Origin of the sequence: Geobacillus sp. Sah69 (genome assembly GCF_001414205.1) — a bacterium.
GTDB lineage: Bacteria > Bacillota > Bacilli > Bacillales > Anoxybacillaceae > Geobacillus > Geobacillus stearothermophilus.
Genome location: NZ_LLKS01000039.1, coordinates 1 through 57,671, shown reverse-complemented (window position 1 = coordinate 57,671; position 57,671 = coordinate 1). Strand labels below are relative to the sequence as shown.

The 57,671-nt window shown below is 55.6% G+C and carries 54 protein-coding genes, 5 pseudogenes, 1 riboswitch and 2 other annotated features (1 of these 62 running past the window's edge); of the genes and pseudogenes, 9 read left to right on the top strand and 50 right to left on the bottom strand.

From position 1 onward, the window contains the following. Window positions 1–19: the 5' portion of a cell division protein ZapA gene (gene zapA / locus AP057_RS10160; protein WP_014196491.1), read on the bottom strand. It extends 257 nt beyond the left edge of the window; the window shows 19 of its 276 coding nt (coding positions 1–19); the start codon lies at window positions 17–19; its stop codon lies beyond the left edge, outside the window. Between the two features lie 111 nt (window positions 20–130). Here zapA and rnhC point away from each other — a divergent pair, with 111 nt between their 5' ends. Beyond that, window positions 131–1,060: a ribonuclease HIII gene (gene rnhC / locus AP057_RS10155; protein ID WP_055358673.1), complete on the top strand. Its 930-nt coding sequence runs from the start codon at window positions 131–133 to the stop codon at window positions 1,058–1,060. 145 nt (window positions 1,061–1,205) lie between these two features. Here the strand turns inward: rnhC and AP057_RS10150 are convergent, their stop codons facing one another. From AP057_RS10150 to modA, 6 genes and pseudogenes are all read right to left on the bottom strand, one after another. Continuing rightward, window positions 1,206–1,871, bottom strand: a complete 666-nt coding sequence (locus AP057_RS10150) for a type 1 glutamine amidotransferase domain-containing protein (RefSeq protein ID WP_015375566.1) — start codon at window positions 1,869–1,871, stop codon at window positions 1,206–1,208. Between the two features lie 228 nt (window positions 1,872–2,099). Next, window positions 2,100–2,807: pseudogene (locus AP057_RS10145) on the bottom strand (MMPL family transporter); the annotation flags it as partial. Between the two features lie 210 nt (window positions 2,808–3,017). Continuing rightward, a complete protein-coding gene (locus AP057_RS10140) occupies window positions 3,018–3,251 on the bottom strand; it encodes a contact-dependent growth inhibition system immunity protein (protein ID WP_183084387.1) in 234 nt (77 codons plus the stop codon). Window positions 3,252–3,336: 85 nt separating this feature from the next. Continuing rightward, complete coding sequence (gene crcB / locus AP057_RS10135; protein WP_033006429.1) at window positions 3,337–3,687, bottom strand: fluoride efflux transporter CrcB; 351 nt, start codon at window positions 3,685–3,687, stop codon at window positions 3,337–3,339. Further along, window positions 3,687–4,076 (bottom strand): CrcB family protein, encoded by a 390-nt coding sequence (locus tag AP057_RS10130; protein WP_033006426.1) that lies wholly within the window; start codon window positions 4,074–4,076, stop codon window positions 3,687–3,689. Before AP057_RS10130 ends, crcB begins: the two co-directional genes overlap by 1 nt. A 46-nt stretch (window positions 4,077–4,122) precedes the next feature. Further along, window positions 4,123–4,185: riboswitch (Fluoride riboswitch) on the bottom strand. 151 nt (window positions 4,186–4,336) lie between these two features. After that, complete coding sequence (modA, locus tag AP057_RS10125; RefSeq protein ID WP_049626572.1) at window positions 4,337–5,128, bottom strand: molybdate ABC transporter substrate-binding protein; 792 nt, start codon at window positions 5,126–5,128, stop codon at window positions 4,337–4,339. Window positions 5,129–5,252: 124 nt separating this feature from the next. Here modA and AP057_RS10120 point away from each other — a divergent pair, with 124 nt between their 5' ends. Next, window positions 5,253–6,176, top strand: coding sequence for a helix-turn-helix transcriptional regulator (locus AP057_RS10120; RefSeq protein ID WP_055358671.1), 924 nt, complete (start codon window positions 5,253–5,255; stop codon window positions 6,174–6,176). Window positions 6,177–6,287: 111 nt separating this feature from the next. Here the strand turns inward: AP057_RS10120 and pheT are convergent, their stop codons facing one another. The 4 genes from pheT to msrA all read right to left on the bottom strand — a co-directional run bounded on the left by pheT (window position 6,288) and on the right by msrA (window position 11,394). Beyond that, complete coding sequence (gene pheT / locus AP057_RS10115) at window positions 6,288–8,702, bottom strand: phenylalanine--tRNA ligase subunit beta (protein ID WP_055358670.1); 2,415 nt, start codon at window positions 8,700–8,702, stop codon at window positions 6,288–6,290. Between the two features lie 21 nt (window positions 8,703–8,723). Next, on the bottom strand, window positions 8,724–9,758 hold the full coding sequence (gene pheS / locus AP057_RS10110; protein WP_033014393.1) for a phenylalanine--tRNA ligase subunit alpha: 1,035 nt from the start codon (window positions 9,756–9,758) through the stop codon (window positions 8,724–8,726). A 40-nt stretch (window positions 9,759–9,798) separates the two neighbouring features. Then, window positions 9,799–10,034: a binding site (T-box leader), on the bottom strand. An 86-nt stretch (window positions 10,035–10,120) separates the two neighbouring features. Beyond that, complete coding sequence (locus AP057_RS10105; RefSeq protein WP_049624977.1) at window positions 10,121–10,873, bottom strand: RNA methyltransferase; 753 nt, start codon at window positions 10,871–10,873, stop codon at window positions 10,121–10,123. Next, entirely contained in the window at window positions 10,870–11,394 is a 525-nt protein-coding gene (gene msrA / locus AP057_RS10100; protein ID WP_013144533.1) for a peptide-methionine (S)-S-oxide reductase MsrA, read from the bottom strand. The genes AP057_RS10105 and msrA overlap by 4 nt, the downstream gene beginning before the upstream one ends. A gap of 267 nt (window positions 11,395–11,661) precedes the next feature. Between msrA and sspI the strand changes: the two genes are divergently transcribed. Then, a complete protein-coding gene (gene sspI / locus AP057_RS10095; RefSeq protein ID WP_015375579.1) occupies window positions 11,662–11,871 on the top strand; it encodes a small acid-soluble spore protein SspI in 210 nt (69 codons plus the stop codon). 28 nt (window positions 11,872–11,899) lie between these two features. On the opposite strand, the gene AP057_RS10090 is transcribed toward sspI, so the two are convergent. The 24 genes and pseudogenes from AP057_RS10090 to AP057_RS09970 form a co-directional block, all read right to left on the bottom strand. Beyond that, the gene (locus tag AP057_RS10090; protein ID WP_011232187.1) at window positions 11,900–12,988 is read right to left on the bottom strand and encodes a M42 family metallopeptidase; all 1,089 of its coding nucleotides are present in this window, start codon (window positions 12,986–12,988) and stop codon (window positions 11,900–11,902) included. A 92-nt stretch (window positions 12,989–13,080) separates the two neighbouring features. After that, on the bottom strand, window positions 13,081–13,566 hold the full coding sequence (locus AP057_RS10085; RefSeq protein WP_011232188.1) for a dUTP diphosphatase: 486 nt from the start codon (window positions 13,564–13,566) through the stop codon (window positions 13,081–13,083). A 15-nt stretch (window positions 13,567–13,581) separates the two neighbouring features. Beyond that, entirely contained in the window at window positions 13,582–13,833 is a 252-nt protein-coding gene (locus tag AP057_RS10080) for a DUF1294 domain-containing protein (RefSeq protein WP_033014398.1), read from the bottom strand. Window positions 13,834–13,890: 57 nt separating this feature from the next. Further along, window positions 13,891–14,250 carry a 50S ribosomal protein L20 gene (gene rplT / locus AP057_RS10075; protein ID WP_011232190.1) on the bottom strand — a complete coding sequence of 120 codons (360 nt, stop codon included), beginning with the start codon at window positions 14,248–14,250 and terminating at the stop codon, window positions 13,891–13,893. A gap of 25 nt (window positions 14,251–14,275) precedes the next feature. After that, window positions 14,276–14,476 (bottom strand): 50S ribosomal protein L35, encoded by a 201-nt coding sequence (gene rpmI, locus AP057_RS10070; protein ID WP_011232191.1) that lies wholly within the window; start codon window positions 14,474–14,476, stop codon window positions 14,276–14,278. A 13-nt stretch (window positions 14,477–14,489) separates the two neighbouring features. Continuing rightward, window positions 14,490–15,068: a translation initiation factor IF-3 gene (infC, locus tag AP057_RS10065; protein ID WP_080729625.1), complete on the bottom strand. Its 579-nt coding sequence runs from the start codon at window positions 15,066–15,068 to the stop codon at window positions 14,490–14,492. Next, window positions 15,064–15,195, bottom strand: a sequence feature (ribosomal protein L20 leader region). It overlaps the preceding gene by 5 nt. 213 nt (window positions 15,196–15,408) lie before the next feature. Next, complete coding sequence (gene thrS / locus AP057_RS10060) at window positions 15,409–17,352, bottom strand: threonine--tRNA ligase (RefSeq protein WP_055358669.1); 1,944 nt, start codon at window positions 17,350–17,352, stop codon at window positions 15,409–15,411. A gap of 321 nt (window positions 17,353–17,673) precedes the next feature. Further along, window positions 17,674–18,549 (bottom strand): putative sporulation protein YtxC, encoded by an 876-nt coding sequence (gene ytxC, locus AP057_RS10055; RefSeq protein WP_033014399.1) that lies wholly within the window; start codon window positions 18,547–18,549, stop codon window positions 17,674–17,676. Window positions 18,550–18,835: 286 nt separating this feature from the next. Further along, on the bottom strand, window positions 18,836–19,768 hold the full coding sequence (gene dnaI, locus AP057_RS10050; RefSeq protein WP_033010808.1) for a primosomal protein DnaI: 933 nt from the start codon (window positions 19,766–19,768) through the stop codon (window positions 18,836–18,838). Window positions 19,769–19,779: 11 nt separating this feature from the next. Next, window positions 19,780–21,171, bottom strand: a pseudogene (locus AP057_RS10045) (replication initiation and membrane attachment family protein). Between the two features lie 105 nt (window positions 21,172–21,276). Further along, on the bottom strand, window positions 21,277–21,738 hold the full coding sequence (gene nrdR, locus AP057_RS10040; protein ID WP_033008531.1) for a transcriptional regulator NrdR: 462 nt from the start codon (window positions 21,736–21,738) through the stop codon (window positions 21,277–21,279). Window positions 21,739–21,805: 67 nt separating this feature from the next. After that, a complete protein-coding gene (locus AP057_RS10035; RefSeq protein ID WP_033008532.1) occupies window positions 21,806–22,204 on the bottom strand; it encodes a hypothetical protein in 399 nt (132 codons plus the stop codon). Window positions 22,205–22,329: 125 nt separating this feature from the next. Further along, window positions 22,330–22,704: an adenosylmethionine decarboxylase gene (gene speD, locus AP057_RS10030; RefSeq protein ID WP_033008533.1), complete on the bottom strand. Its 375-nt coding sequence runs from the start codon at window positions 22,702–22,704 to the stop codon at window positions 22,330–22,332. Between the two features lie 299 nt (window positions 22,705–23,003). Further along, window positions 23,004–23,912 (bottom strand): annotated as a pseudogene (locus AP057_RS18160) (glyceraldehyde 3-phosphate dehydrogenase NAD-binding domain-containing protein). Between the two features lie 116 nt (window positions 23,913–24,028). After that, window positions 24,029–24,634, bottom strand: a complete 606-nt coding sequence (coaE, locus tag AP057_RS10015; RefSeq protein ID WP_055358668.1) for a dephospho-CoA kinase — start codon at window positions 24,632–24,634, stop codon at window positions 24,029–24,031. Window positions 24,635–24,662: 28 nt separating this feature from the next. Further along, entirely contained in the window at window positions 24,663–25,487 is an 825-nt protein-coding gene (mutM, locus tag AP057_RS10010) for a DNA-formamidopyrimidine glycosylase (protein ID WP_055358667.1), read from the bottom strand. Between the two features lie 97 nt (window positions 25,488–25,584). Then, window positions 25,585–28,221, bottom strand: coding sequence for a DNA polymerase I (gene polA / locus AP057_RS10005; RefSeq protein WP_033014420.1), 2,637 nt, complete (start codon window positions 28,219–28,221; stop codon window positions 25,585–25,587). 63 nt (window positions 28,222–28,284) lie between these two features. Then, entirely contained in the window at window positions 28,285–30,039 is a 1,755-nt protein-coding gene (pnpS, locus tag AP057_RS10000; protein ID WP_055358666.1) for a two-component system histidine kinase PnpS, read from the bottom strand. Further along, window positions 30,032–30,739, bottom strand: coding sequence for a response regulator transcription factor (locus AP057_RS09995; protein WP_055358665.1), 708 nt, complete (start codon window positions 30,737–30,739; stop codon window positions 30,032–30,034). The genes pnpS and AP057_RS09995 overlap by 8 nt, the downstream gene beginning before the upstream one ends. Before the next feature lie 168 nt (window positions 30,740–30,907). Then, window positions 30,908–31,374 (bottom strand): annotated as a pseudogene (locus tag AP057_RS09990) (MaoC family dehydratase). An 81-nt stretch (window positions 31,375–31,455) separates the two neighbouring features. After that, window positions 31,456–32,394 carry a malate dehydrogenase gene (mdh, locus tag AP057_RS09985; RefSeq protein WP_049624515.1) on the bottom strand — a complete coding sequence of 313 codons (939 nt, stop codon included), beginning with the start codon at window positions 32,392–32,394 and terminating at the stop codon, window positions 31,456–31,458. Between the two features lie 24 nt (window positions 32,395–32,418). Then, window positions 32,419–33,690, bottom strand: a complete 1,272-nt coding sequence (gene icd / locus AP057_RS09980; protein ID WP_049624514.1) for an NADP-dependent isocitrate dehydrogenase — start codon at window positions 33,688–33,690, stop codon at window positions 32,419–32,421. Window positions 33,691–33,763: 73 nt separating this feature from the next. Beyond that, window positions 33,764–34,882: a citrate synthase gene (gene citZ, locus AP057_RS09975; protein WP_049624513.1), complete on the bottom strand. Its 1,119-nt coding sequence runs from the start codon at window positions 34,880–34,882 to the stop codon at window positions 33,764–33,766. 282 nt (window positions 34,883–35,164) lie between these two features. Beyond that, window positions 35,165–35,620, bottom strand: a complete 456-nt coding sequence (locus AP057_RS09970; RefSeq protein WP_044743525.1) for a DUF441 domain-containing protein — start codon at window positions 35,618–35,620, stop codon at window positions 35,165–35,167. Window positions 35,621–35,713: 93 nt separating this feature from the next. On the opposite strand from AP057_RS09970, the gene ytvI reads away from it, so the two are divergent. Further along, entirely contained in the window at window positions 35,714–36,832 is a 1,119-nt protein-coding gene (ytvI, locus tag AP057_RS09965) for a sporulation integral membrane protein YtvI (protein ID WP_033014434.1), read from the top strand. Between the two features lie 43 nt (window positions 36,833–36,875). Here ytvI and pyk read toward each other — a convergent pair whose 3' ends face one another. The 6 genes from pyk to dnaE form a co-directional block, all read right to left on the bottom strand. Next, window positions 36,876–38,639, bottom strand: a complete 1,764-nt coding sequence (pyk, locus tag AP057_RS09960) for a pyruvate kinase (RefSeq protein ID WP_055358664.1) — start codon at window positions 38,637–38,639, stop codon at window positions 36,876–36,878. A 27-nt stretch (window positions 38,640–38,666) separates the two neighbouring features. Further along, complete coding sequence (gene pfkA / locus AP057_RS09955; RefSeq protein WP_055358663.1) at window positions 38,667–39,626, bottom strand: 6-phosphofructokinase; 960 nt, start codon at window positions 39,624–39,626, stop codon at window positions 38,667–38,669. 186 nt (window positions 39,627–39,812) lie between these two features. Then, entirely contained in the window at window positions 39,813–40,790 is a 978-nt protein-coding gene (gene accA / locus AP057_RS09950; protein ID WP_033014453.1) for an acetyl-CoA carboxylase carboxyl transferase subunit alpha, read from the bottom strand. Continuing rightward, window positions 40,775–41,647, bottom strand: coding sequence for an acetyl-CoA carboxylase, carboxyltransferase subunit beta (gene accD / locus AP057_RS09945; protein WP_033014454.1), 873 nt, complete (start codon window positions 41,645–41,647; stop codon window positions 40,775–40,777). Before accD ends, accA begins: the two co-directional genes overlap by 16 nt. Window positions 41,648–41,722: 75 nt before the next feature. Further along, window positions 41,723–42,325, bottom strand: a complete 603-nt coding sequence (locus AP057_RS09940) for a FadR/GntR family transcriptional regulator (RefSeq protein ID WP_055358662.1) — start codon at window positions 42,323–42,325, stop codon at window positions 41,723–41,725. A gap of 149 nt (window positions 42,326–42,474) precedes the next feature. Beyond that, complete coding sequence (gene dnaE, locus AP057_RS09935) at window positions 42,475–45,753, bottom strand: DNA polymerase III subunit alpha (RefSeq protein ID WP_055358661.1); 3,279 nt, start codon at window positions 45,751–45,753, stop codon at window positions 42,475–42,477. 112 nt (window positions 45,754–45,865) lie between these two features. On the opposite strand from dnaE, the gene AP057_RS09930 reads away from it, so the two are divergent. Together AP057_RS09930 and ytrI are read left to right on the top strand one after the other, a co-directional pair. Continuing rightward, window positions 45,866–46,207, top strand: coding sequence for a YtrH family sporulation protein (locus tag AP057_RS09930; RefSeq protein ID WP_033008565.1), 342 nt, complete (start codon window positions 45,866–45,868; stop codon window positions 46,205–46,207). After that, window positions 46,204–46,707, top strand: a complete 504-nt coding sequence (ytrI, locus tag AP057_RS09925) for a sporulation membrane protein YtrI (RefSeq protein ID WP_050367668.1) — start codon at window positions 46,204–46,206, stop codon at window positions 46,705–46,707. Before AP057_RS09930 ends, ytrI begins: the two co-directional genes overlap by 4 nt. 131 nt (window positions 46,708–46,838) lie before the next feature. Here the strand turns inward: ytrI and AP057_RS09920 are convergent, their stop codons facing one another. Next, window positions 46,839–47,786, bottom strand: a complete 948-nt coding sequence (locus tag AP057_RS09920; RefSeq protein WP_033008569.1) for a bifunctional oligoribonuclease/PAP phosphatase NrnA — start codon at window positions 47,784–47,786, stop codon at window positions 46,839–46,841. Window positions 47,787–47,886: 100 nt separating this feature from the next. On the opposite strand from AP057_RS09920, the gene AP057_RS09915 reads away from it, so the two are divergent. Further along, window positions 47,887–48,195 (top strand): YtpI family protein, encoded by a 309-nt coding sequence (locus tag AP057_RS09915; protein ID WP_033014458.1) that lies wholly within the window; start codon window positions 47,887–47,889, stop codon window positions 48,193–48,195. A gap of 71 nt (window positions 48,196–48,266) precedes the next feature. Here the strand turns inward: AP057_RS09915 and AP057_RS09910 are convergent, their stop codons facing one another. Together AP057_RS09910 and AP057_RS09905 are read right to left on the bottom strand one after the other, a co-directional pair. Beyond that, on the bottom strand, window positions 48,267–49,574 hold the full coding sequence (locus AP057_RS09910) for a CBS domain-containing protein (RefSeq protein WP_033014460.1): 1,308 nt from the start codon (window positions 49,572–49,574) through the stop codon (window positions 48,267–48,269). Between the two features lie 115 nt (window positions 49,575–49,689). Further along, window positions 49,690–50,370, bottom strand: coding sequence for a metal-dependent hydrolase (locus AP057_RS09905; RefSeq protein WP_033014462.1), 681 nt, complete (start codon window positions 50,368–50,370; stop codon window positions 49,690–49,692). Between the two features lie 139 nt (window positions 50,371–50,509). Here AP057_RS09905 and AP057_RS09900 point away from each other — a divergent pair, with 139 nt between their 5' ends. Then, window positions 50,510–51,601 carry a Xaa-Pro peptidase family protein gene (locus AP057_RS09900; RefSeq protein ID WP_055358660.1) on the top strand — a complete coding sequence of 364 codons (1,092 nt, stop codon included), beginning with the start codon at window positions 50,510–50,512 and terminating at the stop codon, window positions 51,599–51,601. A gap of 130 nt (window positions 51,602–51,731) precedes the next feature. Here AP057_RS09900 and ald read toward each other — a convergent pair whose 3' ends face one another. From ald to AP057_RS17520, 3 genes are all read right to left on the bottom strand, one after another. Continuing rightward, window positions 51,732–52,850 carry an alanine dehydrogenase gene (ald, locus tag AP057_RS09895; protein ID WP_055358659.1) on the bottom strand — a complete coding sequence of 373 codons (1,119 nt, stop codon included), beginning with the start codon at window positions 52,848–52,850 and terminating at the stop codon, window positions 51,732–51,734. Window positions 52,851–52,938: 88 nt separating this feature from the next. Then, entirely contained in the window at window positions 52,939–53,703 is a 765-nt protein-coding gene (locus AP057_RS09890) for an SDR family oxidoreductase (RefSeq protein WP_013144502.1), read from the bottom strand. Between the two features lie 96 nt (window positions 53,704–53,799). Further along, a complete protein-coding gene (locus tag AP057_RS17520; protein WP_011232228.1) occupies window positions 53,800–53,940 on the bottom strand; it encodes a hypothetical protein in 141 nt (46 codons plus the stop codon). 112 nt (window positions 53,941–54,052) lie between these two features. On the opposite strand from AP057_RS17520, the gene AP057_RS09885 reads away from it, so the two are divergent. Further along, a complete protein-coding gene (locus AP057_RS09885) occupies window positions 54,053–54,499 on the top strand; it encodes a universal stress protein (protein WP_055358658.1) in 447 nt (148 codons plus the stop codon). Between the two features lie 64 nt (window positions 54,500–54,563). On the opposite strand, the gene argH is transcribed toward AP057_RS09885, so the two are convergent. From argH to AP057_RS09870, 3 genes and pseudogenes are all read right to left on the bottom strand, one after another. After that, window positions 54,564–55,943, bottom strand: coding sequence for an argininosuccinate lyase (gene argH, locus AP057_RS09880; protein ID WP_055358657.1), 1,380 nt, complete (start codon window positions 55,941–55,943; stop codon window positions 54,564–54,566). Window positions 55,944–55,985: 42 nt separating this feature from the next. After that, on the bottom strand, window positions 55,986–57,206 hold the full coding sequence (locus AP057_RS09875) for an argininosuccinate synthase (protein WP_033008582.1): 1,221 nt from the start codon (window positions 57,204–57,206) through the stop codon (window positions 55,986–55,988). 176 nt (window positions 57,207–57,382) lie between these two features. Next, window positions 57,383–57,671 (bottom strand): annotated as a pseudogene (locus tag AP057_RS09870) (zinc ribbon domain-containing protein); the annotation flags it as partial.

Below are 57,671 nucleotides of genomic sequence, written 5' to 3'. Positions count from 1 at the left end.
TTTTTGGCTGTTCTGTCAAGCTTTCTCCCCCATTTCGCCAAATCCTACTGTTTATCATATCATGAACGCTGGTATAATGGAAAGAAGCGACACACAGCAACGATAGAGAAGATAAAGGAGCGATCGAACGTTGTCAAACTATGTGATTCAAGCCGACCAACAGCTGCTTGAGGCCTTGCGCGCCCACTATGAAGGCGCCTTGTCCGACCGGCTTCCGGCTGGAGCGTTGTTTGCCGTCAAACGCCCGGATGTCGTGATCACCGCCTACCGCTCAGGCAAAGTACTGTTTCAAGGGAAAGCGGCGGAGCAAGAAGCAGCGAAATGGATATCAGGGGCGAGCGCCTCAAACGAAACAGCTGACCACCAGCCGTCCGCTTTGGCAGCTCATCAACTCGGGTCTCTTTCCGCCATCGGTTCCGATGAAGTCGGCACCGGCGATTATTTCGGCCCGATCGTCGTCGCCGCCGCCTACGTGGATCGGCCGCATATCGCCAAAATCGCGGCGCTTGGCGTGAAAGATTCGAAACAATTGAACGATGAAGCGATCAAACGGATCGCACCAGCCATCATGGAAACCGTGCCGCATGCGGTCACCGTGCTGGATAACCCCCAATACAACCGCTGGCAGCGAAGCGGCATGCCGCAGACGAAAATGAAGGCGCTGCTTCACAACCGGACGCTCGTGAAACTCGTTGACGCCATCGCGCCCGCCGAACCAGAAGCAATCATCATCGACGAATTTTTAAAACGGGATTCGTATTTCCGTTACCTTTCCGATGAAGATCGCATTATCCGCGAGCGGGTGCACTGCCTTCCCAAGGCGGAAAGTGTCCACGTATCAGTCGCCGCCGCCTCGATCATCGCCCGCTATGTGTTTTTAGAGGAGATGGAGCAATTATCCCGCGCCGTCGGCCTCCTGCTTCCAAAAGGTGCCGGCGCCATCGTTGACGAAGCCGCCGCCCGGATCATCCGCGCGCGGGGGGAAGAAGCGCTCGCGGCGTGCGCCAAGCTTCATTTCGCCAATACGAAAAAGGCGCTTGCCATCGCCAAGCGCCGGTAGTGAAGGAGTGGGATTGATGAACAATGATGTTTGTTTGAGTTTATCTAGCACCACGGGTAATATGTGTGTCCCTGCATCCCGTCATGAAGAAAGGGTGCCCCGTTCTCTTGGGACACCCCTTTGCCGCACATTCAGCCTTTATCGCTCACGCCCGCTCTTCCAGCGCGGCGACGACTTTTTCCGCCGTGCTTCGGCTTGATTGCGGATTTTGCCCGGTGATCAAGTTACCGTCGCGCACCGAGAAATCGGTCCATTTCTCGCCGTGGACGAAATTTGCACCGCGCAGGCGCAGCGTCGACTCGAGCAAAAACGGCATATGCACATCAAGCCCGACTTCACGCTCTTCTTCATCCGTAAATGACGTGACCGTTTTTCCTTTCACAATCGGCGTGCCGTCTTTGTATGTGGCGTTCACCAGCCCTGACGGACCGTGGCAGACAGCGGCGATGATGCGCCCGTCTTCGGCAAACTGCTGCAAGACGTATTGCAGCGTTTCATTGTCGGGAAAATCGAACATCGTCCCGTGTCCACCGGGAAGGAAAATGGCGTCAAACCCGTGTGCATCATCCTTGCTTAAACGTGTTGTGTTCTTCAGCACTGCTTCCGCCTCCGCCCAAGACGGGTCTTTTTCATTGATGCTGCGCGGGTCAAGCGGCACCTCGCCGCCTTGAATGCTCGCCACTTTCACGTCATACCCTTTTTCTTTAAATACCAAATACGGTACGGCAAACTCCTCAAGCCAAAGCCCGGTTTTATGGTCGTCGGTGATCGTCGTATGGTTCGTCACCACCATGAGCACTCGTTTCGTCATGCGGCAGCCCTCCTTTAGGTTTTGGAATGTTCTCTACTACTCATCATACTTTATGTTGGGCAAAAGAGGAAAAAATATGCTTTGTGAAATGGAAAAGGAATGAATCGCTGGCGGACGATCAAGCAACGAGCACCTATATTTCGTTGATGAGGAGAGGCGGCATCGTGCCAGCTCTCCTGAAAAAGAACGCCGCCCCCAGCATGCGGGGAGCGGCGTTGACTCGCCTTCCTAACTGATTTTTTGTTGTTCCAGACCATCCACTTCGCTCACTGGCTGCCGAAACGGCCACCAGTTCGCGCGGCCGAACGTGCGGACCATGACCGGCACAAACAGCGGCAGAACGACGAGGGCGTAAAGGAGAAGCCCTGTCAGCACAATCGTCGCGATTTGCAAGAGCGACAAGACACCGGACGGATACATCGCGGCGAACGTTCCGCCTAAAATCACGGCGGCCGAGATGATGACCGGCCCCATATGGCCCATCGCCGACAGCATCGCTTCCTTCACCGGCCAGCCGCGGTATTCGTTGAACCGATCCATGAGGAAGATGCTGTAGTCGATGCCAAGCGCCAACAGCAACACAAAGGCGAAGAACGACACCGCCCAGTTCAAGCCGGCATAGCCGAGGCCGTTGACGAAAATGAGTTCGGTGACGGCCATCGATGTGTAATACGTCAGGACGAGCGACAAGATCAAATAGAGCGGCATGATAAGCGAACGAAGGAGCGCTGCGAGCACGATGGCGATGCCGATCAACATCAGCACGGCCGTCCGTTTATAGTCGGCGTTTGAGATCGCCTGCAAATCGGCGTACGTGCTGGTGACGCCGCCGACAGCGATCGTCGCGTCTTCCCACTTCGTCCCTTTCACCGCCCGCTCAGCGGCGGTGTGAATGTCATCCACACGGCTGAGCGCCGATGTCGAATACGGATTTTCTTGTGAACTACCCACCACCTACGCTTCGCTTAGAGGTGGGGGCTTCAAGCGACTTGTGTGTGTTCGCTGAACGGTAAGCCACACACAAGAACCCTTTACGCTTCCCTTCGTTCCGAAGGTGTCCGTTCTAGCCATATTCTATCCTATTCGTTGGCTAACGCCAACCGAAATTCATCTCCCACTTTCACTGGTGCTGGCGCACCTTCACGTTTAGAAGTAGGAGACTTCTTTCCGAGGGAAGTTAAAGGTTTCCTTGTCGGCTTGGGCGACGACTGTTCGCAAATCAACCAACTCTCTCCGCAATGCGTTGACCAAACATTTCGGTTCATAATCGCGAAAATCGCGAATCCGACCATCAAACTCATCATCGATCGATTGGTTATAGTAGCCATCGATAAAGTATCGCAATGTCTTGAATCTCTCTTCCACTCTTGCCCTCGCCATTCTAGTCTCCTCCCCTGGCTCAACAAATCGCAATCTCTTTTCTCCCTCCCGTTCAGAAATCAAGCCCGTTTTTCATTGCCGCTCATCACCGCCCCACGCGATAGCCAAGCCACGCCAGCCACACGCCACACGAATACGTAGCCGCCAAATAAACGACCACCTTCGCCCATTGGCGCTGCTGCATCATTTGCACACTTTCCCATTTCAACGTCGAAAACGTCGTGAACGCGCCCATGAAGCCGGTGCCGACAAGTAGCTTCGTCGCATCGGCGGCGCCGCTTCCGGCGAGCCAGCCAAGCAAAAAGGACCCAAGCAAGTTGACAATGAGCGTCCCTATGGGAAAACGCGGCGAACGCCGAGCCGCCCAGCGGCTGACGGCATAACGGCAGATGGCGCCAAAAAAACCCCCCATCATCACCAATAGCGGTGCGGTCATCATGCTATTTCCTCCTTTCGCTTTGGATGGGCGGCAACATATCCCGCCCATGCGGCGGCTAGGCCGCCGAACAGGCTGGCGGCGATATACACGGCCGCCATGCCAAAGCGCCCTTGTTCCATCCATTCCACACATTCGACGCTGAGCGTCGAAAACGTCGTATACGAGCCGATGAACCCGGTCGTCGCCGCTGTTTTCAGCCACGGCGGCCAAGACGGGCGGCGGGTGAACACCACCGTAAGCCAGCTGAGCAAAAACGAGCCGGTCCAGTTCACCAAAAGCGTTCCGAGCGGAACCCCTCCCAACCAGGCAGCGGGCACGACAAGACCAACGACATAGCGGACAAGCGCGCCGATCATGCCGGCTGCGCCGACGGCGAGATAGACCAATAACCATCCCTCCTTCGTAAAATAAACAGACTCCTGCCGCTTTTCATTTGTAGCAGGAGTCATCAGCCGGAAGCCGGCGGTTATGGCGAACTCCATCGCCTATAACGTTTTCTTGTTTGTTATTTTACCATAATGTCCCCTTCCCATGTGAAGGACAGCAAACAGGCGGCATTTTGCCAAAAAAGAAGGCTGATTGTGCTAGGCTTCTCTAGTTGAGAAAAGACAGGATTCAGCGGTATTTTTACCCGCCCACCAGTCTTCTAGCGGGCGCGGCGAAATCCGTGCTCTTCGAACATTTGCAGCGCTGGACCGCTTGTCAAATACGAGTAAAACTGTTGCGCCTCCTTGAGATGTTTGCTCGTCTTGACGACACCAAGCGGATAGACGATCGGGTCGTGCATGCCGCTTGGCACTGCAGCGACGATATTGACGTTCTCCGAGGCAAGCGCGTTCGTCCGGTACACAAATCCGGCGTCGACATTGCCGGTTTCCACATACGTCAACACTTGGCGAACGTCTTTCGCGTACACGAGCTTCGGTGCCACCTTCTCCCACAGCCCCGCCTTCTCCAACGTTTGTTTCGCGTACATGCCGGCCGGCACCGATTCGGGGATGCCGATGGCGATCCGTTTGGCACGGATGATGTCATCGAGCGACTGAACCGCTCCTTCCCCTTGTTTTGGCGCAATGAGGACGAGTTCGTTCGCCAGCACTGTTTTTTCGTGTTTGGAATCGATCAACCCTTCTGCTTTCAATTTTTCAAACGGCTCAGCGGCCGCCGAAAAGAAAAGATCGACCGGCGCCCCTTCGGAAATTTGCTTTTGCAACGCGCCCGACGCACCGAAATTGTATTGGATGCGGATGTTCGGATGCTTTCGTTCAAACGCCGTTTTCGCTTCTTCCAGCGCTTCTTGCAGACTAGCGGCGGCGGAGACGGTGAGCTCCACTTTATCCGCCGATTTCGTTTGCCCCTTCCCCTCTTTTGAGCCGCTGTCGCAGCCATACAAGCCGAACAGCAAGAGCAATACGGCAAGCCATGCGATTTTTCGCATCTGTCTCCCCCTTATCTTTTTATATGTAATGATATCTAATTATAAATAATAATAAGTAGTTGGGAAAGAAAAATTTTTCCCCATGCGTTCTTTGCGCTACAATGAAAGAAAGGAGGATGGCATGATGACGGAGCCGCAGTCATACACGATTGAAGAAATCGCTTCCTTATTAAAAGTGTCTAAACTAACGGTGTACGATTTAGTGAAAAAAGGGAAGCTGCCCGCCTTTCGCGTCGGGCGGCAAATGCGGATTACCGCGGATGATCTTCGCCGGTACATCGACGAGCAAAAAGGGGAGACAAGCCCCGTTTCTTCCGCCGTTTCACGGCCGGTCGAAGCCGCCGTTCGCCCCATCATCATCAGCGGCCAAGATGCGGCGCTCGATTTGCTTGGCGTCCATCTGGAAAAAAACGGCCCTTATCAATCGCTCCGCACCTACACGAGCAGCCTCAATGGGCTGATCGCCCTGTATAAAGGGCAATGCGACATCGTCAGCGTGCATTTGTTTGACGGGCAGACAGGCGAGTACAACCGTCCGTATGTGGAAAAGCTGTTGACAGGCCATGCGTACATCATGGTGAACGTCATGCGCCGGCCGATTGGATTTTATGTGTCAAAAGGCAATCCTCGCAGCATTCAAACGTGGCGCGACTTAGGAAGGAGCGACGTCGTGATCGTCAATCGGGAGAAAGGGGCCGGGGCGCGCGTCCTGTTAGATGAACAGCTGCGCCTGCATGGATTGTCGCCGTCCGCCATTCGCGGCTATGAACGCGAGGAAACAAGCCATTTGAGCGTCGCCTCCGCGGTGGCGTCAGGTCTCGCCGATGTCGGCATCGGCACGGAAAAGGTGGCGCGAATGGCCGGCGTCGAGTTCATTCCGCTAATGAACGAACAGTATGATGTCGTCATGCTGCGGACGCCGGAGAATGAATCGCTCATCGCTTCCGTGCTCGACGTGCTCCGCTCCGATTCGTTCCGCGCCGAACTCGAAGCGCTCGGCGGGTACGATGTGTCGCAAACCGGGCGCATTATAGCTGAACGCGGCTGACAGGGCATCCACCTTTGTTAGCATCTTTCGTTTTCTGAATCTGTTTGAAAACGAGCTCTCATCAAAAAAAGCTGTTCCAAAAGTCCATCGCTTTCGGAACAGCTTTTCGTTTTACCCGCGCAACACGGCGCCAAATTGCTGCTCGACCGCCGCCAATACCCGCTCATAGACGGCCGTGACTTCTTCATCCGTGAGCGTCCGCTCCGGATCATAGAAGCGGAGCGAGAAGGCGAGCGATTTTTTCCCGGCCGGCAGGCGCTCGCCTTGGTAGACGTCAAAGAGGGAGACGTCTTTGACAAGCGGTTTCCCGGCTTCGGCGATCGCCTGCTTCAAGGCGCCGGCTTCGACCATTTCGTCAACGACCAAGGCGATGTCGCGCACGACCGACGGGAAGCGCGGAATCGGCTCGTAGCGGATCGCTTCGCTTTCGGCGTTCAACAGATCGGTCAAGGCGAGCTCGAACACGTACGTTTCTTTTAAATCGTACTCTTTTTGCACGGCCGGATGGAGCTGGCCGACAAAGCCGATCACCTTGCCGTCAAGCGCAATCTCCGCCGTCCGTCCCGGATGCAAATCGGCGCGCTTGGCCGGCTTGTACTCGATGCGGGCGGCGAGTCCAAACAAGTCGAACAAGCCGTCCAAAATGCCTTTGGCAACGTAAAAATCAACGGCCTTTTTCTCTCCTTGCCATAAATGGGCGTGCCATAAGCCGGTGAGAACGCCGGCGAGGCGCTCTTTTTCCGCTGGTTGGACGCCTTCTCCTTTGGACAAGTAGACAGAGCCGATTTCGTACAAGGCGACGTTCTCGACTTGGCGGGCGCGGTTGTAGCTCGCCGCTTCAAGCAGATGCGGAATTAAGCTTTGCCGCAAAACGCTCCGCTCTTCGCTCATCGGCAGCGCCAAGCGGACCAATTCGGCCGTCTCAAGCGCAAAGCGCGCCGCTTTGTCCGGGCTCGTGAGCGAATACGTGATGGCTTGGAACAAGCCCGCCCCTTCCAAATAGCGTCGGACGCGGCGGCGCTTCGCCTGATGCGGCGTGAGTCCGCCCGGCTTCGCCTCCGCCACCGGCAGCGTCGCCGGCAGACGGTCGTAGCCATACAGGCGCGCCACTTCCTCGATGATGTCTTCTTCAATCGCAATGTCGCGCCGACGCGACGGGACATCGATCGTAAACGTTCCGTTGTCTCCTGTGAACGGAAATTGCAAATTCGAAAGAATCACGGCCACTTCCTCTTTCGACATCGCCGTGCCGAGGACGCCGTTGATGCGTTCGAGCGTGACCGTCACCACCACTGAGTCTTGGCGCCACACGCTCGCTTCCACGACGCCGCCGACGACCTCGCCGCCGGCGTATTCGGCCATCAACGCCGCGGCGCGCTCGAGTGCTTCTTTCGTCCGCGCCGGATCGATGCCTTTTTCAAACCGAGTGCTCGCTTCGCTGCGCAGCCCGTGGTCTTTCACCGCTTGGCGGATGACCGGGCTTGTAAAGTACGCCGCTTCAATGAACACGGTCGTCGTGTCGTCGCGCACTTCCGAATTCGCCCCGCCCATCACGCCGGCTAAGGCGACCGGCTCGCGGCCGTTGGTGATGACGAGATGTTCTTCCGTCAGCTTCCGCTCGACATCATCAAGGGTGATGATCGTTTCGCCCGCTTTTGCACGGCGGACGACAATCTCCTTCGAACCGAGGCGGTCGTAGTCAAACGCATGAAGCGGCTGGCCGTACTCAAGCAAAATGTAGTTCGTAATGTCGACGACGTTGTTGTGCGGGCGAATGCCGGCCGCCATCAAACGCGCTTGCATCCAAAGAGGCGACGGGCCGATCCGGACGTTTTTCACAATCCGCCCGGCGTACAGCGGGTTGTCTTCCGGCGCCTCGACGCGGACGGAAATGTAGTCGTGAACGTTTTCGTTCGTTTCTTTGACCGCCGCTTTCGGCAACTTTACTTCACGTCCGAGAATGGCCGCGACTTCATAGGCGACGCCGATCATGCTTAAACAGTCGGCGCGATTGGGCGTCAAAGACAGTTCGAGCACTTCATCGTGCAAGCCGAGCCATTCCAGTGCATCGGCGCCGACCGGCGCATCGCTCGGAAAGACGAAAATGCCGTCTGCATACTCTTTCGGCACGACTTTCGTTTCGACGCCGAGCTCTTGGAGCGAACAAATCATTCCGTTCGATTCTTCCCCGCGCAGCTTCGCCCGTTTGATTTTGAAATTGCCCGGCAGCACCGCCCCGACTTTGGCGACGGCGACCTTTTGCCCTTTGGCGACGTTCGGGGCGCCGCAAATGATTTGCACCGGCTCGCCTTCGCCAAGGTCAACGAGGCATTTCCGCAGTTTATCCGCGTTCGGATGCGGCTCGCACTCGAGCACATGGCCGATGACGACGCCGTTCATCCCGCGGTCGAGCGCCTCAACCCGCTCGACTTCAATGCCGCTTTTCGTGATGCGATCAGCGAGTTCCGCGGCGGTGACCCCCGTCAAATCGACGTACTCGCTCAGCCAACGGTAAGACACGAGCATGGAAAACCCCTCCTTTTTCTGTTACACACGCAAAAATTGCCGCAAGAAACGTAGATCGTTTTGATAGAAATGACGGATGTCGTCAATGCCGTACTTCAGCATCGCGATCCGCTCCGGCCCCATGCCGAACGCAAAGCCGGTGTACGTTTTCGAATCAAAGCCGGCCATCTCAAGCACGTTCGGATGCACCATGCCGGCTCCTAAAATTTCGATCCAGCCGGTGCCTTTGCAGACGCCGCAGCCCCGCCCTTCGCATCGGAAGCAGGACACATCGACTTCGACCGACGGCTCGGTGAACGGGAAAAAGCTCGGCCGGAAGCGGATGTCGCGCCCTTCCCCGAACAGCTTGCGGGCAAATTCGCGCAGCGTCCCTTTCAAATCGCTCATCCGGATGTTCCGGTCCACAACCAATCCTTCAATTTGCGTAAACTGGTGCGAATGCGTCGCATCGTCCGTATCGCGGCGGTACACTTTGCCCGGACAAATGATTTTCACCGGGCCGCGCCCGCGGTGTTTTTCCATCGTCCGCGCCTGCATCGGCGATGTGTGGGTGCGAAGCAAAATCTCCTCCGTGATGTAAAACGAATCTTGCATATCGCGGGCCGGGTGGCCTTTTGGCAAATTGAGCGCCTCAAAGTTGTAATAGTCGGTCTCGATTTCCGGCCCTTCGGCGACCGTATAGCCCATGCCGATAAACAAATCTTCAATTTCTTCAATGACGCGTGTCAGCGGATGGGGATTGCCAAGACTCACAGGTCGTCCCGGCAGCGTCACATCGATCGCTTCGGCGGCCAGCTTCCGCTCGACTTCCTCCTGTTCCAGTTTCGCTTGTTTCGCCTCGAGCGCCTGCTGAATCGCCGCTCTCACTTCATTGGCCAGCGCGCCGAGTTTCGGGCGCTCTTCCGGCGGCAATGCCCCCATGCCGCGCAGCACTTCGGTGATCGGCCCTTTTTTGCCCAAGTAAGCGACGCGCACGTCATTCAGTGCTTTGACGTCTTTCGCCTCATCGATTCGGCGAAGCGCTTCTTGCTTCAGCTCGTACAGCCGTTCTTTCACTTAAGTCCCTCCTCTATCCAAAATAAAAAACCCGCCCCCGGTAAGGGACGAGTTGTTGCTCGCGGTACCACCCTTGTTAACAGCACAAATGTGCTGTTCGCTTCATTGCGATAACGGCCGAAAGCCGGAACACCTTTACATCCCCTTTTGGGATGGTCCCGGTGCCAACTCGGGAGGTGAACTTCACTTGCGTCGGCCATAAAAACGCTCCCAGTCTCCGGCGTTTTCTCCCTGGATGGCGAGCGGCAAGCTACTTTTCTCCGTCATCGTTGTTGTCCGTATGGAAAATGTCGCTATTTATTATACGCAAAGAAAACGGCAAAGGCAAGGTCAGGCCGAAATTTCTTTGCGCAGCTCATCGTTTACCGCACCGCCTGCAAGGAATAAAGCAAAATTCCGGCCGCGACGGCGACATTCAGCGACTCGGCTTGGCCGTAAATCGGGATGTAGATGGTTTCCGTCGTCATCTCGAGCCATTCGCGCCGGACGCCGCTTCCTTCATTGCCGACGAGCAAGGCGAAGGAAGACGAAGGCGGAACGGTGCGGTAATCAACGGCATTCTCCAAGGCCGTTCCGTACACCGGAATGCCCTGCTCCTTGAAACGCGCGATCCATTGCGCCAAATCGCCTTTGACAACCGGAAGATGAAACAGCGACCCTTGCGTCGCCCGCACGACTTTCGGATTGTACACATCGGCGCACCCTTCGCCAAGGATGACAGCATCGATCCCGGCGGCATCGGCGGTGCGAATCATCGTCCCGAGATTGCCCGGGTCTTGCACGGCGTCAATGAGCAAGGCGGTCTTCACGCCTTCAAGCTCGGCCGGTAGCTGTCGGCACACCGCGGCGATGCCTTGCGGCGTCTCCGTGCTGCTGATCGCCTTCATCACCGCTTCGGTCACGATCACAACCGGGACGCTGACGTCCCAGCCGGGCGGGATGGCTGTCCGCTCGTCCACCATCAGCTCAACAAGCGGCGCTCGGCTTTTTACAGCCTCTTCGACAAGATGAAACCCTTCAAGCAAAAACAATCCGGTCTCATCGCGCCCTTTTTTGGTCTGCAGCTTTTTCCATTGTTTGACGCGCGCATTTTTCGGCGATTCGATCCGCTTCACCGTTTCGTCCCCCAATGTTTGGCGATAAACTCGTCGCGCCCGGACGCGGCGCGGTCTTGCTTGTAATGCTCCGGATTTTTCTTATGGTAGTTTTGATGATACTCTTCCGCCGGGTAAAACGTCGTCGCCGGCAAAATTTTCGTTACAATCGGCTTCGAGAAGCGCCCGCTTTCCTCGAGCGCCCGCTTTGACTGCTCGGCGAGCTGGCGCTGTTTTTCGTTATGGTAAAAAATCGCCGTCCGATATTGCGGCCCGCGGTCGTGAAACTGGCCGCCGTCATCGGTCGGGTCGATTTGACACCAATACAGCTCCAACAGCCGCTCATACGGAAAGACGTCCGGGTCAAACGTGATTTGCACCGCTTCGTAATGGCCGGTCGTGCCGGTTTTCACTTGCTCGTATGTTGGGTTTTCGACATGCCCGCCCGTATAGCCGGAGACGATGCCGTAAATGCCGTCAAGCTCCTCAAACGGCGTCACCATGCACCAAAAGCAGCCGCCGGCGAATGTCGCTTTTTCCATTGTGTCGTCACCTCACAAGTTTCTTCATTTGATTATAACAAAATGTGTGCCGTTGTCATCTTTCACGACCAAAGCCAAGTTCCTTCACAAAGCCAGGCTCGTTCCGTTCCGTACGCCGGCCGCTCGGTTTCTCGTCCATCGTCGCCATCACTCATTTCGGTCTAGTTTTTCCTCTATTTATACCATATACGAGAGCCGCTCCATGTATAAATCCGCCGCCATTGGCAAACGATAACGGTGTATAATACGGCCAATGAGGTGAGACAAATGGATTTGAACTTGCGGAAAGCCATTATGCACAACGTCGCCAACAACTCGAAAGAACAGCTCGAGAATACAATCGAGGACGCGATCCAGCGTGGCGAGGAAAAATATTTGCCCGGCCTCGGCGTCCTCTTTGAAGCCATTTGGACGCACGCCAATGAACAGCAAAAAGACATGATGCTCACCACGCTCGAGCAGGCGGTTAAACAATGACGAACACCGGCCGAATTGGCCGGTGTTTTTATTCGTCAAACGTCAGTTGTTTCACTTTGTCGGCGTCAAGCCGTTTGATCACTTCGACAAGCAGCTTGACCGTGTTCTCGTAGTCGTCGCGATGCAAAATGGCGGCGTGCGAGTGGATGTAGCGCGTCGGGATGGCGATCGTGAGCGACGGAACGCCGATGCCCGTTAAATGAATCGCTCCCGCATCCGTACCGCCGCCCGGCATGGCATCAAAATGGTACGGAATGTTCAGCTCTTCCGCCACTTCGATGACGAATTCGCGCAAGCCGCGGTGCGACACCATCGTCGCGTCGTACAGGACGATGTGCGGGCCGGCGCCGAGTTTGCCCATCGCTTCTTTTTCCGACACGCCCGGTGTATCGCCGGCAATGCCGACATCCACCGCAAAGGCGATATCCGGCTGAATGAATTGGGCGGCCGTGCGCGCGCCGCGCAAGCCGACTTCTTCCTGCACCGTGCCGACGCCGTATACCGTGTTTGGATGGTCGACGCCTTTCAGCTGCTTGAGCACATCGATGGCGACCGCACAGCCAATCCGGTTGTCCCATGCTTTCGCGAGCAGCATTTTTTCATTGTTCAATACCGTAAATTCAAAATACGGCACGATCATATCGCCCGGGCGGACGCCCCACTCCATCGCTTCCTCGCGGCTTGTCGCGCCGATGTCGATGAACATATCTTTGATTTCCACCGGTTTTTTGCGCGCCTCCGGCGGCAGAATGTGCGGCGGCTTCGAACCGATGACGCCGGTGATGTCGCCTTTTTTCGTCACGATCGTCACGCGCTGGGCGAGCATCACTTGGCTCCACCATCCGCCAAGCGTTTGGAAGCGGATGAATCCTTTGTCGTCGATTTGCGTCACCATAAAGCCGACTTCATCCAAATGGCCGGCGATCATCACTTTCGGCCCGCCCGATTTCCCTTCTTTTTTGGCAATCAAGCTGCCGAGGCCATCCGTTGTCACTTCATCCGCATACGGAGCTATGTATGTCTTCATCACATCGCGCGCTTCCCGCTCATTGCCCGGGACGCCTTTCGCATCGGTCAGCGCTTTCAGCATCGTCAACGTTTCGTCCAACTTCGCCATCTTGGTACTCCTTTCCGGTTTTGTCCACTTTTTTATTATACTTGAAAAGGCTGACGATTGGCAAAATGAATCATTCGCCATCCAAAAAAAGATCAATAGCGCTCGTTTTGCCGCTTGTGGTTCACTTCATTTTTCCGCCGATACGCCGCCTCGATGTCATCGGAAGAAAAACCGAGCGCCACGCCAAGCCGCCAATACTCCGCAAACAGCGCATCATATTCCCCTCGCGCTCTCGTCTCCCCGAACCGCTCGGCGGCGCGAAACACGGCAAGAAACTGCTCGACAAGCGGCCGTCCCGCCGACGGAGCTTCGTTTTCTTCATAAAACAAGCCGCACTCCAGCCCGAGCGACAATAAAAAATGCAAGCCGTCCACATATTCCTCAAGCACTCGCTCGGCTGGCGCGGGCGGTTTGATGCTCCAAAATTTAAAGCAACGCGTCTCATTCGCGAGTTCACCCAGCTCCACAAGAAAGGCGAGCTGCTTGCGGGCAAACAAATCTTCCTCCATCAAGCCATGCTCCGTTTCAATGCGCCGATCCAACATGCGCTGCATATCGTAAAGCAAAGGCCAATTCATTCTTTCCTCCCCTTTCTACCTCATCCATCGCCAATAGAGAAACAGCTCCACCGCTGCCAACAGCGGCAAGCCATAGCCAAAAGCCCGATGGCGCGTTTTATGGCGAAACGTGTACATTCCAGCTGCCGCACCGATGGCCCCGCCCGCAAACGCCAGCAGCCAAAGCGTCCGCTCAGCGGTGCGAAAGCGGCGGCGTTTCGCTTTTTGTTTGTCGAGCCCCATCATAAAAAAGGCAAGAAGATTGATCGCTATTCCGTATTGTACCATATCGATCCCTTTCCTTGATAAGAAAATGGCCATCCTGATCAAGGATGGCCATCGTTGTTATTTATTCAAATTCGCTTTCGCCAAGTCGGCGAGTTGGGCGAACGCGGCTTGATCGTTCACCGCCAAGTCGGCGAGCATTTTCCGGTTCACTTCCACGCCGGCCAGCTTCAAGCCGTGCATCAAACGGCTGTAGGACAAGCCATTTTGGCGAGCCGCCGCGTTGATGCGGACAATCCACAGTTTGCGGAAATCGCGCTTCCGTTGACGGCGGTCGCGATACGCATACATGAGCGATTTCATCACTTGCTGGTTCGCAACTCTATATAACGCGTGTTTCGCGCCGAAATAGCCTTTCGCAAGCTTCAATACTTTTTTGCGACGTCTGCGCGTCACTGGTCCACCTTTTACGCGTGGCATAATCGTTCCCTCCTATAGTCGGTCGTTATTTCAAGTTGTCGAGCATTTGGCGAATGCGTTTGAAATCGCCAGGCGAGACAAGCGTCGCTTTGCGGAGATGACGCTTTTGTTTTTTCGTTTTATTGGCAAACAAGTGGCTCGTATACGCATGGCCGCGTTTCAATTTGCCGCTCGCCGTCTTTTTGAACCGTTTCGCCGAGCCGCGGTGAGTTTTCATTTTTGGCATCACAGTTTCCTCCTTACTTGTTGTCGTTTTTCGGTGCGAGCACGAGAAACATGTTGCGCCCGTCCATTTTCGGCGCCGTTTCGACGACCGCGATGTCGGCGCATGCTTCCGAGAAGCGGTCAAGGACGCGCTGTCCGATTTCTTTATGGGTGATCGCCCGTCCTTTGAAGCGGATCGTCGCTTTCACTTTATCGCCTTTTTCCAAAAACTTGCGCGCGTTGCGCAGTTTCGTGTTGAAGTCATGCTCCTCGATCGTTGGGCTGAGGCGCACTTCTTTCACATTGATGACCTTTTGCTTTTTGCGCGCTTCTTTTTCTTTCTTCTGCTGCTCGAAGCGGAATTTCCCGTAATCCATGATGCGGCAAACAGGCGGTTTGGCGTTCGGCGCCACAAGCACGAGGTCCAAGTTGCGTCTCGCCGCAATTTCGAGCGCTTCCTGCTTCGACTTGATGCCAAGTTGGTCGCCGTTTTGATCGATCAAGCGCACTTCCCGGGCACGAATTTGCTCGTTGATAATGAAATCTTTGCTAATAATGAGCCACCTCCAAGGTTTTTTCCAACTGGCTTGTTTGCCGGCAGAGCCCGCTCTCAACGAAAAAGCGCGGATGCACAAAGCACCCGCGCACGACGTTCGGACAAAAAGTTGGCGAACCGTAACAACCTGCCAACAGCCTTCTTAGCGTCGGTCAGGTGAGAAGCGGGCGCTTCTGCTTTCGTTACAAACAAGCAATCATTCCACTTTATACACTATACCACCTTGGCGATGGCATGTCAAGGAGCGGCTCTTGATAAACACAACGTCCTTTATTATAATGGATTCTCACTTCGTTAGCAAGAGAAAATTTTCAGTTGACCGCAACAATGCGCTCCAGCCTCCGCCTGCGCGCGAAAAAAAGCGGTCCGAAACGCGTCGGACCGCCATAGGTCGTTCCTTATTTCGCCCGTTTTTCCCGCACGTCTTCCGCTAACAAGGCAGCAAATTCATCAAGCCCCATCGTCCGGCTCTCTTTTTCGCCGTAGCGTCGGACGTTGACCGCTCGCTCGGCCGCCTCTTTGTCGCCGACAACGAGCATGTAGGGGATTTTTTGCATTTGCGCTTCGCGGATTTTGTAGCCGATTTTTTCGTCGCGCTCGTCGACTTCAACGCGGAAGCCGCGTTCTTTCAGCGTCCGCTGCACGTCATAGGCGTAATCGAGGTGCGCCTCCGGCGACACCGGGATCACCTTGACTTGAATCGGGGCGAGCCATGTCGGGAACGCGCCTTTGTATTCTTCGATCAAGAACGCGACAAACCGCTCCATCGTCGAGACGACGCCGCGGTGGATGACAACCGGGCGGTGCGGCTTCCCGTCTTCGCCGATGTACGTAAGGTCAAAACGTTCCGGCAAGAGGAAGTCGAGCTGCACCGTTGAGAGCGTTTCGTCTTTGCCGAGCGCCGTGCGCACTTGCACATCGAGCTTCGGCCCGTAAAACGCCGCTTCCCCTTCAGCCTCATAGTAGTCGAGACCAAGCTCGTCCATCGCTTCGCGCAGCATTCGTTGCGCTTTTTCCCACATTTCATCGTCGTCGTAATATTTTTCTTTGTCATGCGGATCGCGGTATGACAAGCGGAACGAGTACTCGTCAAGCCCGAAATCTTTGTATACTTCTAAAATCAAGTTGACGACACGTTTAAACTCGTCTTTGATTTGGTCAGGGCGCACGAAAATATGGGCGTCATTAAGCGTCATGCCGCGGACGCGTTGCAAGCCGGTAAGCGCTCCGGACATTTCGTAGCGGTGCATCGTGCCAAGTTCGGCGATGCGAATCGGCAGCTCACGGTAGCTGTGCAGCTTGCTTTTGTAAATCATCATATGGTGCGGGCAGTTCATCGGACGCAGCACAAGCTGTTCATTGTCCATTTCCATCGGCGGGAACATGTTTTCTTTGTAATGGTCCCAGTGTCCTGACGTTTTGTACAGCTCGACGCTGCCGAGCACCGGCGTATACACATGGTCATAGCCAAGCTCGATTTCTTTGTCGACGATATACCGTTCAATGATCCGGCGGATCGTCGCCCCCTTCGGCAGCCAAAGCGGCAAGCCTTGCCCGACTTTTTGCGACGTCGCAAACAGCTCAAGCTCTTTTCCTAATTTGCGGTGGTCGCGCTCCTTTGCCTCTTCGAGAAGATGCAGATAGCGCTCCAAATCTTCCTTCTTGAAAAACGCTGTCCCGTAAATGCGCTGCAGCATTTTGTTGTTGCTGTCACCGCGCCAGTAGGCCCCCGAGATGCTGAGCAGCTTGAATTCTTTGATCTTGCCGGTCGACGGCACGTGCACGCCGCGGCAAAGGTCGAAAAACTCGCCTTGCTCGTAAATGGAAATCGTCTCGCCTTCCGGAATATCAGCGATCAACTCGAGCTTCAACTCATCGCCGATTTCTTCATACAGCCGGATAGCTTCTTCACGGCTCACTTCTTTGCGGACGATATCCAAGTTTTCTTTGACAATGTTGCGCATTTCCGCCTCAATTTTCGGGAGGTCGTCTGGCGTCAGCTTATGCTCCATATCGATATCATAGTAGAAGCCGTTTTCAATAACGGGTCCGACGCCGAGCTTGACGTTGCGATACAGCCGTTTGATCGCCTGCGCCATTAAATGGGCGGCGCTATGGCGCAAAATATCAAGCGCCTCTGGCATATCTTGGGTGATAATCACCAGCTCGCCGTCCTCATGAAGCGGCGTGCGCAAATCGACGAACCGGCCGTTCAGTTTCCCGGCGATCGCTTTTTTCTTCAGCCCCGGACTGATCGACGCGGCGATGTCTTCGGTCGATGTCCCGCTCGCAAACTCCTTTTGCGCTCCGTCCGGGAACGTGATGCGAATCATGTCTGGCATCGGCAATCACTCCTTTGTCATAATTAAAAAAGAAAAAAACTCCTCCCTCAAAAGGGACGAGTTTTCGTCGTGGTTCCACCCTTCTTCCCATGGCAACACAACGCCATGGCTCAACAACAATAACGGCTAGCCACCGGCGGCAACTACTGGGCGCTCCGTTCGCTGCCACAGCTCTGAGGGGGTAAGCGCATTTTTCGTGTTAGGAAGGTTCCAGCCGCCGCCTTCCCTCTCTGGAAACCGTAAAAATGCACCCATATCCTCGTCATCGCTTGTCTATGCGGTTATTTATGTACGATATTATAGCGGAACCGAAAAGAAAAATCAAGATTCTTCCCCATTTCCGGCGCTGGCGACAAACAAGCGGGAAAAATCAGCGCGGCGGCGGAGGCGAAGCCGCTCTTGAAACACGTTTTGCAGCGTCTGCACCATGCCGTCATCCGGGTGGTCGGTATACAGCTCAATTTCCGCCGGAGCAAGCGAGACAAGCGGCGCGAGCACCGAAGAATCGATATACATCGGCTGGCTGACGACGAGATGGCGGTCGATCAGCCGTTTCACTTCCGCCGCCGACAGCTCGCGGCGGTGGCGGTCGTAAAACACGAAGTGCGGCGGGTCGTGCACCAAATACAGGCGCGGCCATTGCGGCGTCCGGCCAACCAGGCATTCGCGCAGCATTTGCACGAAAGTTTGATACTCTTGCTCCAATTTGTACTCGTCAATCGCGAGCCCGACATAATGTTCAAGCCGCTCGATGTACGGCTTCAGCCGAAAGGTGACAAACGACGAAAACGAGAAGGACAGCCCGTCGCGCAAAAACGAAGCGCACGCCTCGCGCAGCAGCGCCATGCGCGAAGCAGCAAACTCCGCCCCTTTCTGATAATCGCGCCGTTCACCGTCCAAAAACGAATGGGCGAGCGCCAAAATTTGCTGCTGTTCCTCGCGGTCGCGAAAATAAAAGACACCGGAAATGATCGACAACAACAGCCGGTCTTCGAGGACAGACTGCACAAATGCAGTCATGGCTGGTATGATATACGTCTCGAGCACGTGCTTCTCATCGCCGTATATGTAAACCGCCACGATCTTGTTTCCGTCGTAAGCGGCGTGAAACAGCGGACAGGCATCCCGTTTCCGTTCATTCAGCAGCCAAAACAGTTTCTCCGCCTCGCTTGCCTTGTCAAAATGGATTTCGATCACCCGCTGTCCCCCCTTCTCCGAGATCAACACTTGGTTTATATATATGGGGACAATCAGCTGTTTAGACTAAAAAAGCGCAAAACGTCCAACGTTTCCCGCCTACAGGGATGCGCCGCTCGGCGGCTGCGGCGGACGGAGCGCACAGACATTCGCAACGGGTTCATTCGCCAAGATGCTCCGCTCCTTGGCGGCTGGCGGAGAATGCATCCTTTCCGCCCCAGCGCAGAAAAACGGCGCCCCCTTGCGTCAGGGGACGCCTTAAGCGCGCCGTTTGACCGCTTATCCATCATTCGCGGCGGTTTGGCCCGGTAATTTCAACCGGGTGCGCGAGTGAGCGGATCCGCTCCATAATGCGGGCGGCTTTCACTTTTTCTTCCTCGCCGCGCTGCGAATACGTCAAATGGTGGGCGAGTTGCTTCATATCAAAGTTGGAGGTGAAAAAGGTCGGCAAATTTTCAAACATCCGGTATTGCAAAATTGGGCCGAGCACATCGTCGCGCACCCAGCTCGACATCGCCTCCGCTCCAAGGTCATCGAGCATGAGCACCGGCACTTTTTTCACATAATCGAGCTTTTCGTTCATCGTCTGATCTTGCAATGAATGCTTCAGCTCGCGAAACAGCTCCGGCACATAGACGATGAGCGACGGAATGTTCCGTTTCGCCAGTTCATTGGCGATCGCCCCGAGCAAATACGTTTTGCCGACGCCGAACGACCCGTACAAGTACAATCCTTTCATTTTTTTCCCCGGCTCGTACTCCGTCACGAACTTCTCTGCAAACTGGATGGCTTTAATGCGCCCATCGTCGCTAAGATCCACATCCGACAGCGAAGCTTGCAAAATTTCCCGCGGCACGAACATGCTTTGAATGAGCGCTTCCTGCCTTCTCCGTTCATCATCTTGCACTTTTTTCGGGCAGCGGTCGTATTCAACGTCAATTCGCCCGCCGGCGACCACCAAGTTCGGATGATACCCCGGCAACATATTTGGGCATTGCTCGAGCCCTGGGCACTGGCGGCAATGGCCATGTTGCTCGATAAATTCGTACAGCTTCATTAAACTTCGGTCCACCGCATCGCGCGACAGCTGCTGCTCGTGCGCCTGCAAAAACGGCTGCACGTCCGGATGCGTCAAAATATAGCGCCGCATTTGTTCATAGCGCCGCCGGAACCCTTCGTTTCCGAACAGCCGCTGCAACAGTTGATTTACTCGTTCCATCGCCTTTACACCTACGATCCATCACGGTATTTTTTCAGCCGTTCCTCGAGCTCTTTGCGCGCCTGTTCCACATCAAAGTCGTCATCATCCGGCTGGCTGTAATCCATGTTCAGCCAGTCGGGGACGATTTCGGTGCGCACGACTTTGCGCACTGTCCGCGTCCCTTTTTCTTTTTCATTCGCCCAGTTTTGGTACGTCTTTGCTTCCTCTTTAGCCAGCTCCATCGCCTCTTTGACGGTGCGCACCTTTTTGCGCGCCCAATGGCTGGCGATTTTCTCGACATATTTTTTCGATAGTTTCATATTCGTCCGCAGCATGACGTAATAAATCAGCACATTGACGACGCCCGGAAGAAGCTGCTGTTGAAACATAATATCTTCGATCAATTGCAAATCGGCGAGCGACGGCTCCGCTCCCCCGGAAATTTCCTTCAGAAGCTGGCGCGGGGAGATCGTCTCGAGCTGCTTCATCAACGCCTCCTCTTTTGTGCGTGGCTCGATGTATTCCATCGTCCGGTAAGCGAGCGGCTGCACCCGTTCGACAAGGCGCGGGGCGGCGCCGCCGTGCTCGATCTCATACCACTCCCGGGCCGCCCGGCGCAGGGCGTCAATGTCAATCTCGTATGCCGSWTCGMTKRCRMMRARRACAATTTTTTGCATTTCCAGCGGCGGGATGCCGTACAAAAATGCCAACTTTTTGATCGCTTCTTTCACTTTCGCGGTTACGGCCCGGCGCGGCACCATCTGTTTCGACAAGCCGGCAAAAAACAGCTCAAAATCAAACACGCCGTCATCGAGCGCATACGACGCCTCGTCCCGCCCCATGTGCACTTTTCCATCCGGCGGCTCGAGCTCGCGCCCGGCCTCTTCATTGAATCCCGCGACGATTTGTTCAGCATGAACGGACGAAAATACGTCCGAAAACGCGCGCGTCACCCGGGTGAACTTTGTCTCATCCACAACCGGGCAGGCAAAACAGTCATTCAGCTGGGCAAACATATGACGGCCGACTTGCCGGTACAAAAAGACGCCGAGCATTTCGTCGCGGAAAAATTGATCCGGCGCCAGCGGCGGGCGCAGCTCATACACAAACTGCTTCGGCTCTTCCGCCTCGGGGGCGTGGACGTACGTATTCAGCAGCCCGATGCCTTCGAGCTTCAGCCGCTCGCTGTAAATGTCCGGCAGACCGCACTGCATGAGCGCCATAAGCCGATGGTGGGTCGCTTCCCGGCCGCCAAGCAGCTCGAGCTCCCCCCAAAGCGTCATATATAAGGCGAGCGCACGATGGCCGATCAGCGGCTGATACAGCATAGTCAACACTTTTCGGTCCGCATCGTGCAGCGCAGTGCGGCTTTGCACCATATACCGATCAACGGCCAACAACTCTTTCCAATGGTGTGGCATCGCTCCGACCTTCCATTCTGCCATATTCGTTTCCATCCACCTCTCGCCTTCCCGGCCGAAAAATAAGCTGAAAAAAGGGCCTGCCGCATTCCCGCCCGAGCCCTTTTACCGTTGTCCTTTTTTAATCAGCTCTTTTAGCTCTTCGATAAATACGTTGATATCTTTAAACTGCCGATAGACGGAAGCGAAGCGGACATAGGCCACCTCATCGATGCGCGACAGCCGCTCCATGACCATTTCGCCGATCGTTTCGCTTTTTACTTCCGATACGCCTTGGCTGCGCAGCTCGCGCTCGATTTCCTGCGTCACTTTTTCCAATTGCTCAAGCGCCACCGGCCGTTTTTCACACGCTTTGATCAAACCGCGCAAAATTTTTTCCCGGCTGAACTCCTCGCGCGTCCCTTCTTTTTTGACGACAATCAGCGGCGGTTCCTCGACCCGCTCAAACGTCGTAAATCGATAGTGGCATTGTTCGCACTCGCGCCGGCGGCGAATCGAGCGGCCTTCTTCGGCCGGGCGCGAGTCAAGCACGCGCGTGCCTTGGTGATGGCATGACGGACATCGCATAACATCCACTCCGTTCCTCTTCTTATCTTCTATCATACCGGAATGGCAGATGGCAGACAAGCCATAGTCAGCTATTGAGGCCAGAACCGATATACGGCAGGCGGCCGTCAAGCTTCCGGTATAACTCAAGGATGACCGCCCGGCTGCGGCCAAAATCAAACGGCAAGAACTTTGTCTCGGTCGTCACCGAAAAGTCCACCGCCGTTTCAAACGGGCGGACGGAAATGACGGTGGCGACGATAAACAGCTTGGGGCCGCGCCGCGTTTGGGCGCAAAGCTCGCCGCGCTCTTCGGAAACGGAAAGCAGCTCGGCGTCAGGCAGCGAAGCGAGCAGCTCTTTCACCGCGTCGATGACAGCGCGGTGGGCCGCTTTGTAGTAATGGCTCCGGAGCTCGGCGTCCTCATGGTTTTCCCGCGTTTCGCAATGGTTCGTCAACGCATACTTCAACTTTTTCCACATGCTCATAGCCACGTCTCCCTAATCGTTCTTTTTTTCACCATCATACCATGATTTTGGCCGCCATGGCACCGCCGAAAGCGTAAAAAAAGGAGCGTCCTGTTTACGCTCCTTTTGCTTCCGTTGTTATGGAATTACAGCGCGTGCGCCTTTTTCACTTCAATCGGGCGCATGCCGCGCGGCAGCTCAATCGTTTCCCGCGTTTGCGCGCCAAGCTTTTCGGCGATGTAATCCGCGGCGATGGTCGGGTCTAAATGGCCGCATGTATACACATCAATGCTGGCATAGCCGTGTTCCGGAAACGTATGAATCGTTAAATGGGATTCGGAAATAATGACGACCCCGCTTACGCCTTGCGGAGCGAATTTATGGAACGCGACTTCGCGAATTTCCGCTCCCGATTTTAATGCGGCGTCTACAAACGTTTTTTCAATAAAGTCCATATCGTTCAGTTTGTCAAAGTCGCATCCCCAAAGTTCCGAGATAACGTGACGACCCATCGTATCCATGCGAAAGTCCCCCTTTTAACCAATTTTCTCAAATAAAAAACAGATTTGTAGGTTGCAAAATGGCATGTATAACTACCACGGGGGAAAGTTAGTCCTAAGAGGTCCTAACCCTTTAAGTAGTCACATTACCTTTGCCGTTAAGAAGTTCACGAAACATAGTATACTTTGTTTAGGGGGTTTTTGCAACAGGCTTTTTTAATTTTTCGCATGCCAAAAGGAAAAAGCGCCCACACCGCCACACGGGCGGATCGGACGCTTTGCGCATCTTTTCACGATTGCGAGATTGGAAGAAAAACTGCTTAAGCGCTCACATGAAGACGCTCATTCATTTTGGCGGCGACAAGGCTGGCCAAGTCGACGACGCGGCACGAATAGCCCCACTCGTTGTCGTACCAGGCGAGCACTTTCACTTTCCGGCCGTCAATCACCATTGTCGACAAACCGTCAATGATCGCCGAATGCGGGTTCATGCGGGTTCGTGTTGAAATCGATCGACACAAGCGGCTCCATCGTGAAATCCAAAATGCCTTTCAGCGGACCATTGGCTGCGCGGAGAAGAGCTTCGTTCACTTCCTCGACCGTCACATCCCGCTTGACGTCAACGACCAAATCGACAAGCGACACGTTCGGCGTCGGAACGCGCAACGCCATGCCATGAAGCTTTCCTTGTGAACTACCCACCACCTACACTTCGCTTAGAGGTGGGGGCTTCAAGCGACTTGTGTGTGTTCGCTGAACGGTAAGCCACACACAAGAACCCTTTACGCTTCCCTTCGTTCCGAAGGTGTCCGTTCTAGCCATATTCTATCATATTCGTTGGCTAACGCCAACCGAAATTCATCTCCCACTTTCACTGGTGCTGGCGCACCTTCACGTTTAGAAGTAGGAGACTTCTTTCGGAGGGAAGTTAAATTTGCCGGTCGCTTCAATCACAATATCAATATCAAGCTCTTTCCACGGCAATTGTTGCGGTCGCGCGAGTTCAGCAATTCCACCTTTTTGCCGTTGACAAGCAATCCGTCTTCCAAAGCGGCGACATCGCCGTCGAATTTGCCGTGGTTGGAGTCGTATTTCACCAAATGGGCTAACGTTTCCGGCGGATAGCTAGCATTCACCGCCACAATTTCAAGGTCGGGAGGATTGATGGCTCTCCGGAATACCATCCGTCCAATTCGTCCGAATCCGTTAATCGCCACTTTCGCCTTCATTCACCTTGTTCCCTTCTCATATATGTTATACTATTTATTTTAATCCACATAAATAGTATATCATATTTTTGTGAAATACGGAGAGCAAAATCAATAAAACGCAGCAAAAAAGACGCCTATTTTCCCAAGGCGTCCCATTGATGCAAAATGGCCAGCAACTGCCGGCGTGTCTCTTCGATCGTCCCGTTGTTGTCAATCACCGCATCGGCCCGTTTCACTTTTTCCGCCATCGGCCACTGGGAGCGGATGCGGGCGAGCGCTTCCTCTTCGGTGAAACCGTTGCGCGCCATGAGCCGGCGGAGCTGAACGTCATCGTCGACGTACACAACAAGCACTTTATCCACCCAATGAGTCAGCCCGCTTTCAAATAACAGCGGAATATCTAGGACGACGGTCTTCGCTCCGGAGCGGATGTGCGCTTCTTTTTCAGCCAGCATTTTTTTCCGCACCGCTGGGTGAACGATGGCGTTGAGCACTTTCCGCTGTTGTTCGTCGTTAAAGACGATCGCCCCGAGTGTGGCTCGGTCGATTTCGCCGTCCGCCCGCAAAATGCCCGGACCGAATGCAGCGACGATTTGCCGGTACGACTCCTCCCCCGGGCGGACGACGGCGCGCGCCGCCTCATCCGCATCGATGACCGGAAGGCCGAGCTCGCGCATCATCGCGCTGACCGTGCTTTTGCCGCTCGCAATTCCACCGGTTAATCCGATCGTGAATGCCATTCGGCACCCCTCCTTTTTTGTCTGCTGCCTAGCGTTGGCAACGCGGGCAATAATGCGTGCCGCGGCCGGCGACAACCATTTTCTCAATCGGGGTGCCGCACCGTTTGCACGGCTCCCCTTTGCGGCCGTATACGAACAGGTGATGCTGGAACATTCCGGCTTCTCCTTGCGTATTCACATACGTGCGCACCGTGCTTCCCCCTTTCATGACCGCCTCGCCGATCGTCGCCACCATTTCTTCGTGCAACCGTGCAAGTTCTTCATCCGTCAGCGAAGCAGCCGGCCGTCCAGGGAGAATGCCGGCGCGAAACAGCGCTTCGTCGACATAAATGTTGCCAAACCCGGCCACGACCGTTTGATCAAGCAACAACGCTTTCACCGTCCGCTTTGTTTTCGCCGCTTTTGCGGCCAACACCGCCGGAGAAAACGCTGGGGACAACGGTTCCGGCCCTAATTGAGCGAGCGGCGGCCGGCAGTCTGCTTCCTCTTTCGCGTACACGTGCATGGTTCCGAATTTGCGTACATCGCGATAACGAAGCTCACTGCCGTCTGTAAAATGAAACACAATGTGCGTATGCGGTTCAAGCGGCTCATCGGACTGGGCGACCGCGTAGCGCCCCTCCATGCGCAAATGGGAGATGAGCATATCCCGGTCAAGCAAAAATTTCAAAAATTTCCCGCGCCGATCGATGCCGCGCACCGTCTGCCCGGCCAGCCTGGCAGCAAACGCCGCCGGGTCTTGCGGATGACGAATGATATTCGGCCAAAACACCCGCACCTCTTCAATCGTTTTGCCAGCGACAAGCGGCAACAGCGTGCGGCGGATCGTTTCCACTTCCGGCAGTTCCGGCATGGCGCCTCCCTCCTTTTCCTGTTCGTGCACCTGTTTTAAAGCAACAGCTCATTGCGCGGCCCCGTGAAAAACCGAGCAGCTGGCGGGCAGGCCGCTTTTATTTGGCGTCGTACCACGTCGGACCGTAATGGTAATCGACTTTCAGCGGCACGCGGAGTGCGACGGCTTGCTCCATCACCTCTGGAACGAGGCGGCACAGCCGCTCGATTTCCTCTTTCGGCGCCTCCAAAATGAGTTCGTCATGCACTTGCAGCAACAGGCGCGCCTGCAGCCGTTCTTCGCGCAGCCTCACGCTTAGATCGATCATCGCTTTTTTAATAATATCAGCGGCACTCCCTTGGATCGGTGTGTTCATCGCCGTCCGCTCGGCGAAGCTGCGGACGTTGAAGTTGCGGCTTGTAATATCGGGCAAATAGCGGCGCCGATGCAGCAGCGTCGTCACATACCCTTTTTGTTTCGCTTCTTGCACAATGTTGTCCATATATTGCTTTACACCTGGAAAACTGGCAAAATATCGCTCAATAAATTCAGCCGCTTCTTTGCGCGTAATGTTCAAGTTTTGCGCCAGACCGTAATCACTAATGCCGTACACGATGCCAAAATTGACGGCCTTCGCTTGGCGGCGCATGTTGGCTGTCACGTCTTCTTCGCTCACATGGAAAATGTCCATGGCTGTTTTCGTATGGATGTCCAACCCGCGCCGGAACGCTTCAATCAAATTGTCATCTTCCGCGATATGGGCGAGGACGCGCAGCTCGATTTGCGAATAGTCGGCCGCAAAGATGAGCCAGTCCGGCTCCGACGGCACGAACGCCTGGCGGATTTTCCGCCCTTCCTCAAGCCGAATCGGAATGTTTTGCAAATTCGGTTCGACGGAGCTGAGGCGCCCGGTTTGCGTCAACGCCTGATTGAACATCGTGTGCACTTTGCCCGTCACGGGGTGCACCACTTTCAGCAGCCCTTCAATATACGTTGACTGCAGCTTGCCGAGTTGGCGGTAATGCAAAATATGTTCGACGATTTCATGGTGCGGTGCAAGCTTCTCAAGCACATCGGCTGAAGTCGAATAGCCGGTTTTTGTCTTTTTCAACACCGGGAGCTGCAGCTTGTCAAATAAAACCGTCCCGAGCTGTTTCGGCGAGTTAATGTTGAACTCTTGGCCGGCGAGTTCGTAAATGCGCCGCTCGACCGCCTGCAGCTGCTCGGTGAGCTCCGCCCCCATCTGTTCAAGCCGCTTCGTGTCCACTTTCACTCCAGTAAATTCCATATTGGCCAAAATGCCAGCCAGCGGCTGTTCGAGCTCGGTCAGCAGCCGATCTTGTTCGTTGCGGCGCAGTTCGTCCATCAACGGCTCTTCAAGCGCCCAAATGGCCGCCGCCTTGCGGGCGAGATGCTCGGCAAGCGTCGGTTCATCAGGAACCGTCCGCTTCGCTCCTTTTCCATAGACCGCCTCATCCGATCGCACCGCCTCGTACTGATGCATTTTCGCCACCGCGGCAACGTCGCCCGCCGCCTGCGCCGGATCGAGCAAGTAAGCGGCCAGCAACAGATCGAACACGACGCCGCGCAGTTCGATTCCTTTCCATTTTAGCGCGACGGCCGCCCGCTTTGAATCAAACATCGTTTTTTTCTTCGTCTCATCGCCAAGCCAAGCGAGAAATTTCGGATCGGCGAGCGCCGTCTCCGGGCGCAGGAAAAACCGCCCGCGTTCGTTGGCCAAGGCGATCCCGACAATCGGGGCATGGTGATAGTTGTCGCCCACCACCTCCACGACGAGGGCCGCTTTGTCGGCGAGCATTTCGTCCGTGACGCTGTCGGCGATCGCAAAATCCATCCCGGCGAGCGGCTTTTCGCCTTCATCCGTTTGGACGGCCATCTTGTCGAGAAACGACTGGAATCCGAGCTCCTGAAACAAGGCGACCACTTTTTCCCGGTCTTCTCCTTTGTAGACAATGTCATCGAGCGTCAGCTCAACCGGGGCGTCGCGGCAAATAGCGGCCAGCTGTTTGCTTAAAAGCGCCAAATCCCGGTATTGGCGCAAATTTTCTTTCAGCTTCTCCCCTTTGATCTCATCGATCGATGCCAGTACGTTTTCGACCGTGCCGAATTGCTTGAGCAGCTTGACGGCTGTTTTTTCCCCGATGCCGGGCACGCCAGGGATGTTGTCGGATTTGTCGCCCATCAATCCTTTCAAGTCGACAATTTGCTCCGGGGTGAGGCCGTATTTTTCCACGACCGTCTCCGGCGTGTACGACTCGATGTCGGTAATCCCTTTTTTCGTAATCTCCACCGTCACTTGCGGGGAAGCAAGCTGGGTTAAATCGCGGTCGCCGGAAATGACTTTCACTGCAAACCCTTCTCGCTCAGCCCGCGCCGCCATCGTTCCGATAATATCGTCCGCTTCGTAATGGTCGAGCTCATAGGCGGGGATGCGGTACGCCTTGAGCAATTCGCGCAGCAGCGGAAACTGTTCCGACAGTTCCGGCGGCGTCTGCTGCCGCCCGCCTTTATAGTCTTGGAACGTTTCATGGCGGAACGTCGTTTTCCCGGCGTCAAACGCCACGAGAATGTGGGTCGGCTGCTCTTCCGCCAAAATTTTGTTTAACATCATCGTAAACCCGTAGACTGCGTTCGTATGAATCCCTTTATCGTTATGCAAAAGCGGCAACGCGAAAAAGGCGCGGTACGCCACGCTGTTGCCGTCAATTAAGACGAGCTTGTTTTTCAACATCATCCCTCCTCGGACGTTCCTTGTTCTATTGTACCACGCCGGCGGGCGGCCATAAAAAGAAGCCGGCTACCGCTCCGGCTTCGGGAAATGAATCGTAAACTCGGTGCCGCGCCCGACTTCGCTCGCCACCGTAATGTAGCCGCGATGCGCCTCGACCAAGTGCTTGACGATCGAAAGGCCCAGCCCCGTCCCTCCTGAGTTGCGGCTGCGCGCCTTGTCGACGCGGTAAAAGCGTTCGAAAATGCGCGGGATTTCGTGTTCTTCAATGCCGATGCCGGTATCTTTCACATGGATGAGCACTTCTCCATCATCTGTTTCTTCCGCCCAAACGGCGACGTTCCCCCGTTCCGGCGTGTACGCCAACGCATTGGCGAGCAAATTGAGCAAAATTTGCTTCAGCCGGTTCCTGTCGCCGCGGATCGTCAACCCGGGCGGCGCCTCGGCGCGCAAGTCGATTCCTTTTTCCGCTGCCTGCTTGCGAAACACGGCCACCGCCTCCGCCATCACTTGGGCGACGTCGACGTCCTCCATGTTCAACCGAAACCCTTGCTGCTCAATTTTTGACAGATCAAGCAGCTCCTCAACGAGCGTCTGCAGCCGCTCGCTTTCCTTTAAAATGATGGTCAAAAAATGCTCAAGCGCCGCTTCGTCTTTCATCGCCCCGTCAAGCAGCGTCTCAGCGAATCCGCGGATCGACGTCACCGGCGTTTTCAACTCGTGCGACACGTTGGCGACAAAGTCTTTGCGGATTTGCTCGAGCCGCTTGAGCTCGGTAATGTCGTGGAACACGACGACGATCCCTTTCCATTCGGCGTTCGTGCCGATAATCGGGGCGCCGTACACGTCGAAATGCTTCCGCTCAATGCCGACCGTCAATCGCATTTGCCGGCGGATAGGCGTTTCTGTAATAAAAATGTCGTCAATAAGCCGGACAACGTCGCGGTATGGCAGCACATCGGCATATGGACGGTACAAGCAGGCGGATGGCTCAAGATGAAAATAGGTTTGGAACGTGCGGTTGAGCAAATGAACATGCCCGCGATGGTCAATAAACAACAACGCGCTGCCGACGTTTTCAATGAGCGTATGAAGCCGTTCGGTTTGGATTTCCCGCGCCCGGCTCATCTCCTGCAAGTTGCGGGCGAGGCGGTTGATCGAGCGGACGAGCATGCCGGCTTCTTTATATTCGCCATCAGGCACACGGGCGGCATAGTTGCCTTTTTCGAGTTCAAACGCCGCCTTCGTCGCTGCTTCAATCGGCCGCATATATTGGTTGGTGATTTTAAAGACAAGGGCGATTATGACAACAAGCGCCATGCCGAGGCTGCTCGTGAGCACGCCCCAAATTTGCTGGTTCACTTTTTTCAGCGAGCTCGTCGGCGTGCTTAACACGACATAGCCGTCCCGCTCCGAGCCGCGTCCGTATGGAGCGATGTAATAGTATACATCATTCGCTTTTTCAATAACCGAGAAGCGCGGAAACTGCTGTTTGCGCAAAATGGTGCGGATGATGCGCTCATGGTCTTCATCGCTGATCGCCGCGATGCGCCCACTGTCAAAGAGCACTTGTTCATTTCGGTCAAGCACCGTGATGCGCGATGACAGCTCGTTCCCCATGTCGTGCAAGTCGATGCGAATTTGCTCAAGCGGCTCGTTTTCAAGCAAAATGGCGAGCGCTTTCGCCTCTTTTTCCATCCGCTTGTTCATCGTCTCGGCGTAAAACTGTTTGAGCAGTTGTCCAAGCAGCAAACCGAGGGCGATCAAAACCGTGACGATGAGCGTGATGAGCCAAAACAACAGCCGGTTGCGCAAGCTATCCATGCTGCTTGGGCTCCTCCAGTTTGTAGCCGAGGCCGCGCACCGTTTTGATGTATGCCGGTTTTTTCGTGTCCTCTTCGATTTTCTCGCGCAAATGGCTGATATGGACATCGACAATGCGCGTATCGCCGGCAAAATCATAGTTCCATACCGCGCTGAGCAGCTGGTCGCGCGTCAGTACCCGTCCTTTATGCCGCGCCAAATACAGGAGCAGCTCAAATTCTTTCGGCGTCAGCTCGAGCGGCTTGCCGCTGATCGCCGCCTCATATCGCTTTGGAAAAATCTCGAGCCGGCCGACAGAAAGCCGCTCGCCCTCCTCCGCCGCCGGCTGTGCAATCTCCGTACGGCGCAAGATCGCCTTCACCCGCGCAACGACTTCCCGCGGGCTGAACGGCTTGGTCATATAATCGTCGGCGCCAAGCTCGAGGCCAAGCACTTTGTCAAACTCGTCATCGCGGGCCGTCAGCATTAAAATCGGCGTCATGATTTGCTGCTGACGGAGCCGCTTGCACACTTCGACACCGTCAAGCTTCGGCAGCATCAAGTCCAAAATGATGAGCGCCGGCTGTTCGGACGCCACTTTGGCGAGCGCTTCTTCGCCGTCATAGGCAACCACAACTTGAAAGCCGGCTTTCTCCAAGTTGTACGCCAACAATGTCACGATCGGCTGTTCGTCATCAACGACTAAAATTTTTTTTTCCATGCCGCTCCTCCGTTTCATCCGATAGTTTCTGCCCTTATGATACCATAACTCGCGATTTGTCACGAAAAAAATAAAGAGACTGCTCCCCCGGCGGGCAAGCAGCCCCGCAAGGAACAGTCTCTCGCACGTTGTCGCCGGCTTTTGGCCGCCGGCGAAACACGATTCCAGTCAAAAATTTTCTAAAACCCGGCCATCAAAGCGCGGCAAGGCGTGCGGCGGACAGACGGACAACGTTCCATCCAGCACCGTCTCCGTCCTGCGCGTCGCGGTCACGGCCAAGGTGACGCAACGGCCTTCCTCATCCACCCCGGTCACTTCGAGCAAAAATTCGAGCGTCTCATAATGGTAAACCGGGCGGAGAAAGCGGATGTCCTGCCGGGTGATGTAGCTTCCCGGACCGGGCAAATATTTGGAGACCGCCGACGTAATCATCCCCGTCAGCATAATCGGCGCACAACCGGCCGGCCGAGCGGCGTCTGCAAAGCGTAGTCATGTTGGATGTAAAGCGGGTTGACATCATCGGTCAGTCCAAGGTAAAGAAGCAAGTCTTTGTCCTCAATGGACGCCTGAAAGACAAGTTTTTCTCCAACCTGAATCTCCCTGATCGTTCTCCCGGGTTTCCGTTTTTTCAACACGTTCCCACCCCTCCTCCCAGAAAGCGCTTTCATTAATCACGGGCAAAAATTCGGGACAGCGCCCGAATTTTCGCCTTTTCGTTATTCCAACACGCGCATGACGTTTTTGACCGATTCGACCGATTTGGCCAGCGCCGCTTTTTCATCTTCGGTCAGCTCGAGCTCGATCACTTTCTCGATGCCGTTGCCGCCCAAGATCGTCGGCACTCCCAGGTAAATCCCTTCATAGCCGTACTCGCCCTCAAGGTAGGCGATCGCCGGCAAAATGCGGCGCTGGTCTTTCAAAATCGCTTCGACCATTTCGACGAGCGAGGCGGCCGGCGCGTAGTAGGCGCTGCCGTTGCCGAGCAAGTTGACGATCTCGCCGCCGCCTTTGCGCGTCCGCTCAACGATGGCGTCCAAACGGGCTTTCGGAATGAGCTTCTCGAGCGGAATGCCGCCGGCGTACGAGTAGCGGACGAGCGGCACCATGTCATCGCCATGGCCGCCCAGCACGAAGCCGGTGACATCTTTCACCGAAATGTTCAGCTCTTGGGCGACGAACGTGCGGAAGCGCGCCGTGTCCAACACCCCCGACTGACCGATGACGCGGTTTTTCGGAAAGCCGGACTCTTTGAAGACCGTGTACGTCATCGCATCGACCGGGTTCGTCAGGACGATGATGTAGCAGTTTGGTGAGTATTTGACGACTTCTTTCGTCACTTGTTTCATAATTTTTTGGTTCGTCGTCACCAAGTCGTCGCGGCTCATCCCCGGTTTGCGGGCGATGCCGGCCGTAATGACGACGATGTCGGAATCGGCCGTGTCGGCATAATCCGACGTACCGATAATGTTGGCGTCAAAGCCGAGCACCGGGCTCGACTCGAGCATGTCAAGCGCCTTCCCTTTCGTCGGATTTTCCAACTGCGGAATATCGACCAATACGATGTCGCCAAGCTCTTTTTGCGCCAGCAGGAACGCTGTCGTCGCCCCCGTGAATCCGGCGCCGATCACCGAGATCTTCTTCCGTTTCATCGCCATCGTTTTGCCAACCATTTCATTAAATTAGTCCATATTGCGGATGAGCGCATCGGCAAATTCCGAACATTTCACTTCGGTTGCCCCTTCCATCAGGCGGGCAAAGTCGTACGTGACGATTTTGGCGGCAATCGTTTTTTCCATCGCCTGGATGATGAGCTTCGCCGCTTCGTTCCAGCCGAGATGCTCAAACATCATGACGCCGGACAAAATGACGGACGACGGATTGACTTTGTCAAGACCGGCGTATTTCGGCGCCGTGCCGTGCGTCGCCTCGAAAATGGCGTGGCCGGTTTCATAGTTGATGTTCGCCCCCGGCGCGATGCCGATGCCGCCGACTTGGGCTGCGAGCGCATCGGAAATGTAGTCGCCGTTTAAGTTCATCGTCGCAATGACGTCAAATTCGCGCGGACGCGTCAAAATTTGCTGCAGGAAGATGTCGGCGATAACGTCTTTGACGATGATTTTGCCGGCTGCTTCCGCTTCCGCCATCGCTTTGTTCGCCGCCTCTTTGCCCTCGGCTTCGACGATCCGATCGTATTGCGCCCACGTGAACACTTTATCGCCGAATTCTTGTTCGGCAAGCTCATAGCCCCAGTTTTTAAACGCGCCTTCCGTGAACTTCATAATGTTCCCTTTATGGACGAGCGTCACCGACTTGCGGCCGTGTTCGATCGCATAGTTGATCGCCGCGCGCACAAGCCGTTTCGTCCCTTGTTCGGAAATCGGCTTAATGCCGATGCCGGACGTTTCCGGGAAACGGATTTTGCGCACGCCCATTTCGTTTTGCAAGAAGTCGATCACTTTTTTCACTTCCGGCGTTCCTTTGGCGTATTCAATGCCGGCGTAAATGTCTTCCGTGTTCTCGCGGAAAATGACCATATCGGTGTCTTCCGGACGTTTGACCGGCGACGGAACGCCAGGAAAGTAGCGGACCGGACGCAGGCAGACAAACAGGTCGAGCTCTTGGCGGAGCGCGACGTTGAGCGAACGGATGCCGCCGCCGACCGGCGTCGTCAACGGCCCTTTAATGGCGATTATGTATTCGCGGATCGTCTCAAGCGTTTCATCCGGAAGCCAGCTGCCCGTCAGCTTGTACGCTTTTTCGCCGGCGAGCACTTCCTTCCAAACGATTTTTTTCTCGCCCTTGTACGCTTTTTCCACCGCTGCTTCCAGCACGCGCGAAGCGGCCGCCCAAATGTCCGGGCCGGTTCCGTCCCCTTCAATGAACGGAATGATCGGATTGTTTGGAACATTGAGCACACCATTGGTGACAGTAATTTTTTCCCCTTGCGTCACGAGTAAAACCCCCAATGCCAGTTTTTTATTGAAAAGGCGTGAAGGCTCACCTTCAACGCCTTGTCCACTTATTTCAGCCGCGCTCGTCGATCGGCACGTACGCCCGCTTGCCCGGGCCGGTGTACTCGGCGCGCGGACGGATGAGACGGTTGTTGTCATATTGTTCCAAAATATGGGCCAACCATCCCGATGTCCGGCTCACGGCAAAAATCGGCGTAAACAAATCATGATCGATTCCTAAACAATGGTAAATCGAAGCGGAATAAAAGTCAACGTTCGGCGGCAACGCTTTTTCCGACGTGACAATTTCCTCGATTTTCGCCGACATTTCGTACCAGTGCGGTTCGCCGACGATCTTCGTCAGTTTTTCCGACATTTTCTTCAAGTGCTTGGCGCGCGGGTCGCCTTTCCGATAGACGCGATGGCCGAAGCCCATAATTTTTTCTTTGTTGGCGAGCTTCGTGCGGATGTACGGCTCGACGTTGTCGACCGTGCCGATTTCCGTCAACATTTTCATCACCGCTTCGTTCGCCCCGCCGTGAAGCGGTCCTTTCAACGCGCCGATCGCCGCCGTGATGCCGGAATAAATATCGGACAGCGTGGCTACGCAGACGCGCGCCGTAAACGTCGACGCGTTCAACTCATGGTCGGCGTGCAGCACGAGCGTCTTGTTGAACGCTTCCGTGGCGATGTCGTCTGGTTCTTTGCCGGTCAGCATATACAAGAAATTGGCGGCAAAGCTCAAATCTTTGCGCGGCGCAACTGGTTCCAACCCTTTGCGCACGCGGGCGAAGGCAGTGACAATCGTCGGAATTTTCGCCTGCAGGCGGATCGCTTTCCGGTAGTTCGCTTCTTTCGTCATCACGTCCGCTTCTTCGTCGTACAGGCCAAGAAGCGAGACGGCAGTGCGCAGCGCGGCCATCGGATGCACGTTCTCAATCGGATAGAGCTTGAAGTGTTCGATGATCTCACGCGGGATGTCGGCATTTTCCGCCAATTGCTGTTTCAGCTCCTCGAGCTGTTCTTTCGTGGGCAGCTCGCGGTGCCAAAGCAAATAAATGACTTCTTCAAAGGAAGCGTTTTCAGCCAAATCGTCGATGTCATAGCCGACATACGTCAATGTATCGTCGATGATTGAGCTGATGCTAGAGGTTGTCGCTACAACTCCTTCCAAACCGCGAGTTACCGTCATGCCAATCTCCCCTTTTCTTTATAGTTCCTCGTTCCTGCTTGCCGCTTTACGGCCGGTGAGCGCTTGCTCGAAACAGGCGCAAAAAACAAGCGCACGCTATCGAAAGTGCTTACATCACCGTGCGGATGCCGCCGCGCTGTGGCGAGGGGGGCTCCGTTTGACCCGAAAACTAGCTTACGCCTACTATTATAAATATTATAAACAATTATCAGACTTTTGTGAACGGAAATGTATCGTCCTGGCAAAAGACATTACATAAGAATAACGTTCCCCGTCCCCAGTTCAAAAATATTCTACCATTTTTATGACCATATAGGCAATCCCCGCGCCGATCAACGGGCCGACCGCCACCCCGTGAAACAGCGACACCGCAATGACCGTGCCAAACACAAGCGCCGCGGTGATATGTGGGTCATTCGCCAAAAGCGTCACGCCCCCTTTCGCGATCAACGCAACAAGAATGCCGGATAAAAGCGCCACCCAGGCCGCCAACGATTGCAGCGAGCCGGCAAGCTGCTTAAGGCCGATCTCCCCGGAGGCAATGGGCGCCAGCACGGCGATCGTAATGAGCGTAATGCCCCAGTTGAGGCCTTTGGCATGGATCAACGGGAGCAGCCGCTGATCGAGGCCGGCGAGTTTAATGGCAAGCAGCACGACAATCGCGGCAATAAATGATTTGTTTTTCGCCAATAGGCCGACCAAAAGCAGCCCGAGCAAAAACAAGACGGGTTCGTTCATGATTGTTCGCCCTTTCCTATGAAGCTTGTCTTTTTGCTTCTTCGTAAAGAAACATGTAATATATCAGTATGGAAAACGAGTGGGGGTGAAACATTGTCCCGAATATATGTTGACCGCTTTTTGCGTTTTCTCATCGTCATCGCGATCGTTGCGTTCGGCGCTGCCGCCGCCTACTATGCCGCAACATTGACGTACCCGTTTATCATTGCCTTTTTCATCGCCTTTCTCATCAACCCGGTCGTCGACTTGTTGGAACGAAAGGTGAAAATGCCGCGCTGGCTCGCGGTCAGCGCCACGCTCATCGTCTTGTTCGCCGCTGTCGCCGGGCTGGTGACGCTGTTGATCGCTGAGATCGTTTCGGGAACGCAATATTTGGCCAATGTGGTGCCGGAAAAATTCCAGGCGCTCGTCGCGTACATCGAATCGTTTGCCGCCAATCAGCTTATCCCGCTTTACCAAGACTTGGCCGTCTTGTTTAAAAGCTTGAACGCCGATCAACAAGATACGATCATGCAAAACATTCAGGCGGTCGGAACGCAAATCGCGACGACGGTCGGCGAATTCATTCAGCGCGTGCTGCAAAACATTCCCCAGCTCATCGCCTGGCTGCCAAACGCGGCGACCGTATTTATTTTTTCACTGTTGGCGACCTTTTTCATCAGCAAAGACTGGCACCGCTTAATGCGGATGGCGCAGCGTTGGCTGCCGGCGAAAGCCCGCACGAGCGGGAAAACGGTGTTTTTGGATTTGAAGCGGGCGTTGTTTGGCTTTATTAAAGCGCAAGCGACGCTCATTTCGATTACGACGGTCATCGTGTTGATCGGCTTGCTCATTTTGCGCGTCGATTACGCGATTACGATCGCGTTGATCATCGGCTTTGTCGATATTTTGCCCTACCTCGGGACCGGCATCGTCTTCGTGCCTTGGATCATTTACGCCGCCATCAGCGGCGACATCCCGTTTGCGATCGGGCTCGGCGTTTTGTATATCGTCGTTCTCGTCCAACGGCAAATTATGGAGCCGAAAGTGCTCTCCTCCTCGATCGGGCTCGACCCGCTCGCGACGCTCATCGCCTTGTTTGTCGGCTTCAAGCTGCTCGGCTTCCTCGGCCTCATCGCCGGTCCGGTCGCGCTCGTCATCATCCGCGCGCTCCACAGCGCCAACGTCTTCCGCGACATTTGGCGCTTTATCGTCGGCAGGCCGACTTTGTAAAAAACAGCCTTGGCTCCACTGGCCAAGGCTGTTTCAGTCCGCGTTACAACACGCTGGCATGGCCGCGATAGACGGCCCCGAACCCGCCGTCCACCGTAATCTCCTGCCCATCTTTAAACAAGGTTGTTGCGTTTTCCACTCCGACAATCACTGGAATCCCAAGGCTCAAACCGACGACCGCCGCATGGCTGGTCAACCCGCCCTCTTCAGTAATGATGGCTGCCGCTTTTTCGATCGCCGGCATCATGTCGGCATCGGTGCTGACAGTGACTAAAATGCCGCCGTCGACCATTTTTTGCCGCGCTTCTTCCGCTGTTTTCGCTACAACGGCCTTGCCGAACGCCGACTTGCGGCCGATGCCTTGCCCTTTGGCGAGAAGATCGCTGATAACGTGCACCTTCATTAAGTTCGTCGAACCCGTTTCGCCGACCGGCACGCCAGCCGTGATGACGACCAAGTCACCGTGCTTCACCAACCCGGAGCGCACCGCCGCATCGACGGCGACATCGAGCATTTCGTCCGTCGTGTTCACATGCGGCGCTTCTTTCGTATACACGCCCCACACAAGCGCCAGCCGGCGCGATACCGATTCATTTGACGTCACGGCAATAATCGGCGCTTTCGGGCGATACTTCGCCACCATTTGCGGCGTTTTTCCGCTCACGGTCGGCGTCACGATCGCCGCCACATCCAAGTTGAGCGCGGTGTGGGCGACCGACTGCCCGATGGCGTCGGTGATCGTCGTTTGGCTTTCTTTTGTGCGTTGGGACAAAATGTCGCGGTGCTCAAGCGCCTGTTCGGTGCGGAGCGCGATTTGGTGCATCGTTTTCACCGCTTCGACCGGATACTGGCCGGCCGCCGTTTCCCCGGAAAGCATGACGGCGTCGGTGCCGTCAAAAATGGCGTTGGCGACGTCGCTCGCCTCCGCCCGCGTCGGACGCGGATTGCGCTGCATCGAATCGAGCATTTGCGTCGCCGTAATGACCGGCTTGCCGAGCATGTTGCACTTTTTAATGAGCAGTTTTTGAATGAGCGGCACTTCCTCAGCCGGAATTTCCACGCCCAAATCGCCGCGCGCCACCATCAGGCCGTCGGCGGCTTCTAAAATTTCGTCAATGTTGGCGACGCCTTCTTCATTTTCAATTTTGGCGATAATTTGGATATGGAGGGCGTCATGCGCCTCAAGCAGCTCGCGGATCTCCAGCACATCGGACGCCCGGCGCACAAACGAGGCGGCGATGAAATCGATCCCTTGGCGAATGCCAAACAAAATGTCAGCCCGATCTTTCTCGGTGATGCCTGGCAAGTTGACTTTGACACCCGGCACATTGACTCCTTTTTTGTTTTTCAGCACGCCGCCGTTTAACACGGTCGTGACGATTTCTCCCGCTTGCTTGTCGACCGCGTTGACTTCCAAGCTGATGAGCCCGTCATCAAGCAAAATTTTCGCGCCGACGGACACATCATCGATTAAGCTGGGATAGGTGACCGAAATTTTTTCCGGCGTGCCGAGCACTTCGCTCATCGAAATGACGAGCTTTGCCCCTTCCTTCAGCTCAATGGCGCCGTTTTCCATATTGTGCGTCCGGATTTCCGGCCCTTTCGTGTCAAGCAAAATGGCGACCGTTCGGCCCGTTCGCTTCGCCGCTTCGCGAATGTTGGCGATGCGCCGCCCGTGCTCTTCATGATCGCCGTGCGAAAAGTTTAGGCGCGCCACGTTCATTCCCGCTTCCATCAGCTGCACGAGCTTTTCTACGCTCTCGCTTGCCGGCCCGATCGTGCAGACGATTTTCGTTTTCCGCTTCATCTTGTCTTCTTCCTTTCCCCTTGGGACTTAAATGGACAATTCTTTCGACAATGCGTACATCCGCTGATCGATCGTATGTTTTTTGGCTAGCGCCTCCGCGATGTCATGGTCGACGAGCTGGTTGTTTTGGATGCCGACGCAGCGCCCGCCTTTTCCTTCGAGCAACAGCTCGACCGCCCGGGCGCCGAGGCGGCTCGCGAGCACGCGGTCAAACGCCGTGGGCGACCCGCCGCGCTGCACGTGGCCAAGCACCGTCACACGCGTCTCAAAGCCGGTCGCTTCCTGGATTTGCCGGCCGAAGTCGACGCCGCTTCCAACCCCTTCCGCCACGATGATGATGCTATGTTTTTTGCCGCGCTCATGGCCGCGCTTTAAGCGGGCGATGACGTCGTTCATATCATAATCGGCTTCCGGAATTAAAATCGTTTCCGCCCCGCCGGCCAGCCCCGACCATAAGGCGATGTCGCCGGCATGGCGGCCCATCACTTCGATGACGTACGTCCGCTCGTGCGACGTCGCCGTGTCGCGGATTTTGTCGATGGCATCAATGACCGTATTGAGTGCCGTGTCAAACCCGATCGTAAAATCAGTGCCCGGAATGTCGTTGTCAATCGTCCCCGGCACGCCGACGCACGGAAAGCCGTGCTCGGTCAGTTTTTTCGCCCCTTGGTACGAACCGTCGCCGCCGATGACGACCAGCCCTTCAATGCCGTGCTTTTTCAGCTGCTCGATCCCTTTTTTCTGACCTTCTTCCGTCTTAAATTCCGGACAGCGGGCCGTATAGAGTATCGTGCCGCCACGGTGGATAATATCCCCGACATCGCCGACTTCCAGCTTTTTAATGTTGCCGGCGATCAGTCCGGCATACCCGTGATAAACGCCGTACACTTCCACACCGTGGTAAATCGCTTTGCGGACAACCGAGCGAATGGCCGCATTCATTCCCGGCGAGTCGCCGCCGCTTGTCAACACACCAATGCGTTTCACTCATTTCACCTCATTTGTATCAAATTCAACACGTCCGACCTCATACACCTGTCGCTCTTGAACAACTTTAATGTACCATGAACATGAGCGGAACACAACAGCGACGCCTTGTTGAAACGGTTTACATGAACAAAATTTTTTCATGGACAGAACAAAGCTGCCCCGAAAGTCGAGACAGCTTTTTCCTTATCTTGCCCGAATCGTTTCCTGCAAAAACGACACTTGGCCGATTTGTTTAAATTTTTCATAGCGCTGCCGGACGAGCGCCTCGCCGTCAAGCGCCAACAACTCTTTCAACGACCGGCGCAACACGCGGTCCATTTCCTTTGCCTGCTCGTCAGCGTTGCGGTGGGCGCCGCCTTTCACTTCCGGAATGATTTCGTCAATGACGCCGAGCGCTTTTAAGTCGTGAGCGGTAATTTTCATCGTTTCCGCCGCCCGTTGCGCCAATGATGCATCATTCCATAAAATGGCAGCCGCCCCTTCCGGCGAAATGACCGAGTACGTGGAATTTTCAAGCATATGAATATGATTGCCGACGCCAAGGGCGAGCGCCCCGCCGCTTCCGCCTTCGCCGATGACGATGCAGACGACCGGCACGGTGAGTCCTGCCATTTCAAACAAGTTGCGGGCGATCGCTTCGCTTTGCCCACGCTCTTCGGCCGATTTGCCCGGATAGGCGCCTTTCGTGTCGATAAAGCAGATGATCGGCCGCGAAAACTTTTCTGCCTGCTTCATGAGCCGCAGCGCCTTCCGGTAGCCTTCCGGGTGTGGCATGCCGAAGTTGCGGCGCAAATTTTCTTTCGTATCTTTGCCGCGCTGGTGGCCAATGACTGTCACCGGCAGCCCGTCGTATTCGGCAATGCCCCCAACGATCGCTTCGTCGTCGCCAAAACAACGGTCTCCATGGCATTCGAGAAAGTTCGTAAACAGCCGCTCAATATAATCAAGCGTCGTCGGCCGCTGCGGATGGCGGGCGATTTGCACGCGATCCCACGGCGTCAAATTGGCATACACGTCGTTTTCCATCTTGGCGAGCCGCGCCTCCAGTTTCTCGATTTCCGCCGACAAATCGACATCGGCCGTTTTCATAAACTCTCTCAGCTCTTGAATTTTGCGGCGCAGCTCAACAAGCGGCTTTTCGAATTCTAGTTCCGCCACCATCCTGATTCCCCTCCTCCCGTGTGAATGCGAAGCACAGTCGCCAGCGTCTCTTTTAGCTCATGGCGGTGAATGACGGCATCCAACTGACCGTGCTTTAATAAAAACTCCGCCGTCTGGAAGTCTTCCGGCAGCTCTTCGCGCACCGTCTGTTCGATGACGCGGCGGCCGGCAAAGCCGATGAGCGCACCTGGTTCGGCGAAGTTGTAATCGCCAAGCGAGGCGAAACTCGCTGACACGCCGCCTGTTGTCGGGTGGGTCATGACGGAGATGAACAAGCCGCCGTCGTTGCTGAATCGTTTGAGCGCGGCACTCGTTTTCGCCATTTGCATTAGGCTTAGCACTCCTTCTTGCATGCGAGCGCCGCCGGAAGCGGTAAAAATGAGAAACGGCACACCTTTATCGTGCGCTTGTTCGACTGCACGGGTGATTTTTTCGCCGACAACAGAGCCCATGCTGCCCATGCGAAACGAGGAATCCATGACCGCGATGACGAGCGGATGGCCGTCAAGCGTCCCTTCGCCGGTCACGACCGCCTCGTTCAATCCCGACTTGCGCCGGTCTTCCTCGAGTTTTTCTATGTAGCCCGGAAACCCGATCGGGTTGACAGAAATCATATCGGCATCATATTCGCGAAAGCTGCCGTCATCCAGCACGCTCTCGATCCGTTCGCGCGCCGGCATCGGATGATGGTAGCCGCAGCTTAGGCAAACGCGCAAATTTTTCACCAACTCTTTTGTATACATAATTTTTTTGCATTGCGGGCATTTCGTCATCACGCCTTCCGGCACCTCATGCCTCACTTGCTCGGAAGAAAGCGACGCATACTTCTTCTTTTTGGCAAATAAATCTTTCCACACGAGGGAGCTCCTCCTTTGCGTTTTCGCCTCTCTACTACTTTATCGAAAATGCAAGCGGTTGTTTGTCAAACGGTGTCAGTTCTGTTTCGACAACGGCGAAGGCCGGTTCCTCTCCCAGACAGCAGCGGCTTCAGCCGGATCGCGTTTTTTCAATGCTGCTAACAGCTGGTCATAAAACGAGTCGGCAAGCGGCCGGTCGGGCGCACAGGCCGAGGCAAACCCAGACAGCGCCCGCCAAATGCGGATGAGCAAGTAGTTGCCAGCCGCCTCAGCAACCGCCTGAAAAAACGGCGTGAAATCAGTCGGTTTTTGGCGAACGGTTTTTTCCAGCCTCTCCAGCGCATCTTCACTGCAGCGGAGGCAAGCGAGCTCGAGCAGCAGCCGTTCGATCAGCCATTTCGTTTCCGCCAAATCCGCTTTCGCCCGTTCATTTTCAAGCAAAAACATCGCCAGCAACTCAATCAGCTGATGTCCGCCGACCTCGCACAAATAGGTCCCTTCGCCGCGCCGCGTCTCAATCAGGCCGAGAAACTCAAGCGCCCGCAGCGCCTCGCGCACCGACGAACGGCCGACGCCGAGCCGCTCGGCCAGCTCGCGTTCTGACGGCAGCTTGTCGCCCGGGACAAGGCCATCCTCGACAACGAGACGATGGATATGCTTCAACGTCTCGGCGTACACTTTTTCATCGTTGAACGGAGACCCCTCCTTTTCGGTTCATGCCATACTCCATGCGTGGGCGGCATGCCGTTCAACCGCAGCCAGATGCACTGGTCTGACCACCTAGTGGTTATACGATATAATAAAATAGCGAAATAGTAAAGGGGAAGTCATTTCACAGCAATGCGCCCGAAGCCGAATAAGGCGAGCAGCCCATCGACAAGCGGCGCTGTGAGCGCGACGGCGTACTGCTCCGGAAGACGGAGAAGCGTCCGCTTCGCTTCGTCATACAAATAGACCGGCGTAGCGCCGCGCTGCTGCTCAAGCAGCTGTTTCAGCTTGGACAATTTGGCCTCATCGGCCCGGCTCGCGTTAATGTATAGCGCCGACACGGGCAGGAGGCCGGCGCGGCGGATGATGAGCTGTCGCCTGCCTGCGCGCCGGTCGACCGTTCCAAAAAGCAACACAAAGTTTCCTTCCGCCAGCTCATCGGAGGCGCGGGCATAAATGGACGGAAAGGCGACCGCCTCCACTTCCCCGCTTTCATCGCTAATTGTCACAAACGCCATTTCCTCCCCCCGTTTCGTTCTCGTTTTCCGCTGTTTGGCCACATAGCCGCCGACCACGGCCGCCGAACCGTGCATTTCGGCAATCGGCACCGCCCGGGCCGCTTGAAACAGCGGGCGGCAGACCGCGGCCGGATGCGGGGTGACGGCAAACCCGAGCAACTCTTTTTCCCGTTTCCGCCGCTCATCCGGCGGCAGCGGGGGGGCATCCATGTATTTCGGCTTCAGCGACAATCCGCCTGTGTCCAAGTACGGCCCGACCAATTGCACGTGTTCGACCGCCACGTCAATGCTCGCTAAAAGCGAAGCCCGCTCCCCGTCCATTTCATCAAACGCGCCGGCCAAAACGAGCGCCTCAAGCGCCGGGTGCGGCAATCCTTTCGGCAACAGGCGGATGGCGAAATCGAAAAAATCGGCAAACGGTCCGCGCTCCCGACGCTCTTCGATGATGAGCCTCGCCGCTGTGCCGACATGTTTCACCGCCGCCAGCCCGGTGCGGATCGCCTTGCCTTCGATCGCAAACCGATAGCCGCTCCGGTTGACGGATGGCGGCAGCAGCGGAATCCCTTTTTGCGCTGCTTCGCTAGCGTAAAGAGCCGTTTTTTCCCGGTCGCCGGAAGCGCCCGAGAGCATGGCCACGTAAAAACAAAGCGGATAGTGAGCTTTAATGTAGGCCATCGCATACGACAACAGCGCATAGCTGACCGCGTGGCTCCGGTTGAAGCCGTAATCGGCGAAGCGGACGATATGCCGGTACAATTCCTCGGCAACTTCCTTTGGATAGCCGTTCGCCGTGCAGCCGGCGACAAACGCCTCCCGCTGTTCAGCGAGACGCGCCTTCTCTTTTTTCGCCACCGCCCGCCGGAGCACGTCCGCTTGTCCGAGCGAAAACCCAGCCATGCGGGCGGCGATTTGCATAATTTGCTCTTGGTAGATCAGCACTCCGTAAGTCGGCGCCAAAATCGGCTCAAGGTCAGGATGGATATACGAAATCGCCTCGTCTCCGCGCTTGCGCCGGATATAAGCAGGAATCATGTCCATCGGCCCCGGCCGGTACAAGGCGTTGACAGCGACCAAGTCTTCCAGCTCTGACGGCCGCAATTCCGCAAGCAAACGCTTCATTCCGCTTGATTCAAGCTGAAAAATGCCGTTTGTCTCTCCGGCGCTCAGGAGCGCATACGTTTTTTCGTCGTCAAGCGGAACGCGACGCACATCAAACGGCTTTCCTGTCTGCCGTTCGATGAGACGCACCATTTGCCCGAGCAGCGTCAACGTGCGCAAGCCGAGAAAATCCATTTTGAGAAGGCCGAGCGCCTCGAGCGACCCCATGGCGTATTGCGTGAGCGGCCATTCGCCATGGCTTGGCTGCAACGGGACTTGGCGCACAAGCGGCTCAGGGCTGATGATGACGCCAGCCGCGTGAATCGATGTATGGCGCGGCAGCCCTTCGAGCGTTTGTGCGATATCCAGCCACTGCTTGCCGTCCGGCACCGTTTCGGCGGCGCGGCGGAACGCGGTCGACTCGCTGCGCCATTGGCGGATCGTCACCCCTTGTTTATCCGGCAAAAGCGACACAACCCGCTCCGCCTCGCGCCCGGGAATGCCGAGCGCTTTCGCCGTCTCGCGCAGCGCCGACTTGGCGCCGAACGTCCCAAACGTAATGATTTGCGCGACGCGGTCGCGCCCGTATTTGTCCGCCGCATAGCGAATCATTTCTTCGCGCCGGTCATCGGGAAAATCAAGATCAATATCCGGCACCGACACCCGCTCCGGATTCAAAAAACGCTCAAACAACAGCCCATATTGGATCGGATCGACATCGGTAATAGCCAAAGCATAGGCGACGAGCGAGCCGGCCGCCGAACCGCGGCCCGGTCCGATGAGAATGCCACGTTGGCGGGCGTAGGCAATCACATCGGCGACAATCAAAAAATAATCGCTAAAGCGCATTGCCTGAATGACATCAAGCTCATGCCGCAGACGCTTCCAGTAACGCTCATCGGCGTCCGGCACACGGCGGGCGAGCCCTTGTTCGCACAGACGGCGTAAATACCCGTCCGCCGTCTCGCCGTCAGGCACCGGAAATTTCGGCAGCCGCCAGCCGCCAAACGGGATGTGCAGTTCGCACCGATCAGCGATCGCCGCGCTGTTCTCAAGCGCTTCTGGCAAGTCAGCAAACCGACGCGCCATCTCATCCGGCGCCGCCAAATAACGGCCGCCATCCTCTTGGACGTCAGCAAATGGCACGCCGAGCCTGATCGCCTGCAGGCAGCGCCACGCTGCGGCGTCGCCGCGCTCAACATAACGGACGTCATTCGTCGCCACGACCGGAACCCCGGCTTCTTCCGCCAACTGCCGCAACGCTCCTTCGTATGGTGCGCGCGTCCGCTCGCCGCGCTGGACAGCCACATACAAACAGCCAGGAAACAGCTGTTGATAGCGGGCGAGCACCGCTTTCGCCTGCCGCCATTCCCCGGTGGCCAGCAGCGACTCGACCCGCCCTTCAGCCCCCGGGGTGATGGCGACAATTCCACCGCTCAACCGGCGGAGGGCGTCTTCATCGATCTGCTTTTCTTCTCCCATTTGGATCATCGTGCTGATTTCGATTACATGGTGGTACCCTTCCTCATTGGCGGCCAACAGCACGAGCGGATAGGCGCCGTCCCCGCTGAGAGCAATATCGGCTGTCACGCCGATGATCGGACGGATGCCATGGCGCTTGCACTCCTTGTAAAAGGGCAGAGCGCCATACAGCACGTTGCGGTCGGTCAACGCCAAGGCGGGGCAGCCGAGCTGTTTCGCCTTGGCCGCCAGCGCTTCCACGGTGGCCGTGCTTTGAAACAAACTATAGCCGCTTGACACATGCAAGTGCACAAACGTCATAGACAGCCCTCCCTTATTCATCCGTCTGCGGACGAAAACTTTTCCATTGGCTGCATGCTCCGTCCCATTCGTTGATATACATAGTAAAAGAGAAAGAAAGGGCGGGGAAACGATGGACGAAAAAGCAGCGTTTTTGCCGGCGTTGATCCAAAGCTATTTTATCGCGGTCGGCGTGTTGCTTGGCGGCGCCATCATCGGCGCGCTCGGCGCATTTTTGAGCGGCGGCCAGCCGCTGACGGCCATGTACCGGTTTGCCGGCGACTTGCGCATTTGGGCGGTCGTCGCCGCCATCGGCGGAACGTTTGATACGTTTTACGTCGTCGAGCGAGGACTGTTTCTCGGGGAAACAAAAGACATTGTGCGGCAGTTTTTGCTCATTTTGTCCGCCATGGGCGGCGCGCAAACAGGAGTGGCGATCATTACGTGGCTGACACAGGAGCACATTTCGCCATGAGAATTCCTCCGTATTACCAATATCCGTCATGGCAGCGTTTTTTCGCCGGCGTAGCGATTGGGGCGCTCATCAGCTGGTTTGTCTTTTTGTACATTTTCGGCGTCCTGCAGGAAAAGCAGGTGCGGCACGTCAATGAGCTGAACGAGCAGATCGCCGACTTGCAAAATGAAATTCGCATTTGGCAAGAAGACTATATCCATTACAACAAAGAAATGAAAAAAAAGCTGACCGTGCAGGACGTGTCCGTCCATCTTGTCAACGCCGAGCAATACAAGCTTGATTCATACACAGCGTTCCGCATCGAAGACAGTGTGAAAGAAGATTTGTCCCATTTAATCACCAAAGATATTGAAACGGTGTACAACAGCCGCGAGCTGATCAAGCGGGCAATTGAAAACAAAACGTATACGATCCACGAAAAAGCGTACCGGCTGGAAATTCATACGCTCACCATTTTCACCTTTTTGGCTGTGGAAGTGAAATTGAAGCCGCTCCCTTAACACGCCATGCAGCCGACAAACGAGAAAAGCCAAAACAAACCGACACCCCGACGCCGACAAGAGCGCCGGACACTGCATCAGGCGGCAAAAGAGGGGGCGGCGCCGCATGACGCCCTTCTCGCCCCCTTCTGTTACCGTTCCGCCCGGCAAACGGCTCTCACCTCTTCAACAATGCGGTCGGCTTCTTCCCATGAAGCGATCGACGCGCCGGCCGCCAGCGGATGGCCGCCGCCGCCATGCCGCTTGGCGACGACATTGATGACCGGCCCTTTCGAACGAAAACGCACGCGAATCTCCTTCTCCTCCTCAACGAAAAACACCCAGGCGATGATGCCATCAATGTTGCCGAGCAGCCCGACAAGCTGCGACGCTTCAAGCGGGGTGACGCCGTATTCTTCAAGCAGCGCCCGCGGCATTTTCACCGCCGCCACTCCTTCATCGATCGTGAAATTCGACAGCACATAACCGCTCAAACGGGCGAGCGGCAGGCTCGTCCGGTACAGCCCGTCATACAATTCCGTCAGCGAAAAGCCGTACGAAATGAGCTCTCCGGCATAGCGAAACGTTTTTTCGCTCGTGCGCGGAAACAAAAAACGGCCCGTGTCGCCGACAATGCCGGCGTAAATCAGGCGCGCCGCCTCGGCGGTCATCGTCAGCCCGTCGTCTTTGCCGGCCAAATACAGTTCGTAAATCATTTCGCTCGTCGAGCTGGCGTCGGTGTCAACCCACATGATGTCGCCGTACGGCGTATCGTTCGGATGGTGATCGATTTTGATCAGCTTCCGCCCGAGCCGGTAGCGGCTGTCACAAATCCGCTCTTCGTTCGCCGTGTCACAGACAATCACGAGCGCCTGTTCATAGGCGCCATCGTCAATGACATCCATTTGACGTAAAAATGACAACGATGGATCATCCGTCCCCACCGCATACACTTGTTTTTCCGGAAACGACGCCCGAAGCAGCGCCGCCAGCCCGCCTTGCGACCCGTACGCGTCCGGGTCCGGGCGCACGTGGCGATGGATGATGATCGTATCAAATTGGCGAATCGTTTCAAGAATGTCCCGGCAAACGTCTTTCATCACTTCGTCCCCTTTTTATGGCTTGTCATTTTCAACCGCTGGCATTTTTCCGCGCTTCTATGTACAATGGAAAAAGAAACGGACTACGGAGGGAGCCAGCATGCCCGTATTGGTTATTTTCATTATATTTTCCTTTTCGTTTTACGTCTATTATAAAATTCGCTACGTTCGCTCGCAGCGCCCGATGGAGCGCCGCTTCCTCTCGGCGAAATCGAGCATGGCGCTCGGGCTGTTTGTCGCCTTGTTCGGAGTCAACCAATTGTTTTTGTATCAGACAACTGTCACCTATATCATCTCCTCCATCTTTATCGCCCTAGGCGCCGGCAGCGTCTGGGCCGGCTGCCGCGCCTACCGCTGCTATCTGCCGCAGGCGATCGAAGAGGCGGAAAAAGCGGCGAAACAAAGCTGACCATAACCGTTCACAGCGAAAGGGAAAGGATGTCCAGCAACAAAGGGCGGACATCCTTTTTTCGTTGTCGATTACCGGTCGATCAGCTGGCACATCATCATCGCCTTCCCGACGATGGCGCCTTCATTGTACACCTCGACGTCCACTTTTCCGAACTTGCGCCCGAGCTCTAAAAGCTTCGCCTGCACGTCGACTGTAGTGTCGATTTGCACCGGCTTGATGAAATAAATCGTAATGCTTTCCATCACCAAATCGCCGCGTTTGTACGCCCGCAGCATCCGCGCCGCCGCTTCGGTGACGATCGTCGTAAACACGCCGTACGAGAGTGTCCCTAAATAGTTCGTCATTTGCGGCGTGATCGTACAGCGAAACAGCGTTTCTTTGTCGCCTGACTCGCGGAACTGGGCGGTGACGAGGTCATCGATCGTCTCGCCGACTTGCAGCTGGCGCTGCGCCATTTGCAGCGCTTTTAACACGTCTTGGCGGCTGATGATCCCTTGCAGCCGGTTATGGTCATCAACGACCGGAAGCAGTTCAATTCCTTCCCATACCATGATGTGCGAGGCAAATGCGACCGATGTTTTTCCGTTCACCGTAATCGGCTGCTTCGTCATCACCTTTTCGACCGGCAGCTGCCGGTCGACATCCAGCACGTCTTTTGCCGTCACAATACCTTGCACTTTCAACTGGTCGTCGACGACCGGAAACCGGGTATGGCGCGTCTCGCGATTTAGCGCATACCAGCGCTCGACGGGATCGTCTGTATATAAATAGACTGTTTTCTCGACAGGGGTGACAATGTCCTCAACGAGCACAATCTCCTTTTTGATCAGCTGGTCATAAATCGCCCGGTTGATCATCGTCGCAACCGTAAACGTGTCATAGCTCGTCGAAATGATCGGCAGCTGCCGCTCATCGGCGAGCTTTTTCACGTGGTCGGCCGTGTCAAACCCGCCGGTGATGAGCACGGCCGCCCCGGCTTCAAGCGCCAGTTCGTGCGCCTTCGTCCGGTTGCCGACGATAAGCAAATCCCCTGCACCCGTATAGCGCATCATTGCCTCCAGCTGCATCGCCCCAATGACGAAGCGGTTGAGCGTCTTGTGCAGCCCTTCCCGCCCACCGAGCACTCGTCCGTCGACAATGTTGACGACTTCAGCGTACGTGAGCTTCTCAATGTTTTCCTTCCGCTTTTTCTCGATCCGAATCGTGCCGACGCGCTCGATCGTGCTTACGTATCCTTTGTTCTCCGCATCTTTGATCGCTCGGTACGCCGTTCCTTCGCTCACGCCCATTTCCTTGGCGATCTGCCGGACGGAAATTTTCTCGCCGATCGGCAGCCGGTGGATGTATTCTAAAATTTGTTCATGTTTGGTCGCCAACGGTCTTCACCCTTTACGCATTGTTACTTTCATTATACAGGGCTCAGCAGCGGGGATTCAACGATCGCGCCGGCCATCAGAAAGCGCCCTTCCCAAAGTGGGAAGGGCGCCGCTGTTACAGCTCGATGCTTTCGCCTGACTTCAGAGCACGGCCGACACCCGACGGTAGAAGCGAGACGAACCGTTCGGGGTCTTGGACAATCGGCGGGAACGTGTTGTAATGGATCGGCACGACGAGTTTCGCTCCGAGCCACTCGGCGGCAACGGCCGCGTCTTCCGGCCCCATCGTGAAGCTGTCCCCAATCGGCAAAAAGGCGACATCGATGTTATGGCGCTCGCCGATCAGCTTCATGTCGGAAAACAGCCCGGTGTCGCCGGCATGGTAGATCGTTTTCCCTTCGGCCGTGAACAAAATGCCGGTCGGCATGCCTAAATAAATGATTTGCTTGTCCTCGGTCACAAACCCGGAGCTGTGGAACGCCTGCGTCAACTTGACCGTGCCAAAGTCAAATTCGCGCGCCCCGCCGATGTTCATGCCAAACGTCTCGACGCCTTGCCAGCTTAAATACGTCGCCAGCTCAAATGTGGCCACGACAAGGGCGTTGTTCCGCTTGGCGATTTCCACCGTATCGCCGACATGATCCCCGTGCCCGTGCGTGAGCAAAATGACATCCGCTTTCACATCCGCTGCGTTCAAATCGGTCGTCGCATTGCCGGTGATGAATGGGTCGATCAAAATCGTTTTTCCATTCGTCTCAATGCGGACAACCGAATGGCCATGGTAGCTGATTTTCATCGTCACATCTCTCCTTTCCACTACACATGATTCGCCGCCGCCCATCCATTCCCTTCTTTTCCTGCCTGTCCATTTACAAACGGCCCGTTTCTTGGTACGCTCAAAATGGACAACAGTGAAAAAAGGAAGGAATGGGACGATGAACAAACGGTTGCAAGCATTTTCCTCTTGGCTTCAACAACATAGTTCATTCGCCTTCGTCACGTCAAGTGCGAACGTGTTTTATTTGAGCGGATTTCGGTGCGACCCGCACGAACGGTTGCTGGCGCTTTTGGTCTTTCCTGACAGCGAGCCCGCGCTCGTCTGCCCGCAAATGGAAGTCCCGCGCGCCCGCCGGAGCGGCTTTGGGCATACGGTGATCGGCTACGACGACAGCGCCGACCCGTGGGAAGAGATCGAGCGCCATCTCAAAGCGCGCGGTGTCAAGGCCGTCTCGATTGCCGTCGAAAAAAACGATTTGTCGTTCGCCCGTTTCGAGCGGCTCTCGGCGCTGTTTCCGAACGCCCAATGGCTCGATGCCGAAGAAAAGCTGCGCCAGCTTCGCCTGATCAAAGATGAGCAGGAAATGAAAGCGCTGCGCCAGGCGGCAGAGCTGGCTGACAAAGCGGTCGAAATCGGCGTCTCGGCCATTCGTCCGGGCGTGACGGAGCTTGAACTTGTCGCCGTCATTGAATATGAGCTGAAAAAACTCGGTGTTGAAGGGATGTCGTTTCCCACGACCGTGCTTGCAGGCGCCAAATCAGCCGATCCGCACGGCGTGCCGGGAACGGCGGCGGTCGCACCGGGCGATTTCGTGCTGTTCGATTTGGGCGTCATCGTCGATGGGTATTGCTCCGACATTACCCGCACCGTCGTCTGTCAGACGGCAAGCGACGAACAGCGGCTCATGTACGATACCGTTCGGCGCGCCCAGCAGGCGTCGATCGACGCCTGCCGCCCGCAAACCGCGATGAAGGAGATCGACCGCTCCGCTCGAAACGTCATCGAACAAGCCGGCTACGGCCCGTACTTCACCCACCGCGTCGGGCACGGCTTAGGAATCGAAATCCACGAATACCCATCGCTTCATGGCGCCAACCCCGACCCGCTCGCTCCCGGCATGGTGTTTACGATCGAACCGGGCATTTACGTTCCATCCATCGGCGGCGTGCGCATTGAAGACGATGTCGCGGTCACGAACAACGGCGTTGAGGTGTTGACGTCGTTTTCGAAGGAATTGATCATTGTATAACGAGAAAAACCATTGGCAAAAGCTTCTGCGAATAAGCGCACGAACAAAGCTGTCCACCGGCTCGATCCCCAAGCCGATTCGGACAGCTTTGTTTTCACATCGCCATCAAGGCGGCTCCATCTTCATGATTTCATCCGTGCAACAACGAATGAACATCTGTATACGGCATGTTGTGCGCCGCCGCGACCGCTTCGTACACGATGTGCCCGTCGAGCGTGTTGATCCCTTTTAACAGCGCCGGGTTATCCAAGCACGCGGCGTGGTAGCCTTTGTTGGCGATTTGCAAGGCGTATGGGATCGTGACGTTCGTAAGCGCGAATGTCGACGTGCGCGGCACCGCGCCCGGCATGTTGGCGACGGCGTAATGGACGACGCCGTGCTTGACGTATGTCGGATCGTCGTGCGTCGTGACGCGGTCGGTCGTTTCGAAAATGCCGCCTTGGTCAATGGCGATGTCGACCAACACCGATCCCGGCGTCATCGAGCGCACCATCTCTTCCGTCACCAGCTTCGGCGCTTTCGCCCCCGGGATCAAGACGGCGCCGACGACCAAATCCGATTCGCGCACGCACTCGGCGATATGGTACGAGTTGGACATGAGCGTCGTCACGTGGTCGCCGAACAAATCATCGAGCTCGCGCAGCCGCTCGGCGTTAATGTCCAAAATCGTCACGTCTGCCCCGAGACCGACCGCGATTTTCGCCGCGTTCGTCCCCGCCGTTCCGCCGCCGATGATCGTCACTTTGCCGCGCCGCACTCCGGGCACGCCGCCAAGCAAAATGCCTTTCCCGCCGTGCGGCTTCTCGAGAAACTGGGCGCCGACTTGCACCGACATGCGGCCGGCGACTTCACTCATCGGCGTCAACAGCGGCAGCGAACCGTTCGCCAGCTGCACCGTCTCGTAAGCGATGCCGACCACTTTTTGCTCGACGAGCGCTTTCGTGAGCGCTTCGGCCGCGGCCAAATGCAAATACGTAAATAAAATGAGCCCAGGACGGAAATAGCGGAACTCCTCAGGCAGCGGTTCTTTCACTTTCAACACCATCTCCGCCGTCCAAGCATCTTCCGCGTTCGGCACGATCACTGCCCCGGCTTTTTCATACTCGGAATCGGAAAACCCCGACCCAGCGCCGGCTTCCGTCTCCACATACACGTCATGCCCCGCTTTGACGAGCGTCATCACGCCTGCCGGAGTGATGGCGACGCGGTTTTCATTGTTTTTGATTTCTTTTGGAATGCCGATCTTCATCACATTTCCTCCTTTTTCCTTCCCGCTTCTTCCTTTTATTGTGCCCCGTTTCGCACAAAAGCAAACGAAAAAGGAGGAGGCGCTGGTCTCAACGGAAAAGGTGGCGGTAAATGACGTTCGCTCCGCCGGTGACGTCAATGACGGCGCCGGTGATGAAATCCGAGTCGTCCTCGCATAAAAACGCGATCACGCGGGCGATATCTTCACCAGTCCCCGGGCGTCCGACCGGCGTTTCCGCATCCCTTCTCGCGCGGGCGTCGGCGATCCCCGCCTCTTTCATGGCGCCGACAATATTGCCTGGGCACACCATATTGGCGGTAATGCCATATTCCGCCTCTTCCAGGGCGATCGTTTTCGTTAGCGATACAAGCCCGACTTTCGCCGCGCCGAACGCCGAACGGTGCACCCAGCCCGGGGCATCCGCCGCTCCTTGAAATCCGTACGTAATGATGCGGCCAAACCGTTGTTTTCGCATAATCGGGATCGTCCGCCTCACTAAATGGAAGACCGAGCTCAAATTGCCTTCAATCATTTCGTACCATTCGTCTTCCGTATAATCGGCCAGCTTTTTCCGCTCAAAAATGTACGGCCCTGCATTGTTGATGAGGCAGTCAATGCGGCCAAACCGCTCCATGGCGGCGTCCACAAGCGCCGCTAAATCGTTTTTGTCCGTCACATCTCCCTGCACAAACTGGAGGCGGTCAGCGGCGCCGCGGTACTTCTCGGCAAGCGAGCGCACCGCCTGTTCATCGCTCCGGTAGTTCACCGTCACCGAGTAGCCTTTATCAAGCAGCAACTCGGTCACTTTTCTCCCCAATCCTTTCGCTCCGGCCGTAATCAAGGCGTGCCGCACCCTTCTCCCTCCTCGTCGCGATTTGCTGTCTCATTTTTACTTTACTACAAACCGGAGCGAATACAAAAAAATAACCATAACGCGCAGGCGCTATGGCTATTCGCCGACTTCGCGGCGCGGGTCGTAATACGATTCATCCTCGTCAACAATGCCGCTTTCATACGACTCGGTAATTTGCTCGGTGATCGTCCGCACTTCCTCCTCATCGTACTGCCAGTCGTTATACCGCTTTTCCATTGCTCTTCCTCCCCTGTTCACAAAATCTCAATATATGGCCTAGTTTCTCGTCAAAGGGCGATGGGTATACCATATATAGAGATGGCATTTTTAACCAAAGGGAGGGGAGAACATGACCATGACCTACCAAACGATCGTCGTCGCCGTCGATGGCTCGAAGGAAGCGGAATGGGCGTTCAAAAAAGCGGTTCAAATCGCCAAGCGAAACGGGGCGAAACTCATTTTGACCCACATCATCGACTTGCGCGGCTTTACGACCGTTGAAGCGCACGATTACGCCCTCACCGAACGGTCGGAGCAATATGCGAACGAACTTCTGGAACGGTATAAAAACGAAGCCGTCGCCGCTGGACTCGACGATGTGGACACCGCGGTCGAATTCGGCTCGCCGAAAGTGAAAATCGCCAAAGACGTCGCTCCGAAATACAAAGCCGACCTCATCATTTGCGGGGCGACCGGGTTGAACGCGGTCGAGCGGTTTCTGATTGGCAGTGTCTCGGAAAACATCGTCCGCTATGCGAAATGCGATGTGCTTGTGGTCAGGACACCGAAAGAATAGCCTTCCGCGCCCAACGAATGCATCCCTGTGCCGCCGGCAAATGCCAAAAAAGAACACCCCGCCGTTACGGGGTGTTTAGCTTTTCTTTCGCTTTTTCAAGCGCCGCCCGCACTTCGGCAAAACCGGTGCCGCCGGCGCTGTTGCGGCGGTTGACGGCCGTGCGCGGGTTCAAGGCGTCATAAATGTCTGCGTCAAAGAGCGGCGACGCCTCCTTATACACGTCAAGCGGCAAGTCGGCCAAAAAGACGCCTTTCTCAATGCAAAGCAGCACGAGCTTGCCGACGACCTCATGCGCCTCGCGGAACGGCATGCCTTTTGCCGCCAAATAATCGGCAAGCTCGGTCGCGTTGGAAAAGTCCTGATTCGTCGCCCGCTCCATGACGTCTGTGCGCACGTTCATCGTTTCAATCATGCCGGTGAAAATTTTCAGCGACCCGACGATTGTCTTTACTGTATCAAACATGCCTTCTTTATCTTCTTGCATGTCCTTGTTGTAGGCGAGCGGCAGCCCTTTCATCACCGTGAGAAGCGCCATCAAATGGCCGTACACGCGGCCGGTTTTGCCGCGGATGAGCTCGGCCATGTCCGGGTTTTTCTTTTGCGGCATGATGCTGCTGCCGGTCGCAAACGCATCATCGAGCTCAATGAACTGAAACTCTTGGCTCGACCAAAGGATGAGCTCTTCAGCGAGCCGCGACAAGTGCATCATGAGCATCGAGCTGTTGCTTAAAAACTCGATGATGAAATCGCGGTCGCTCACCGCATCCAAGCTGTTTTCGTAAAGATCGGCAAAGCCCAACAGCTCCGCCGTCCGCCGCCGGTCGATCGGAAACGTCGTTCCGGCGAGCGCCCCGGCGCCGAGCGGCGAGCGGTTAATCCGTTTCAGCGACTCAGAAAAACGTTCATAGTCCCGCTCGAGCATCCAAAAATACGCAAGCAAATGATGGGCAAACGAAATCGGCTGCGCCCGCTGCAAATGCGTATACCCGGGCATGATCGTGTCGACATGTTTGTCGGCTTGAGCGACAAGCGCCCGCTGCAGCCCGCGGATGAGACTGAGAATCTCTTCAACGCGCTTGCGCAAGTATAAATGCATATCGGTCGCCACTTGGTCGTTCCGGCTCCGTCCGGTGTGCAACTTGCCGCCGACCGGGCCGATGTCGTCGATCAACATTTTTTCAATGTTTAAATGAATGTCTTCATACGCGACGGAAAACTCGAGTTCCCCCCGCTTCGCTTTTTCGAGCAGCCGCAGGAGTCCGCTCTTGATCTTCTCGACATCTTCCTCCGGCAAAATGCCGCACTCGCCAAGCATTGTCACATGGGCAAGGCTGCCTTCAATGTCTTCTTCCACCAGCTCCTGGTCGAACGGGATCGACGCGCCAAACTCGTCGACCCATTCTTCCGCTGTTTTCGTAAACCGTCCGCCCCAAAGTTTTTTCACGAATCTCGCCGCAGAGGAATGCGACTTCCTCCTTCCTTTTCCTTATTGGCCGGCCGATACCGACGCTTTGTGTTGCTTGTTGACGATGCTGTTGACTTTCGTCGGCAGACCGTACAGCGAGATGAACCCGACCGCCGCTTGATGGTCAAACTCGTCTTCCGACGTGTACGTCGCCAGCTTTTCATCATAAAGCGAGAACGGCGATTTGCGCCCTTCGACGATCGCATGGCCTTTAAACAGCTTCACGCGCACGACGCCGGTGACGTTTTTCTGCGTTTCTTTCAAAAACGCGACAAGCGCGTCTTTGAGCGGCGAAAACCACAGGCCGTTGTAAATGACTTCGGCGATTTTTTGCTCGATGATCGGTTTGAAATGGGCGACTTCTCTCACCAATGTCAAGTCTTCGAGCTCTTTATGCGCTTTGATGAGCGTGATCGCCCCCGGGCATTCGTACACTTCGCGCGACTTAATGCCGACAAGGCGGTTTTCGACGTGGTCGATGCGGCCGACGCCGTGCTTGCCGGCCAACGCGTTCAGCTCCAAAATCAATTGCGCGAGCGGATACGCCTTGCCGTTTAACGTCACCGGCACGCCTTGTTCAAAGCCGATCTCGATGACATCCGGCACATCCGGCGCGTTCTCAAGCGAAGCCGTCAGCTCATACGCCTCTTCCGGCGGAGCCGCCCACGGGTCTTCCAAAATGCCGCACTCGTTGCTGCGGCCCCACAAGTTTTGGTCGATCGAAAACGGGCTGTCCAGGTCGACCGGAATCGGAATGCCGTGCTGTTTCGCGTATTCGATTTCTTCCTCGCGCGACCAGCTCCACTCGCGCACCGGGGCGATGACGTCCAAGTCCGGATTGAGCGCGTTGATCGACACTTCAAAGCGCACTTGGTCGTTCCCTTTCCCCGTGCAGCCGTGGGCGACCGCCACCGCGCCTTCGAGCTCGGCGATTTCAACGAGTTTTTTCGCGATGAGCGGACGCGACAGCGCCGAGACGAGCGGATATTTCCCTTCATACAGGGCGTTCGCCTGCAGAGCGATGAGCGCATACTCGTTCGCAAACTCGTCTTTGACGTCGATGACGTACGATTTGATCGCGCCGACTTTGAGCGCTTTTTCTTTCACGAAATCAAGGTCTTTTCCTTCCCCAAGGTCCAAGCAGCACGCGATCACATCATACCCGCGCTCCTGAAGCCATTTGATCGCCACCGATGTATCTAAACCGCCCGAGTAGGCCAACACCAATTTTGGATTTGCCATGGTCGTTCTCCTCTCCCGTCACATAAATATACTTAAATATAAATAAATATTCAAATCGAACACATTATCACTTTATCAGCTTTCCCGTGATTTTTCAATACTTATTCAGTGAACTACCCCCACTTAATTTTCTAGCGAAAATTTGAAGTGGGGGCTTCCAAAGAAGTTTGACTGCTTCAAGCAATCCTTATTCTTTGAGGCGTGTCCACTTCGCCGCTAGAGCATAAGACACTCAGGTCTACAGCTTTACTTTTCTTTAAGATGTTTAATGCGCCATTGACATCAGCATTCATTAGTTTGCCAGACTTTGTTCGATACAAGCCGCGCTTAATACGTTTGCCGCTGAACTTATATTCTTTTGGATTGTCGGCATTATATTCAGGAATCTCATCGCCGTCAAAAAAGCTGGCTTGAGACGTATATGATTCTTCCTGTTTCAAGAATTCAATGCCGTAAAATTCACAA

What these genes read in the sequence shown, in the direction of transcription:
- AP057_RS10150 (WP_015375566.1), bottom strand. Translation starts at nt 1,871, where the DNA reads ATGACGAAACGAGTGCTCATGGTGGTGACGAACCATACGACGATCACC.
- AP057_RS10140 (WP_183084387.1), bottom strand. Translation starts at nt 3,251, where the DNA reads ATGGCGAGGGCAAGAGTGGAAGAGAGATTCAAGACATTGCGATACTTT.
- crcB (WP_033006429.1), bottom strand. Translation starts at nt 3,687, where the DNA reads ATGACCGCACCGCTATTGGTGATGATGGGGGGTTTTTTTGGCGCCATC.
- modA (WP_049626572.1), bottom strand. Translation starts at nt 5,128, where the DNA reads ATGCGAAAAATCGCATGGCTTGCCGTATTGCTCTTGCTGTTCGGCTTG.
- AP057_RS10120 (WP_055358671.1), top strand. Translation starts at nt 5,253, where the DNA reads ATGACGGAGCCGCAGTCATACACGATTGAAGAAATCGCTTCCTTATTA.
- pheT (WP_055358670.1), bottom strand. Translation starts at nt 8,702, where the DNA reads ATGCTCGTGTCTTACCGTTGGCTGAGCGAGTACGTCGATTTGACGGGG.
- msrA (WP_013144533.1), bottom strand. Translation starts at nt 11,394, where the DNA reads ATGGAAAAAGCGACATTCGCCGGCGGCTGCTTTTGGTGCATGGTGACG.
- sspI (WP_015375579.1), top strand. Translation starts at nt 11,662, where the DNA reads ATGGATTTGAACTTGCGGAAAGCCATTATGCACAACGTCGCCAACAAC.
- AP057_RS10090 (WP_011232187.1), bottom strand. Translation starts at nt 12,988, where the DNA reads ATGGCGAAGTTGGACGAAACGTTGACGATGCTGAAAGCGCTGACCGAT.
- AP057_RS10085 (WP_011232188.1), bottom strand. Translation starts at nt 13,566, where the DNA reads ATGAATTGGCCTTTGCTTTACGATATGCAGCGCATGTTGGATCGGCGC.
- AP057_RS10080 (WP_033014398.1), bottom strand. Translation starts at nt 13,833, where the DNA reads ATGGTACAATACGGAATAGCGATCAATCTTCTTGCCTTTTTTATGATG.
- rplT (WP_011232190.1), bottom strand. Translation starts at nt 14,250, where the DNA reads ATGCCACGCGTAAAAGGTGGACCAGTGACGCGCAGACGTCGCAAAAAA.
- rpmI (WP_011232191.1), bottom strand. Translation starts at nt 14,476, where the DNA reads ATGCCAAAAATGAAAACTCACCGCGGCTCGGCGAAACGGTTCAAAAAG.
- thrS (WP_055358669.1), bottom strand. Translation starts at nt 17,352, where the DNA reads ATGCCAGACATGATTCGCATCACGTTCCCGGACGGAGCGCAAAAGGAG.
- dnaI (WP_033010808.1), bottom strand. Translation starts at nt 19,768, where the DNA reads ATGGAACGAGTAAATCAACTGTTGCAGCGGCTGTTCGGAAACGAAGGG.
- nrdR (WP_033008531.1), bottom strand. Translation starts at nt 21,738, where the DNA reads ATGCGATGTCCGTCATGCCATCACCAAGGCACGCGCGTGCTTGACTCG.
- AP057_RS10035 (WP_033008532.1), bottom strand. Translation starts at nt 22,204, where the DNA reads ATGAGCATGTGGAAAAAGTTGAAGTATGCGTTGACGAACCATTGCGAA.
- speD (WP_033008533.1), bottom strand. Translation starts at nt 22,704, where the DNA reads ATGGATACGATGGGTCGTCACGTTATCTCGGAACTTTGGGGATGCGAC.
- coaE (WP_055358668.1), bottom strand. Translation starts at nt 24,634, where the DNA reads ATGGCATTCACGATCGGATTAACCGGTGGAATTGCGAGCGGCAAAAGC.
- mutM (WP_055358667.1), bottom strand. Translation starts at nt 25,487, where the DNA reads ATGCCGGAACTGCCGGAAGTGGAAACGATCCGCCGCACGCTGTTGCCG.
- polA (WP_033014420.1), bottom strand. Translation starts at nt 28,221, where the DNA reads ATGATGTTGAAAAACAAGCTCGTCTTAATTGACGGCAACAGCGTGGCG.
- pnpS (WP_055358666.1), bottom strand. Translation starts at nt 30,039, where the DNA reads ATGGATAGCTTGCGCAACCGGCTGTTGTTTTGGCTCATCACGCTCATC.
- AP057_RS09995 (WP_055358665.1), bottom strand. Translation starts at nt 30,739, where the DNA reads ATGGAAAAAAAAATTTTAGTCGTTGATGACGAACAGCCGATCGTGACA.
- mdh (WP_049624515.1), bottom strand. Translation starts at nt 32,394, where the DNA reads ATGGCGATGAAACGGAAGAAGATCTCGGTGATCGGCGCCGGATTCACG.
- citZ (WP_049624513.1), bottom strand. Translation starts at nt 34,882, where the DNA reads ATGACGGTAACTCGCGGTTTGGAAGGAGTTGTAGCGACAACCTCTAGC.
- AP057_RS09970 (WP_044743525.1), bottom strand. Translation starts at nt 35,620, where the DNA reads ATGAACGAACCCGTCTTGTTTTTGCTCGGGCTGCTTTTGGTCGGCCTA.
- pyk (WP_055358664.1), bottom strand. Translation starts at nt 38,639, where the DNA reads ATGAAGCGGAAAACGAAAATCGTCTGCACGATCGGGCCGGCAAGCGAG.
- accA (WP_033014453.1), bottom strand. Translation starts at nt 40,790, where the DNA reads ATGGTGGCGGAACTAGAATTCGAAAAGCCGCTTGTTGAGCTGCGCCGC.
- dnaE (WP_055358661.1), bottom strand. Translation starts at nt 45,753, where the DNA reads ATGACGTTTGTGCACTTGCATGTGTCAAGCGGCTATAGTTTGTTTCAA.
- AP057_RS09930 (WP_033008565.1), top strand. Translation starts at nt 45,866, where the DNA reads ATGGACGAAAAAGCAGCGTTTTTGCCGGCGTTGATCCAAAGCTATTTT.
- ytrI (WP_050367668.1), top strand. Translation starts at nt 46,204, where the DNA reads ATGAGAATTCCTCCGTATTACCAATATCCGTCATGGCAGCGTTTTTTC.
- AP057_RS09920 (WP_033008569.1), bottom strand. Translation starts at nt 47,786, where the DNA reads ATGAAAGACGTTTGCCGGGACATTCTTGAAACGATTCGCCAATTTGAT.
- AP057_RS09915 (WP_033014458.1), top strand. Translation starts at nt 47,887, where the DNA reads ATGCCCGTATTGGTTATTTTCATTATATTTTCCTTTTCGTTTTACGTC.
- AP057_RS09905 (WP_033014462.1), bottom strand. Translation starts at nt 50,370, where the DNA reads ATGAAAATCAGCTACCATGGCCATTCGGTTGTCCGCATTGAGACGAAT.
- AP057_RS09900 (WP_055358660.1), top strand. Translation starts at nt 50,510, where the DNA reads ATGAACAAACGGTTGCAAGCATTTTCCTCTTGGCTTCAACAACATAGT.
- ald (WP_055358659.1), bottom strand. Translation starts at nt 52,850, where the DNA reads ATGAAGATCGGCATTCCAAAAGAAATCAAAAACAATGAAAACCGCGTC.
- AP057_RS17520 (WP_011232228.1), bottom strand. Translation starts at nt 53,940, where the DNA reads ATGGAAAAGCGGTATAACGACTGGCAGTACGATGAGGAGGAAGTGCGG.
- AP057_RS09885 (WP_055358658.1), top strand. Translation starts at nt 54,053, where the DNA reads ATGACCATGACCTACCAAACGATCGTCGTCGCCGTCGATGGCTCGAAG.
- AP057_RS09875 (WP_033008582.1), bottom strand. Translation starts at nt 57,206, where the DNA reads ATGGCAAATCCAAAATTGGTGTTGGCCTACTCGGGCGGTTTAGATACA.